At 60.3% G+C, this 56899-nt stretch carries 51 protein-coding genes, 1 tRNA gene and 5 pseudogenes (2 of these 57 running past the window's edge); 39 read left to right on the top strand and 18 right to left on the bottom strand.

Annotated features, from left to right (window positions below):
- Both B2D37_RS10775 and B2D37_RS10770 read right to left on the bottom strand, forming a co-directional pair.
- Positions 1-319: the 5' end (the start) of a ribonucleotide-diphosphate reductase subunit beta gene (locus tag B2D37_RS10775; protein WP_079202678.1), read on the bottom strand. The gene continues 932 nt to the left of window position 1, outside the view; the window shows 319 of its 1251 coding nt (coding positions 1-319); it begins with the start codon at positions 317-319; the stop codon falls past the left edge of the window.
- A gap of 396 nt (positions 320-715) precedes the next feature.
- Complete coding sequence (locus B2D37_RS10770) at positions 716-3616, bottom strand: ribonucleoside-diphosphate reductase subunit alpha (protein ID WP_079202677.1); 2901 nt, start codon at positions 3614-3616, stop codon at positions 716-718.
- 888 nt (positions 3617-4504) lie between these two features.
- Here B2D37_RS10770 and B2D37_RS10765 point away from each other — a divergent pair.
- Positions 4505-5236: a response regulator gene (locus B2D37_RS10765; RefSeq protein WP_079202676.1), complete on the top strand. Its 732-nt coding sequence runs from the start codon at positions 4505-4507 to the stop codon at positions 5234-5236.
- Positions 5237-5653: 417 nt separating this feature from the next.
- Positions 5654-7258 carry an ATP-binding protein gene (locus B2D37_RS10760; RefSeq protein ID WP_079202675.1) on the top strand — a complete coding sequence of 535 codons (1605 nt, stop codon included), beginning with the start codon at positions 5654-5656 and terminating at the stop codon, positions 7256-7258.
- Between the two features lie 323 nt (positions 7259-7581).
- Here the strand turns inward: B2D37_RS10760 and B2D37_RS10755 are convergent, their stop codons facing one another.
- The 4 genes from B2D37_RS10755 to minC all read right to left on the bottom strand — a co-directional run bounded on the left by B2D37_RS10755 (position 7582) and on the right by minC (position 10261).
- Positions 7582-8217, bottom strand: a complete 636-nt coding sequence (locus B2D37_RS10755) for an RluA family pseudouridine synthase (protein WP_079202674.1) — start codon at positions 8215-8217, stop codon at positions 7582-7584.
- A 138-nt stretch (positions 8218-8355) separates the two neighbouring features.
- Positions 8356-8610, bottom strand: coding sequence for a cell division topological specificity factor MinE (gene minE / locus B2D37_RS10750; protein WP_079202673.1), 255 nt, complete (start codon positions 8608-8610; stop codon positions 8356-8358).
- Entirely contained in the window at positions 8610-9422 is an 813-nt protein-coding gene (gene minD, locus B2D37_RS10745) for a septum site-determining protein MinD (protein ID WP_079202672.1), read from the bottom strand. The genes minE and minD overlap by 1 nt, the downstream gene beginning before the upstream one ends.
- A gap of 98 nt (positions 9423-9520) precedes the next feature.
- Positions 9521-10261: a septum site-determining protein MinC gene (gene minC / locus B2D37_RS10740; protein ID WP_079202671.1), complete on the bottom strand. Its 741-nt coding sequence runs from the start codon at positions 10259-10261 to the stop codon at positions 9521-9523.
- Between the two features lie 155 nt (positions 10262-10416).
- On the opposite strand from minC, the gene B2D37_RS10735 reads away from it, so the two are divergent.
- The 10 genes and pseudogenes from B2D37_RS10735 to ltaE all read left to right on the top strand — a co-directional run bounded on the left by B2D37_RS10735 (position 10417) and on the right by ltaE (position 22194).
- On the top strand, positions 10417-11346 hold the full coding sequence (locus B2D37_RS10735; protein ID WP_079202670.1) for a lipid A biosynthesis lauroyl acyltransferase: 930 nt from the start codon (positions 10417-10419) through the stop codon (positions 11344-11346).
- A gap of 210 nt (positions 11347-11556) precedes the next feature.
- Complete coding sequence (locus tag B2D37_RS10730; protein WP_079202669.1) at positions 11557-12759, top strand: patatin-like phospholipase family protein; 1203 nt, start codon at positions 11557-11559, stop codon at positions 12757-12759.
- 493 nt (positions 12760-13252) lie between these two features.
- Complete coding sequence (locus B2D37_RS10725) at positions 13253-14473, top strand: aspartate aminotransferase family protein (RefSeq protein ID WP_079202668.1); 1221 nt, start codon at positions 13253-13255, stop codon at positions 14471-14473.
- A gap of 181 nt (positions 14474-14654) precedes the next feature.
- Positions 14655-15671: an arginine/ornithine succinyltransferase subunit alpha gene (gene aruF / locus B2D37_RS10720; protein WP_079202667.1), complete on the top strand. Its 1017-nt coding sequence runs from the start codon at positions 14655-14657 to the stop codon at positions 15669-15671.
- A gap of 11 nt (positions 15672-15682) precedes the next feature.
- Positions 15683-16699, top strand: coding sequence for an arginine N-succinyltransferase (gene astA / locus B2D37_RS10715; RefSeq protein ID WP_079202666.1), 1017 nt, complete (start codon positions 15683-15685; stop codon positions 16697-16699).
- A gap of 96 nt (positions 16700-16795) precedes the next feature.
- Positions 16796-18259: a succinylglutamate-semialdehyde dehydrogenase gene (gene astD, locus B2D37_RS10710; protein WP_079202665.1), complete on the top strand. Its 1464-nt coding sequence runs from the start codon at positions 16796-16798 to the stop codon at positions 18257-18259.
- On the top strand, positions 18259-19605 hold the full coding sequence (astB, locus tag B2D37_RS10705) for an N-succinylarginine dihydrolase (protein WP_079202664.1): 1347 nt from the start codon (positions 18259-18261) through the stop codon (positions 19603-19605). Before astD ends, astB begins: the two co-directional genes overlap by 1 nt.
- A gap of 79 nt (positions 19606-19684) precedes the next feature.
- Positions 19685-19969, top strand: a complete 285-nt coding sequence (locus B2D37_RS10700) for a topoisomerase II (protein ID WP_079202663.1) — start codon at positions 19685-19687, stop codon at positions 19967-19969.
- A 10-nt stretch (positions 19970-19979) separates the two neighbouring features.
- A pseudogene (gene astE, locus B2D37_RS10695) lies at positions 19980-20995 on the top strand (succinylglutamate desuccinylase).
- Positions 20996-21189: 194 nt separating this feature from the next.
- Complete coding sequence (gene ltaE, locus B2D37_RS10690) at positions 21190-22194, top strand: low-specificity L-threonine aldolase (RefSeq protein ID WP_079202662.1); 1005 nt, start codon at positions 21190-21192, stop codon at positions 22192-22194.
- A 325-nt stretch (positions 22195-22519) separates the two neighbouring features.
- Here the strand turns inward: ltaE and B2D37_RS10685 are convergent, their stop codons facing one another.
- The gene (locus B2D37_RS10685; RefSeq protein WP_079202661.1) at positions 22520-23953 is read right to left on the bottom strand and encodes a M48 family metalloprotease; all 1434 of its coding nucleotides are present in this window, start codon (positions 23951-23953) and stop codon (positions 22520-22522) included.
- Between the two features lie 106 nt (positions 23954-24059).
- Between B2D37_RS10685 and B2D37_RS10680 the strand changes: the two genes are divergently transcribed.
- Together B2D37_RS10680 and B2D37_RS10675 are read left to right on the top strand one after the other, a co-directional pair.
- Positions 24060-24311 (top strand): sulfurtransferase TusA family protein, encoded by a 252-nt coding sequence (locus tag B2D37_RS10680; protein ID WP_079202660.1) that lies wholly within the window; start codon positions 24060-24062, stop codon positions 24309-24311.
- 40 nt (positions 24312-24351) lie between these two features.
- Positions 24352-25419, top strand: a complete 1068-nt coding sequence (locus B2D37_RS10675; protein WP_079202659.1) for an AI-2E family transporter — start codon at positions 24352-24354, stop codon at positions 25417-25419.
- Between the two features lie 98 nt (positions 25420-25517).
- Here the strand turns inward: B2D37_RS10675 and B2D37_RS10670 are convergent, their stop codons facing one another.
- Positions 25518-25991, bottom strand: coding sequence for a peroxiredoxin (locus B2D37_RS10670; RefSeq protein ID WP_079202658.1), 474 nt, complete (start codon positions 25989-25991; stop codon positions 25518-25520).
- A 10-nt stretch (positions 25992-26001) separates the two neighbouring features.
- Positions 26002-26559, bottom strand: coding sequence for a glycine cleavage system protein R (locus B2D37_RS10665; RefSeq protein ID WP_079202657.1), 558 nt, complete (start codon positions 26557-26559; stop codon positions 26002-26004).
- A 228-nt stretch (positions 26560-26787) separates the two neighbouring features.
- On the opposite strand from B2D37_RS10665, the gene dapA reads away from it, so the two are divergent.
- From dapA to B2D37_RS10645, 4 genes are all read left to right on the top strand, one after another.
- The gene (gene dapA / locus B2D37_RS10660) at positions 26788-27666 is read left to right on the top strand and encodes a 4-hydroxy-tetrahydrodipicolinate synthase (RefSeq protein WP_079202656.1); all 879 of its coding nucleotides are present in this window, start codon (positions 26788-26790) and stop codon (positions 27664-27666) included.
- A 17-nt stretch (positions 27667-27683) separates the two neighbouring features.
- Positions 27684-28802: an outer membrane protein assembly factor BamC gene (gene bamC, locus B2D37_RS10655; protein WP_079202655.1), complete on the top strand. Its 1119-nt coding sequence runs from the start codon at positions 27684-27686 to the stop codon at positions 28800-28802.
- 86 nt (positions 28803-28888) lie between these two features.
- Positions 28889-29758 (top strand): phosphoribosylaminoimidazolesuccinocarboxamide synthase, encoded by an 870-nt coding sequence (locus B2D37_RS10650; protein WP_079202654.1) that lies wholly within the window; start codon positions 28889-28891, stop codon positions 29756-29758.
- A 271-nt stretch (positions 29759-30029) separates the two neighbouring features.
- Positions 30030-30119, top strand: a tRNA-Ser gene (locus B2D37_RS10645).
- Positions 30120-30248: 129 nt separating this feature from the next.
- Here B2D37_RS10645 and B2D37_RS10640 read toward each other — a convergent pair.
- The 3 genes from B2D37_RS10640 to B2D37_RS10635 are packed head-to-tail and all read right to left on the bottom strand — an operon-like array spanning position 30249 to position 30765.
- Positions 30249-30407 carry an Arc family DNA-binding protein gene (locus B2D37_RS10640; RefSeq protein WP_079202653.1) on the bottom strand — a complete coding sequence of 53 codons (159 nt, stop codon included), beginning with the start codon at positions 30405-30407 and terminating at the stop codon, positions 30249-30251.
- Positions 30404-30514: a hypothetical protein gene (locus B2D37_RS23660; RefSeq protein ID WP_371915450.1), complete on the bottom strand. Its 111-nt coding sequence runs from the start codon at positions 30512-30514 to the stop codon at positions 30404-30406. The genes B2D37_RS10640 and B2D37_RS23660 overlap by 4 nt, the downstream gene beginning before the upstream one ends.
- Positions 30515-30549: 35 nt before the next feature.
- Positions 30550-30765, bottom strand: coding sequence for a DNA-binding protein (locus B2D37_RS10635; protein ID WP_079204962.1), 216 nt, complete (start codon positions 30763-30765; stop codon positions 30550-30552).
- A gap of 128 nt (positions 30766-30893) precedes the next feature.
- Between B2D37_RS10635 and B2D37_RS23655 the strand changes: the two genes are divergently transcribed.
- The 4 genes from B2D37_RS23655 to B2D37_RS10615 all read left to right on the top strand — a co-directional run bounded on the left by B2D37_RS23655 (position 30894) and on the right by B2D37_RS10615 (position 34149).
- Entirely contained in the window at positions 30894-31169 is a 276-nt protein-coding gene (locus B2D37_RS23655) for a helix-turn-helix transcriptional regulator (protein WP_079202652.1), read from the top strand.
- Between the two features lie 189 nt (positions 31170-31358).
- Positions 31359-32621: an AAA family ATPase gene (locus B2D37_RS10625; RefSeq protein ID WP_079202651.1), complete on the top strand. Its 1263-nt coding sequence runs from the start codon at positions 31359-31361 to the stop codon at positions 32619-32621.
- A complete protein-coding gene (locus B2D37_RS10620; RefSeq protein ID WP_079202650.1) occupies positions 32618-33493 on the top strand; it encodes a DUF4435 domain-containing protein in 876 nt (291 codons plus the stop codon). The genes B2D37_RS10625 and B2D37_RS10620 overlap by 4 nt, the downstream gene beginning before the upstream one ends.
- A gap of 68 nt (positions 33494-33561) precedes the next feature.
- Positions 33562-34149 (top strand): hypothetical protein, encoded by a 588-nt coding sequence (locus B2D37_RS10615; RefSeq protein WP_079202649.1) that lies wholly within the window; start codon positions 33562-33564, stop codon positions 34147-34149.
- An 87-nt stretch (positions 34150-34236) separates the two neighbouring features.
- Here B2D37_RS10615 and B2D37_RS10610 read toward each other — a convergent pair whose 3' ends face one another.
- The 5 genes and pseudogenes from B2D37_RS10610 to B2D37_RS24160 all read right to left on the bottom strand — a co-directional run.
- Positions 34237-34566, bottom strand: a complete 330-nt coding sequence (locus tag B2D37_RS10610; RefSeq protein ID WP_079202648.1) for a type II toxin-antitoxin system RelE/ParE family toxin — start codon at positions 34564-34566, stop codon at positions 34237-34239.
- Entirely contained in the window at positions 34563-34799 is a 237-nt protein-coding gene (locus B2D37_RS10605) for a type II toxin-antitoxin system ParD family antitoxin (RefSeq protein ID WP_079202647.1), read from the bottom strand. Before B2D37_RS10605 ends, B2D37_RS10610 begins: the two co-directional genes overlap by 4 nt.
- Positions 34800-34977: 178 nt before the next feature.
- Complete coding sequence (locus tag B2D37_RS10600; RefSeq protein ID WP_079202646.1) at positions 34978-35298, bottom strand: hypothetical protein; 321 nt, start codon at positions 35296-35298, stop codon at positions 34978-34980.
- Positions 35299-35521: 223 nt separating this feature from the next.
- Positions 35522-36131, bottom strand: a pseudogene (locus B2D37_RS24165) (methyl-accepting chemotaxis protein); the annotation flags it as partial.
- Between the two features lie 129 nt (positions 36132-36260).
- Positions 36261-37040, bottom strand: a pseudogene (locus B2D37_RS24160) (sensor histidine kinase); the annotation flags it as partial.
- Between the two features lie 464 nt (positions 37041-37504).
- On the opposite strand from B2D37_RS24160, the pseudogene B2D37_RS10590 reads away from it, so the two are divergent.
- The 13 genes and pseudogenes from B2D37_RS10590 to B2D37_RS10535 all read left to right on the top strand — a co-directional run.
- Positions 37505-37909, top strand: a pseudogene (locus B2D37_RS10590) (helix-turn-helix domain-containing protein); the annotation flags it as partial.
- 238 nt (positions 37910-38147) lie between these two features.
- Positions 38148-39527, top strand: a complete 1380-nt coding sequence (locus B2D37_RS10585; RefSeq protein WP_079202644.1) for an L-serine ammonia-lyase — start codon at positions 38148-38150, stop codon at positions 39525-39527.
- A gap of 78 nt (positions 39528-39605) precedes the next feature.
- Positions 39606-40613 carry a GlxA family transcriptional regulator gene (locus tag B2D37_RS10580; protein WP_079202643.1) on the top strand — a complete coding sequence of 336 codons (1008 nt, stop codon included), beginning with the start codon at positions 39606-39608 and terminating at the stop codon, positions 40611-40613.
- A 330-nt stretch (positions 40614-40943) separates the two neighbouring features.
- Positions 40944-41120, top strand: a pseudogene (locus B2D37_RS23645) (IS1595 family transposase); the annotation flags it as partial.
- 313 nt (positions 41121-41433) lie between these two features.
- On the top strand, positions 41434-41709 hold the full coding sequence (locus tag B2D37_RS23095) for a hypothetical protein (protein WP_154067076.1): 276 nt from the start codon (positions 41434-41436) through the stop codon (positions 41707-41709).
- Between the two features lie 192 nt (positions 41710-41901).
- The gene (locus B2D37_RS10575) at positions 41902-43029 is read left to right on the top strand and encodes an extracellular solute-binding protein (RefSeq protein ID WP_079202642.1); all 1128 of its coding nucleotides are present in this window, start codon (positions 41902-41904) and stop codon (positions 43027-43029) included.
- A gap of 68 nt (positions 43030-43097) precedes the next feature.
- Positions 43098-43982: an ABC transporter permease gene (locus B2D37_RS10570; protein ID WP_256573170.1), complete on the top strand. Its 885-nt coding sequence runs from the start codon at positions 43098-43100 to the stop codon at positions 43980-43982.
- Positions 43979-44776 carry an ABC transporter permease gene (locus B2D37_RS10565; RefSeq protein WP_079202641.1) on the top strand — a complete coding sequence of 266 codons (798 nt, stop codon included), beginning with the start codon at positions 43979-43981 and terminating at the stop codon, positions 44774-44776. Before B2D37_RS10570 ends, B2D37_RS10565 begins: the two co-directional genes overlap by 4 nt.
- Positions 44777-44816: 40 nt before the next feature.
- Complete coding sequence (locus tag B2D37_RS10560; RefSeq protein ID WP_079202640.1) at positions 44817-45905, top strand: ABC transporter ATP-binding protein; 1089 nt, start codon at positions 44817-44819, stop codon at positions 45903-45905.
- Between the two features lie 526 nt (positions 45906-46431).
- Positions 46432-47643, top strand: a complete 1212-nt coding sequence (locus B2D37_RS10550; RefSeq protein ID WP_079202638.1) for a M24 family metallopeptidase — start codon at positions 46432-46434, stop codon at positions 47641-47643.
- A 328-nt stretch (positions 47644-47971) separates the two neighbouring features.
- The gene (locus tag B2D37_RS10545) at positions 47972-48757 is read left to right on the top strand and encodes a creatininase (RefSeq protein WP_079202637.1); all 786 of its coding nucleotides are present in this window, start codon (positions 47972-47974) and stop codon (positions 48755-48757) included.
- 138 nt (positions 48758-48895) lie between these two features.
- Entirely contained in the window at positions 48896-50488 is a 1593-nt protein-coding gene (locus tag B2D37_RS10540; RefSeq protein ID WP_218190384.1) for a BCCT family transporter, read from the top strand.
- 208 nt (positions 50489-50696) lie between these two features.
- Positions 50697-52151 carry a sodium:solute symporter gene (locus tag B2D37_RS10535; protein WP_079202635.1) on the top strand — a complete coding sequence of 485 codons (1455 nt, stop codon included), beginning with the start codon at positions 50697-50699 and terminating at the stop codon, positions 52149-52151.
- 182 nt (positions 52152-52333) lie between these two features.
- On the opposite strand, the gene B2D37_RS10530 is transcribed toward B2D37_RS10535, so the two are convergent.
- On the bottom strand, positions 52334-53299 hold the full coding sequence (locus B2D37_RS10530) for a GlxA family transcriptional regulator (RefSeq protein WP_256573200.1): 966 nt from the start codon (positions 53297-53299) through the stop codon (positions 52334-52336).
- 512 nt (positions 53300-53811) lie between these two features.
- Between B2D37_RS10530 and glyA the strand changes: the two genes are divergently transcribed.
- From glyA to B2D37_RS10510, 4 genes are all read left to right on the top strand, one after another.
- Complete coding sequence (glyA, locus tag B2D37_RS10525) at positions 53812-55065, top strand: serine hydroxymethyltransferase (protein WP_079202633.1); 1254 nt, start codon at positions 53812-53814, stop codon at positions 55063-55065.
- Between the two features lie 94 nt (positions 55066-55159).
- Entirely contained in the window at positions 55160-56410 is a 1251-nt protein-coding gene (locus B2D37_RS10520; protein WP_079202632.1) for a sarcosine oxidase subunit beta family protein, read from the top strand.
- A 15-nt stretch (positions 56411-56425) separates the two neighbouring features.
- Positions 56426-56755: a sarcosine oxidase subunit delta gene (locus B2D37_RS10515; RefSeq protein WP_025163301.1), complete on the top strand. Its 330-nt coding sequence runs from the start codon at positions 56426-56428 to the stop codon at positions 56753-56755.
- Positions 56752-56899, top strand: the beginning of a protein-coding gene (locus B2D37_RS10510; RefSeq protein ID WP_079202631.1) for a sarcosine oxidase subunit alpha. Its footprint extends 2870 nt past the window's final position; 148 of the gene's 3018 nt are visible here — the first part of the coding sequence; its start codon is at positions 56752-56754; its stop codon lies off the right edge, out of view. Before B2D37_RS10515 ends, B2D37_RS10510 begins: the two co-directional genes overlap by 4 nt.

The following is a 56899-nucleotide window of genomic DNA, read 5'->3' as shown; positions in this document are numbered from 1 at the left end:
AGGCCCAGTCGTACTTGAAGGGTACGAGCTGGTTGAGGTCGGCGCGGCAGTTGATCATGCGCTTCTCGTCGACCGCGACGCGGGCGGAGGCGCCTTCCAGCTCGGCCAGGCCTTCGGCGACGTCGAGTTGATCGAGGGCGGCCTTGGCGCGGGCCACGGCGGCGCTGTCGTCAGCGGCGATGGCGCGTGCTTCGACCGCGGCGGCACCGCCGACCTGGTCGAGCTTGTCGATGTTCATGTCGGTGATTTGCGCGGTGGTGTTGCTGGCAACGGCTGCGTCTGCGCCGTCTTCCTTGTCGAATTCGTCCCAGCTCAGCATGGCTTGGCTCCTGCTTCAGGGCGGTGAAATAACCGGCCTGTATAAATGTACAGTAAAGAATAGTCTGTTTCGGGTGCGCAATAAACGGTTCGCCACCCGGTGTTCTTAATCGGTTGATGGGTATCGCTGCGCTCAACCTACGCGGCCCGACCCATCCTCCGAACTGATCGTGTGCGGCTTTAGCTTTTTCACCCTTCGAGTAGGTAGTTTCGCGGCCAAGGCCCCTCCTACAAAAGCGGATCGGGTGTTGCTTCAGCTTTTATGTCCACCCTTCGAGCGTGTAGCTGAGCGAGTGAGCGCTAGGCGCCGTGCGGGCCGGCCCCGGGAGTGTACGGCTGTACATGACCGGGGTCGGGCCGTGCGGCAACAACGCGGGCGCCGCTCAGATCCGCGCGCTTATTGACACGCCTCGCAGTCTGGCTCGTCGATGGAGCAAGCCTTGGGTACCGGTGCCGGGCCTGCCGACATTTCCACTTGCGGAGCCGCCGGAGCGGCGCTGAGGCCATCGTTACCGCCGCTGGACACGGCGTTGAGCTTGCCGGTGTTGACGGTGGATTTCTCGGTGCTGGTGGCAGCCAGGGCGCGGAGGTAGTAGGTGGTTTTCAGGCCACGGTACCAGGCCATGCGGTAGGTCACGTCGAGCTTCTTGCCCGAGGCGCCGGCGATGTACAGGTTCAGCGACTGCGCCTGGTCGATCCACTTCTGACGGCGGCTGGCGGCATCGACGATCCACTTGGTGTCGACTTCGAAGGCGGTGGCGTAGAGGTCTTTCAACTCCTGCGGGATGCGCTCGATCTGCTGCACGGAACCGTCGTAGTACTTGAGGTCGTTGATCATGACCGAGTCCCACAGGCCGCGGGCTTTCAGGTCGCGGACCAGGTAGGGGTTGATCACGGTGAATTCGCCCGACAGGTTCGATTTCACGTAGAGGTTCTGGTAGGTCGGTTCGATCGACTGCGACACGCCGGTGATGTTGGCGATGGTGGCGGTCGGTGCGATGGCCATGATGTTCGAGTTGCGGATGCCTTTCTGCACACGGGCACGGACCGGCGCCCAGTCGAGGGACTCGGTCAGGTCGACGTCGATGTACTTCTGGCCGCGTTGCTCGATGAGAATCTGCTGCGAATCCAGCGGCAGGATGCCTTGGCTCCACAGCGAACCCTGGAAGGTCTGGTAGGCGCCGCGCTCGTCGGCCAGGTCGCAGGACGCCTGGATGGCGTAGTAGCTGACCGCTTCCATGGATTTGTCGGCGAAGTCGACCGCCGCGTCCGAGCCGTACGGGATGTGCTGCAGGTACAGGGCGTCCTGGAAGCCCATGATGCCGAGGCCGACCGGACGGTGCTTGAAGTTGGAGTTCTTCGCCTGCGGCACCGAGTAGTAGTTGATGTCGATGACGTTATCGAGCATGCGCACGGCTGTCTTGATGGTGCGCTCGAGCTTGGCGCGGTCGAGCTTGCCGTCCTTGATGTGGTTCGGCAGGTTGACCGAGCCCAGGTTGCACACGGCGATTTCGTCGGCGTTGGTGTTCAGGGTGATCTCGGTGCACAGGTTCGAGCTGTGCACGACGCCGACGTGCTGCTGCGGGCTGCGCAGGTTGCACGGGTCTTTGAAGGTCAGCCATGGGTGGCCGGTTTCAAACAGCATGGAGAGCATCTTGCGCCACAGGTCTTTGGCCTGGATGGTCTTGAACAGCTTGATCTTGCCGTACTGGGTCAGGGCTTCGTAGTACTCGTAGCGCTCTTCGAAGGCCTTGCCGGTCAGGTCGTGCAGGTCCGGCACTTCGCTCGGGCTGAACAGGGTCCATTGGCCATCGTCGAACACGCGCTTCATGAACAGGTCCGGGATCCAGTTGGCGGTGTTCATGTCGTGGGTGCGGCGACGGTCGTCACCGGTGTTCTTGCGCAGCTCGATGAACTCTTCGATGTCCATGTGCCAGGTTTCCAGGTAGGCGCAGACCGCGCCCTTGCGCTTGCCGCCCTGGTTGACTGCAACTGCGGTGTCGTTGACCACCTTGAGGAAGGGCACGACGCCCTGGGATTTGCCGTTGGTGCCCTTGATGTAGGCGCCGAGTGAGCGCACCGGGGTCCAGTCGTTGCCCAGGCCGCCAGCGAATTTGCTCAGCAGGGCGTTGTCGCGGATGGCGTCGTAGATGCCGCCCAGGTCGTCCGGCACGGTGGTCAGGTAGCACGACGACAGCTGCGGGCGCAGGGTGCCGGCGTTGAACAGGGTCGGGGTGGACGACATGTAGTCGAACGACGACAGCAGGTTGTAGAACTCGATGGCGCGGTCTTCTTTCTGCTGCTCTTCGATCGCCAGGCCCATGGCCACGCGCATGAAGAAGATCTGCGGCAGTTCGAAGCGGGTGCCGTCCTTGTGGATGAAGTAACGGTCGTACAGGGTCTGCAGGCCCAGGTAGGTGAACTGCTGGTCGCGCTCGTGGTTGATCGCCTGACCGAGTTTTTCCAGGTCGAAGGTTTTCAGCACGGGATTGAGCAGTTCCAGCTCGACGCCTTTGTCGATGTAGGCCGGCAGGGCCTTGGCGTAGAAGTCGACCATCTCGTGGTGGGTGGCGCTGGTGGCCACACCGAGAAAGCCCAGGCCTTCGGCGCGGATGTTGTCCATCAGCAGGCGCGCGGTGACGTAGCTGTAGTTCGGCTCACGCTCGACCAGGGTGCGGGCGGTCATCACCAGGGCGGTGCTGACGTCGCTCTGGGCCACGCCGTCGTAGAGGTTCTTCAGGGTTTCTTTCTGGATCAGCGCGCCGTCGACTTCGGCCAGGCCTTCGCAGGCCTCGGTGACGATGGTGTTGAGGCGGCCCATGTCCAGCGGCGCCACAGTGCCGTCGAGGTGGGTCACGCGCAGGCTCGGGTGCGGCTCGGCGACGTCGTTGCCGCCGCGCTTGCGCTCCTGGCTGCGCGACTCGCGGTAGATCACATAGTCGCGGGCAACTTTCTGCTCGCCGGCGCGCATCAGGGACAGCTCGACCTGGTCCTGGATTTCTTCGATGTGGATGGTGCCGCCGGACGGCATGCGGCGCTTGAAGGTGGCGCTGACCTGTTCGGTCAGGCGCTCAACGGTTTCATGGATACGCGACGACGCGGCGGCGGAGCCGCCTTCTACTGCGAGAAACGCTTTGGTGATGGCGACGGTGATCTTGTCATCGGTGTACGGCACCACGGTGCCGTTACGCTTGATCACACGCAACTGGCCCGGCGCGGTGGCGCTCAGTTCCAGGTTGCCATCGGTAGCCTGTGGCGCTTGGGCCTGCGAGTTCTCGCGAGAGGTGTCGGTATGCATGTATGCGTGTCTCCGTGATCTGTAATTTTTCGAGTCGGGCGCTTTGCGATGGATCTACTGCCGTTCATTACCATTTCAACAATGCTTGCACGCAGCCAGAGGCTGGGAGCAGGGGGCTTGCAAACTGGCTGGAAGGGTCTGAGTGAAAGCGCCTTCCTGGCTTCATGTCTTGTGTCGGCCATGGCCGGCACTACTATATGTAGTGGTAGGAGCGCAAAGGCTACCTACCGTTATTCTGGCTCTGGCAGGCAAGTCGCGCTGCTGGAGCAATGGCCGCTGCGCTTGTGCGGTGGCCGCCATCGAGGTTCTTTCGTACACCGATTGGGGTTGAGGTCTAGACCTTCTGGGGGCAATTGTGCTTGTGCCGTTTTTGAGGTCAAAACCCCACATGTAGGTGTTTGCTGCGTTGGAGATACAAGATAGTGCGGTCTTGGGGGGATGGCAAGTCCTCCAGCCTGTGGATAAAGCTGTGGGTTAACGTGGGGTAACTTGCGCAAACCCGCGTGCTTGCTGGGATGGGCAGCCATGTGCCGTTCGTCGTTGTTATGGGTTTATTTGTGCGTTCGGACGCGAGTTTTTAAGTCCGCCACAGAAACACAATATGTAGTTTTTTTTGTGGCGTTTTGGCCTGCTCTGTGCAGCGGCCTCGCGGCGCTTTCGACGCGTCAGTGTTCTGTGCGGTTAGTGAATTAATTCACCTTCGGCTGACCGAGGTGCTGAGTCCGAGTCATCGCCGGCTATGGCAAAAAGCCGCATCGCCGTAACAGAGCCGTAGGCGCCGAAAGTGTGAGCAAACAGGCCACTCACGTCAGACCTGCGCCATGGCGCTCGGCGTTGTTACAATCAGCGTCTTTTTCGTCGTCGTTGATCTGTCCCCCGGAGGCCGCCGTGCAGCAGCAAGACACCTGGCACATCCTTATCGTCGAAGACGACCAGCGTCTGGCCGAGCTGACCCGTGATTACCTGCAGAGCAATGGCCTGGTGGTAAGCATCGAGGGCGACGGTGCGCAGGCCGCCGCGCGCATTATTAAAGAGCAGCCGGATCTGGTGATTCTCGATTTGATGCTGCCGGGCGAAGACGGCCTGACGATCTGCCGCAAGGTGCGCGACCAATACGACGGGCCGATCCTGATGCTCACCGCGCGCACCGACGACATGGACCAGGTGCTCGGCCTGGAAATGGGCGCCGACGATTATGTGTACAAGCCGGTGCGCCCGCGGGTGCTGCTGGCGCGAATCCGGGCGCTGCTGCGGCGCCGTGAGGGCGTCGCGGCGACGGCGGCTGAAGGGGTACGGCGCCTGGAGTTCGGTCCGCTGGTGATCGACAGTGCGATGCGCGAGGCCTGGCTGGGCGAGCAGAGCATCGAGCTGACCAGCGCCGAGTTCGACCTGCTCTGGCTGCTGACGGCCAACGCCGGGCGGATTCTCTCGCGCGAGGAGATCTTCAATGCCTTGCGCGGGATTGAGTACGACGGCCAGGATCGCTCCATCGACGTGCGCATCTCGCGGATCCGGCCGAAGATCGGCGACGATCCGATGCATCCACGGCTGATCAAGACCGTGCGCAGCAAGGGCTATCTATTCGTCGCCGAGGCTGCCGAAGCGCTAGGGTCTGTTTAGGTTTAAGTCGTGGCCGCGCCGGAGTCGGGTATTGCGCGGGGCAAGGCAGGAGCGCTTGTGAAATAACTCTCGCCTACTGCGGCCGCCTCCAAACGCCCGCTGCGGTGTTGCGCTACGTGAAAAGCGGGGTCATTTAGCTCACTAAACGCCCCCACTTTTAACGCAGCGCGCCTTGCCGCGAACGCCTGGAGGCGGCCTCGCGACGGCGCTCGATATTTTCACAACCTCTGAGGAGAGAATTTTGTTCAGCACATCCATGTGCTTCACCCCTTCGGGGCTTGCGCGCAATAACGCTCCAGGCGTTTTTGCGGTCATTGCAAATGAACGACGAATAACGCAGTACCGGGCAATAACCGGCCCGGCCCATCGGGCTGCGCAGCAACGCGGCTCGCGACTAAGCCTCAACAGACCCTAAATATGAACTCGATCTTTCTGCGCATTTATGCCGGCATGCTGGCGGTGCTGGTGCTGGTGGCGCTGCTCGGCGTCGGCACCCTGCACCTGGTCAACGAGGTGCGCTCGGAGCAATACCGCGAGCGCCTGGCGCGTGGCACCTTCCGCCTGATGGCCGACAACCTGGCGCCGATGAGCGAGCTCGAGCGGCGTCGTTCCGTGGTGCTGTGGTCGCGCCTGCTGGGCATCCCGCTGACCATCCAGTCGGTGGCCGAGGCCCCGCTCGATAGCGGTGAGCGCAACCGCCTCAAGCGGGGCCAGGTGTTGGTGCGGCAAACCGGCCCGCATGCCGCGACCGTCTATAGCCAGGTCGACGAACCGCAGCAGCTGCTGCTGAGCGGCGAGGTGCAGCAGATCAGCGAACAGCTGGCGCGGGCGACGGTGTTTCTGCTGATCGACGAGTTGATCCGCTATCCGCTGGCCGAACAGCCGCAGCGATTGGCTGAGATAAAAGAGGCCAAACAGTTCGGTTTCGATCTGCACCTGGTCAGCCTCGAGCAGGCGAATCTGGACGTCGACCAGCGCCGACGGGTGGACGAGGGCGACACGGTGATGGCGCTGGGCAAGGGCGGCGACAGTATTCATGTGTTCTCTGGTATTTCCGGTTCATCCTGGGTGCTGGAAATCGGCCCGCTGTATCAGATGAGCCCCTACCCGGCGCAGTTGCTGGTGTTGATCGGGGTGCTGGGCTTGAGCCTGATCGGCTTGACGGTCTATCTGCTGGTGCGACCCCTGGAGCAGCGCCTGGGGGGGTTGGAGGGCGCCGCTACGCGGATCGCCAGTGGTCGCCTGGATGCGCGGGTGCCGAGCCGCGGCACCGATTCGGTGGGGCGGCTGGCGGCGGCGTTCAATGCCATGGCCGAGCACTTGCAGCGCTCCTTGAGCATTCAGCGGGAAATGGTGCAGGCGGTGTCCCATGAGCTGCGCACGCCGGTGGCGCGGCTGCGCTTCGGCCTGGAGATGATCGGCGACGCCGAGAACGAGACGGCGCGGCGCAAATACATGGACGGCATGGACAGCGATATCCAGGATCTCGACAAGCTGGTCGACGAGATGCTGACCTATGCGCGCCTGGAACAGGGCGCGCCGGCGCTGAACTTCCAGCAGGTCGACCTCGGTCAGCTGATCGACCAGGTAATCGACGAACTGGCGCCGCTGCGCGCCGGTGTGCGGGTCGAGCGCGGCCCGGCACTCGATGCCCTGGATGGCAGCGGGGCGCTGGTCGAGGCGGAATTGCGCTACCTGCATCGCGCCTTGCAGAACCTGGTGAGCAATGCCATGCGCCACGCCGAATCGCGGGTGCGGGTGAGTTACCAGGTCGGCCAGCAGCGCTGCCGCGTGGATGTCGAGGATGACGGCCCCGGAGTGCCGGATGACGCCTGGGAGCGCATCTTCAACCCCTTCCTGCGTCTGGACGACAGCCGTACCCGCGCCTCCGGCGGACATGGCCTGGGCCTGTCGATCGTGCGCCGGATCATCTACTGGCACGGCGGTCGCGCCCAGATCAGCCACAGCGAAGCCCTGGGTGGGGCAAAGTTCAGCCTGGTATGGCCGCGCAAGCAGGAGTGAACGGCATTCCCCCGGATTAGCCCGGAGCTCATCCGGGCTGCGGGCCGGCAGCTGGTGTAGGCCGGCCCGGCGTGATGCATTCGTGTGTGGATCGGAGGTTGTCCGCCATCGCCAGCGGCGCGTGACCCACATGGATGTGGGAAATGCCGCAGGCCCGTCAGCAACGGGCGCGGCTCTCCTGCAGGGGGTTGCGCTGTCCGTTGCTCTTGTAGGAGGGCCGACCCGGCGCGATGCATTTGCTTGTGGGGCGGACGTTGTCCGCCATCGCCGCGGGGCGCGCCTCCTACAGGGGGTTGCGGTGTCCGCTCGTTTGGCGCTGATCGCTAGAACGGTGCGGGGCAGTCGAAGCGCAGGCGTTCGCCACTTTGTGGGTGGGTCAGGCCGAGCATGCAGGCGTGCAGGCACAGGCGTGGATAAGCGACCAGGGCTTGCGGGGGGGCGTAGAGGGAGTCACCGAGCAGCGGGTGGCCGATCGACAGCATGTGGACGCGCAGCTGGTGCGAACGGCCGGTGATCGGCGTCAGTTCGACCCGGCAGTAATCGCCATAGCGCTCAAGCACGCGCCAGTGGGTCAGGGCGTGTTTGCCCAGTTCATGGTCGACCACATGCCGCGGTTTGCTCGGTGGGTCGTAGCGCAGCGGCAGGTCGATGCTGCCACTGTCCGCCTCGGGCTGGCCCCAGCACAGGGCGATGTAGGCTTTTTCGGTCTCGCGGTCGTGGAACTGGCGCGACAGTTCGCGGTGGCTGTCGACGTCGCGCGCGAGGACGATGATGCCCGAGGTTTCCCAGTCCAGGCGATGAACGATACGCGCTTCCGGGAAGCCGTTGTCCTGCAGGCGGGTGACCAGGCAATCCTTGTTGTCATCGGCACGACCGGGCACCGAGAGCAGCAGGGTGGGCTTGTTGATCACCAGCAGGGCGGCGTCCTGGTGGAGAATTTCGATTTGGCTGAGCGGCATGGGGCTTCTTGAATAGAGGCTTTGAGGCTAGTGGTAGGAGGGGCCGGGCGGCGTTCCCACAAAGAGTGCAGGCTTCTGGAATGAAATGGCGGCCCTCAAGGACCGCCATCTATTCAGGCTTTGCCGCAAAAATCGATTTTAACGATCCGGCAGGGTGATGTTGAGTTCCAGGATCGAGCAGCTGCCTTGATTTTCCAAGGCGACCTGCACGTTATCCGATTCGATGTTGACGTACTTGCGAATCACCTCGACCAGTTCTTTTTGCAGGGCCGGCAGGTAATCCGGCTGGCTGCGCTGGCCGCGCTCGTGGGCGACGATGATCTGCAGGCGCTCTTTCGCAATGGACGCAGTGGGTTCCTTTTTGCGTTCACGAAAGAAGTCAAAAATATTCATTAGCGAGCTCCAAACAAGCGTTGCATGAGTCCTTTCTTCTGCACATCGAGAAAGCGATGGGCAACTTCCTTGCCGAGCAGACGGTCGACGGCATCGCTGTAGGCCTGGCCGGCGTCGCTTTGGTCGTCAAGGATGACCGGTACGCCCTGGTTGGACGCTTTCAACACGGCTTGCGATTCCGGGATAACGCCGAGCAGGCGGATGGCGAGGATTTCCTCGACGTCTTCCACACCGAGCATTTCACCACGAGTCACGCGCTCGGGGTTGTAGCGAGTCAGCAGCAGGTGCTCCTTGATCGGCTCTTCGCCTTTCACGGCGCGCCGCGATTTGCTCGCCAGCAGGCCGAGCATGCGGTCGGAGTCACGCACCGAGGAAACCTCGGGGTTGGTCACGACAATGGCTTCATCGGCGAAGTACATCGCCAGGTGCGCGCCTTTTTCGATACCGGCCGGCGAGTCGCAGACCACGTATTCGAAGTTTTCGCGCAGTTCGTTGATGACTTTTTCCACGCCTTCTTCGGTCAGCGCGTCTTTGTCACGGGTCTGGCTGGCAGCCAGCACATAGAGGTTTTCCAGGCGCTTGTCCTTGATCAGCGCCTGGCTCAGTGTGGCTTCGCCGTTGACCACGTTGACGAAGTCATACACCACACGCCGTTCGCAGCCCATGATCAGGTCGAGGTTACGCAAACCGACGTCGAAGTCGACGATGACAGTTTTGTGCCCGCGCAAGGCGAGGCCGGTACCGATGGCGGCGCTGGTGGTGGTTTTACCCACGCCACCCTTGCCGGAAGTGACTACGATGATCTTGGCCAAGGTGATTCACCCCAAATGTGAAGAAAGACGGGAATCCGACAGCCATATGCGGCTTCCAGATGCCTTTTTATGTCCCTGAAAATTGGCGGCAGTATCCGTTAAAGGCGGGTGATGTTCAACACGTCACCCGACAAGCTGACATGCACCGCCTCGCCCCATAAAGGGTCACGGCGCAGGTCTTCGGCGACCTTGTATTGGCCGGCGATGGAGAGCAATTCCGCGCCCATTTGCTGGCAGAAGATGCGTGCCTTGGTGTTGCCCTTGATGCCGGCCAGGGCGCGGCCGCGCATGGGCGCGTAAACATGGATGTTGCCATCGGCGAGAAGTTCCGCGCCGGAGCTGACCGGCGCCAGGACGATCAGGTCGCCGCCCTGGGCGTAGATCTGCTGGCCGCCGCGCACCGGGCTGGTGATGATCTTGCTCGGCCTGAGCTCGGGCTCTGCGGGCTTTTCCGGTTTTTTCGCTGATGCGCTACCGCCGGTCGGATCGATCGGCCGTTCGCGTGCGCCGGACGGCGGCAGCACCGGTAAATCCAGGGCGCTGGCGGCGACGATGTCGTCTTCACGGTGGGCGCGCACGGCCAGGGTACGCAGGCCATGGCTGCGGCACAGGGTCACCAAGGCGCCCAGGTCGAGGCTGCCTTCGCCATCCGGCAACTTGTCCAGAGCCAATATCAGTGGGGTATTGCTGAAGAAGTTCGGCGCCTGGGCGACTTTCGCGGCCAGTTGCTGGTCGAGGCGCACGAGGTCGTTGTGCGCCAGTTCCAGCACAGTGATGGCCAGCATGCTGCCCTTGAGCTGGAATACGGGGTCTTGCTCGAGTAGATCGGCTTGGCTCATGGTCTGCCTGATACGCCTTGTCGGTCGTGACGAAAGTAGCCCGGACTTATAGCGATAACCCCGCTGGGCTGCAAGCCGGGCCGAGTCTTTGCACAACTTATGCTAAAACGCCGGTGCTAGAATGCCGGGCTTTATGCATTGCTACGGAATCGTAGATGGATCGTCCAGTCTTTCGTGCTTATTTCCTGCATCCACGCTTCTGGCTGTTATGGCTGGGACTTGGCCTGCTCTGGCTGCTCGCGCTGTTGCCTTACTCGCTGTTGATGTGGCTGGGGCGCCGGCTTGGCGGCGTGATGTATCACCTGGCCAGTTCGCGCCGGGCGATTGCCGCGCACAACCTGGAGCTGTGTTTCCCCGAGTTGTCGGCCAGCGAGCGCGCCAGCTTGTTGCGCGAGAACTTCGCCTCGACCGGCATGACCTTCTTCGAGATGGCCATCAGCTGGTGGTGGCCGGCGGCGCGGCTGGCCAAGCAGGGTCAGGTCGAGGGGCTTGAGCATCTGCGCGCGGCCGAGGCCGAAGGGCAGGGCGTGCTGCTGATGGCCTTGCACTTCACTACCCTGGAAATGGGCGGTGGTCTGCTGGGCATGCAGCAGCCTATGTATGGCATGTACCGGCCACACAAGAGCCCCGTGTTTGACTATGTCCAGCGCCGTGGTCGCGAGCAGCGTCTGCAGGGGGTGATCGAGCGCAATGATGTGCGCGGCACGCTCAAGTTGCTGCGCGCCGGCAAGGTGATCTGGTACGCGCCGGATCAGGATTATGGCGCGCAGCGCAGTATTTTCGTGCCGCTGTTCGGCGTGCCGGCCGCGACTGTGACGGCGACCAGCAAGTTCGCCCGCCTGGGCCGGGCGCGGGTGATTCCCTTCACCCAGACACGGCTGGCCGACGGCTCCGGCTATAAGGTGGTGGTGCACCCGCCGCTGGCCGATTTCCCCGGGGAGAGCGAGGAAGCCGACTGTTTGCGGGTCAATCAGTGGATCGAGGCGGCGATTCGTCAGCAGCCCGAGCAGTACCTGTGGGCCCACCGTCGCTTCAAGACGCGCCCGGCCGGCGAGGCGAAGATGTACCAGAAGCGCCGCGGTTAGCAGGCCGTTGAAAAGCTACCTACGTTGCCGATACGGTGTTAAAAACAGGCTCGGAATGCTCATTTACAGCTCGTAAACTCCGCTTTCTCGCCTGCTTTTGCCTTGTCTCGGCTGCCTCGCCTACATTTTTCAACGGCCTGTTAGGCGCCTGGGTTGCCACCTGCGCGGTTCGCCCCGGCCAACCAATCACACGGAAATTCGGAATTCCCTATGACGTCAAACGCTCCCTCCCGCGAGCCGGTAACCGGGCTGATTCTTTCCGGCGGCGGCGCGCGGGCGGCTTATCAGGTCGGCGTGCTGGCGGCGATTGCAGATTTGTTGCCGGATCCCACGCAAAATCCCTTTCCGGTGATTGTCGGGACCTCGGCGGGGGCGATCAATGCGGTCGGCCTGGCGTGCGGGGCATTGCATTTTTCCGAAGCGGTGCGTCGTCTGACCAGTGTCTGGCAGGGGTTTCATACGCATCAGGTGTATCGCAGCGACTGGTTGGGGGTCTTGCGTCAGGCCAGCCGCTTCATCGGCCACAGCGTACTCGGCTTGGGTGGTCAGGTGCCGGTGGCGCTACTCGACAGTTCGCCGCTGCGCGAATTGATCCAGCGCGAGCTGGATTTCTCCGGGATCGCGGCCGCGGTGCGCCAGCGCCAGTTGCGCGCGGTGGCGGTGACGGCGTTCGGCTACGAGTCCGGGCATGCCGTGACCTTCTATCAAGGGCGCGCCACCATCGATCCCTGGATGCGCCATCGTCGGGTCGGCGTACCGACCCGTTTGTCCGTCGATCATCTACTGGCCAGCTCTTCCATCCCGCTGCTGTTTCCGGCGGTGAAGATCAACCGCGAATATTTTGGCGACGGCGCCGTGCGTCAGTCCGCCCCGATCAGTCCGGCATTGCACCTGGGCGCTACCCGGGTGTTGGTGGTTGGCGTCAGTCATAACCCCCAGGCTGAGCACGGTAGCGCTGTCACTGCTGCGGTACAGGCCGTCAAGCCGCCGAGTCTGGCGCAAATCGGCGGACATATGCTCAACAGCACCTTTATTGACAGTCTGGAAGGCGATATCGAACTGCTCGAACGGCTCAACCTGATGAGCAAACTGATCCCGCCGGAGCAGCGCCCGCGTGGCCTGGGGCTCAATCCGGTGGAGGTGCTGGTGATTTCGCCGAGCCAGCCGCTGGATGCGATCGCCGCCCGTCATCGCCATGAAATGCCGGCGGCGCTGCGCCTGTTCCTACGTGGGCCGGGGGCGACCAAGGTCAGCGGTGCGGGTGTGCTCAGCTATCTGCTGTTCGAGGCCGGCTATTGCAACGAGCTGATCGAGCTGGGGTATCAGGATGCGATAGCGCAGAAAGTCGCCTTGAGCGATTTCCTCGGCCTGGCCCGCCCGCCAGTGGTGCAGGGGCAGCTGATAACGGCTTAGCAGGCGGTTGAAAAACTAGCTACGTTGCCGATACGGCGTTAAAAACAGGCGCGGCAAGTCGCTTGCGGCTAACGCGCTTTAGCGGGGCCGCCTAGGTGCGACCCCGTAGGGGTGAGCGCCGCGAGTCATGCTCATTTACAGCTCGTAAACTCGAGTGCGAGCCCAGTCCGCTTCCTCGCCTGTTTTGGCCTTGTCTCGGCTGCCTCGCCTACGTTTTTTCAACGGCCTGCTCGCCCGCGCGGCGTTGAATTAGGCCCAAAAACTGGCTGGTCAGCTTGTGAGGAAATTGCCCGAGTTGTGCCCGTGCGTGGCGAACAGCATTTAAACTGCGTCTTCCCGACGCTTTCTGTCGCATTTGCGCAAGCTGCGGTTTTCCTCGGGTTGGCGCTATAAGAAGTTGTCGCATGGCGGCAATGCCAGGCCCGAATCAATCCCTACAATCCTTCCCACCGCCTGCCACTCAATGCAGGTGTTACTCGTCAGGAGAGTTCAGATGTCCGTTCAGCACGATCCGGTGCAACGCGCCGATTTCGACCAAGTGATGGTTCCCAACTATGCCCCGGCCGGCTTCATTCCGGTGCGCGGCGCGGGTTCCCGAGTCTGGGATCAACGTGGTCGCGAGCTGATCGACTTCACCGGCGGCATCGCCGTGAATGCCCTGGGCCATTGCCATCCGGCCCTGGTCACCGCGTTGACCGAGCAGGCCAACACCCTGTGGCACATTTCCAACGTGTTCACCAACGAGCCGGCCCTGCGCCTGGCGCACAAGCTGATCGACGCGACGTTCGCCGAGCGCGTGTTCTTCTGTAACTCCGGCGCCGAAGCCAACGAGGCCGCCTTCAAGCTGGCCCGGCGGGTGGCGTTCGACACGTTCGGCGAAGACAAATACGAAATCATCGCGGCAACCAACAGTTTCCATGGGCGCACCCTGTTTACCGTCAGTGTCGGCGGGCAACCCAAGTATTCCGATGGCTTCGGGCCGAAGATCCAGGGCATCAGCCATGTGCCGTACAACGATATCGAGGCGCTGAAAGCCGCAGTTTCCGCCAAGACTTGCGCCGTCGTACTGGAGCCGATCCAGGGTGAGGGCGGCGTAATGCCGGCCGACCTGGCCTATCTGCAGGCGGCCCGTGAGCTGTGCGACCAGCACGACGCGCTGCTGATCTTCGACGAAGTGCAGACCGGCATGGGCCGCAGCGGCTCGCTGTTCGCCTACCAGCATTTCGGTGTGACACCGGACATCCTCTCCAGCGCCAAGAGCCTGGGCGGTGGTTTCCCGATCGGCGCCATGCTCACTACCGAAGCGCTGGCCAAGCACTTGGCAGTCGGCACCCATGGCACCACCTATGGCGGCAATCCGCTGGCCTGTGCGGTAGCCGAGGCGGTGATCGATGTGATCAACACCCCGCAAGTGTTGGCGGGGGTGAAAGCCAAGCAGCAGCGCTTCAAGACCACGCTGGAGAAGCTCGGCGAGCAGTACGGCGTGTTCAGCCAGGTGCGTGGCCTCGGTCTGTTGATCGGTGCAGTGCTGACCGATGCCTGGAAAGGCAAGGCCAAGGCGATTCTCGATGCCGCCGCGGCGCAAGGTGTGATGGTGCTGCAAGCCGGCCCGGACGTGGTGCGTTTCGCCCCGAGCCTGGTGGTCGAAGATGTCGATATCGAAGAAGGCCTGGCGCGTTTCGAACGTGCGCTGGTCCAGCTGACGCAAGCCTGAGTCGACAGTCCGCTGGCGATCCGCTTTTGATCGCCACGGGCTGCGCTTGCTTGGCTTATGGATAAGCCGAGCTACTTCCAGGGATGACTATCTCCATGTGTGCTGTGGCCTTCGGGTTGCAGTTTCTCCAGGCGGTTCGCGATGAGCGGCCTGGAGTTTTTATTGAGAAAGGAGTGACACCATGCTGGTGATGCGCCCCGCGCAAATGGCCGACCTGAGTGAAGTGCAGCGTCTCGCCGCGGACAGCCCGGTTGGTGTGACTTCGTTGCCAGACGATGCCGATCGCCTGCGCGACAAGATCGCGGCGTCGGAAGCCTCGCTGGCCGCCGAGGTGAGCTTCAATGGCGAAGAAAGCTATTTCTTCGTCCTCGAAGACAGCGACAGCGGACGCCTGCTCGGCTGCTCCGGGATTGCCGCCTCGGCCGGTTATTCCGAGCCGTTCTACAGCTTTCGCAACGAAACCTTCGTGCACAACTCCCGTGAGCTGAAGATCCACAACAAGATCCACGTGCTCTCGCTGTGCCATGACCTGACCGGTAACAGCCTGCTGACCAGTTTTTACGTCGAGCGGGCGTTGGTGGGCAGTGTCTGGTCCGAGCTGAACTCGCGTGCGCGCTTGTTGTTCGTCGCCAACCACCCGGAGCGCTTCGCCGATGCGGTGGTGGTGGAAATTGTCGGCCACAGCGATGAGCAAGGCGATTCGCCGTTCTGGGATGCCGTGGGACGCAATTTCTTCGACATGAACTACGCCGAGGCCGAGCGCCTGTGCGGGCTGAAGAGCCGGACCTTTCTGGCCGAGCTGATGCCGCATTACCCGATCTATGTGCCGCTGCTGCCGGATGCCGCGCAGGAAGCCATGGGCCAGGTGCACCCGCGGGCCCAGGTGACCTTCGACATCCTGATGCGCGAAGGCTTCGAGACCGATCATTACATCGACATTTTCGACGGCGGGCCGACCCTGCATGCACGCACCTCGGGGATTCGCTCCATCGCCCAGAGCCGCGTGGTGCCGGTCAGGATCGGCGAGCCGATCAAGGGTGGGCGGCCGTATCTGGTGAGCAATGGCTTGCTGCAGGATTTCCGCGCGATTGTCGCGGACCTGGATTGGGTGCCTGGCAAGCCGGTCACCCTCAGTCTTGCAGTTGCCGAAGCACTCGGCGTCGGCGAGGGCGCCAGTGTGCGTCTGGTTGCGGTTTAAGGAGTTAGCGCATGATCGTTCGTCCCGTTCGCACAGCCGATCTTTCGGCCCTGATTGATCTGGCGCGCACTACCGGCGCCGGCTTGACCACCCTGCCAGCCAACGAGGAGCGCCTGGCGCACCGCGTTGGTTGGGCGGAGAAGACCTTCAGCGGCAAGGCCGAGCGCGCCGATGCCGATTACCTGTTCGTGCTGGAAAACGACGCTGGCGAGGTGGTGGGTATCTCCGCCGTGGCCGGCGCGGTTGGCCTGCGTGAGCCCTGGTACAACTACCGCGTGGGTTTGACCGTCAGCGCGTCGCAGGAACTGAAGATTCACCGGCAGATTCCCACCCTGTTTCTGGCCAACGACCTGACCGGCAACTCCGAGCTGTGTTCGCTGTTTCTGCGCGCCGATCACCGCAAGGGGCTCAATGGTCGTCTGTTGTCCAAGGCACGCATGCTGTTCATCGCCGAGTTCCGCGAGTTGTTCGGCGACAAGGTGATCGCCGAGATGCGTGGCATGTCCGACGAGCAGGGCCGTTCGCCATTCTGGGAAAGCCTGGGTCGGCACTTCTTCAAGATGGAATTCAGCCAGGCGGACTACCTGACCGGGGTCGGCAACAAGGCCTTCATCGCCGAATTGATGCCCAAGTTTCCGCTCTATACCTGCTTCCTCTCCGAAGACGCGCGCAACATCATCGGCCGCGTCCACCCGGATACCGAGCCGGCGCTGGCCATGCTCAAGGGCGAAGGCTTCAGTTATCAGGGCTATGTCGACATCTTTGACGCCGGCCCGGCCATCGAGGCGGAAACCGCGAAAATTCGTGCGGTGCGTGACAGCCAGGCACTGGTGCTGGCCATCGGTACGCCGGGCGATGATGCCACCACCTTCCTGATTCACAACCGCAAGCGCGAAGACTGCCGCATCACCGTCGGGGCCGCCCGCCTGGCCGCCGGCACCCTGGTGGTCGATCCGTTGACCGCCAAGCGTTTGCAGTTGGCGGTCGGCGATCAGGTAAGAGCGGTGCCGTTGTCGGCCCGTGGCTGAATACCCGAGCCGCCTGGAGGTGATCCGGGCCGTTCGATCGAATAGCGCACCCGGCGCAACGCCGGGTGATGAAATTGCTGGGAGTGATAAAACAAAATGAGCACTCATTACATCGCCGGTAGCTGGCAGGTTGGTCAGGGCGAAGCCCTGGAATCGTTGAATCCGGTCAGTCAGGCCGTGGTCTGGCGTGGCCAGGCGGCCTCTGTCGCCCAGGTCGAGGCCGCCGTGGTGGCCGCCCGCGCGGCATTTGTGGGCTGGGCCTCGTGCTCCCTGGATGGGCGCATCGCCGTGCTGGAGCGTTTCGCCGTGGTCCTCAAGGCGCATGCCGACGAGCTGGCCCAGGCGATTGGTGAGGAAACCGGCAAGCCGCTGTGGGAGTCGGCCACCGAGGCGGCCAGCATGGTCAACAAGGTCGCCATCTCGGTGCAGAGCTACCGCGAGCGTACCGGCGAGAAGAGTGCACCGCTGGGCGATGCCACGGCCGTGCTGCGGCACAAGCCGCATGGCGTGGTGGCGGTGTTCGGGCCCTACAACTTCCCCGGTCACCTGCCCAACGGTCATATAGTGCCGGCGTTGCTGGCCGGCAATTGCGTGCTGTTCAAGCCCAGCGAGTTGACGCCGAAAGTCGCCGAACTGACGGTCAAGTGCTGGATCGAAGCCGGTCTGCCGGCGGGCGTGCTCAATCTGCTGCAGGGCGCGCGGGAAACCGGCGTGGCCCTGGCCGGAAATCCCGGCATCGACGGCTTGTTCTTCACCGGCTCGAGCCGCACCGGCAACCTGCTGCACAATCAATTCGCCGGGCGCCCGGACAAGATCCTCGCCCTGGAAATGGGCGGCAATAACCCGCTGATCGTCGATCAGGTGGCTGATGTCGATGCGGCGGTCTACACCATCGTGCAGTCGGCCTTCATTTCCGCCGGCCAGCGCTGCACCTGTGCGCGCCGCCTGCTGGTGCCGCAGGGCGAGTGGGGCGATGCCTTGCTCGCGCGCCTGGTCCAGGTCGCCGGGCAGATCAAGGTTGGCCGGTATGACGAACAACCGGCCCCCTTCATGGGCTCGGTGATTTCCCTGGCCGCAGCTGAACACCTGCTGCAGGCTCAGCAGCAGTTGCTCGGCAAGGGTGCCACGGCGCTGCTGGCGATGACCCAACCGCTGCCCGGCGCCGCCTTGCTGACCCCGGGCATTCTCGATGTCAGCGCGGTAGCCGAGCGCTCGGACGAAGAGTTTTTCGGCCCGCTGCTGCAGGTCATCCGCTATGCCGATTTTGAGGGCGCGATCGCCGAGGCCAACAACACCCAGTTCGGCCTGGCCGCCGGTTTGCTGTCGGACTCCAAGGCGCGCTACCAGCAGTTCTGGCTGCAGAGCCGTGCCGGCATCGTCAACTGGAACAAGCAACTCACTGGCGCCGCCAGCACGGCGCCGTTCGGTGGCGTCGGTGCATCCGGCAACCACCGCGCCAGTGCTTATTACGCGGCGGACTACTGCGCCTATCCGGTGGCCTCGCTGGAAAGTGCAAGCCTGAGCCTGCCTGCCACCCTGACCCCGGGAGTAAGCCTGTAATGTCCGCGCATGAAATGAACTTCGACGGTTTGGTCGGCCCGACCCACAACTACGGCGGCCTGTCCTACGGCAACGTCGCTTCGCAGAGCAACAGTCAGGTCGCCTCCAGCCCGAAAGAGGCCGCCAAGCAAGGGCTGGCGAAAATGAAGGCGCTGATGGAGATGGGCTTCAAGCAGGGCGTGCTGGCTCCGCAGGAACGTCCGGATGTCGCGGTGCTGCGCCGCCTCGGCTTTACCGGCAGCGATACCCAGGTGATCGAGCGGGCGGCGAAAGAGGCCATGCCTTTATTGGTTGCAAGCTGCTCGGCCTCGAGCATGTGGACGGCCAACGCCTGCACCGTCAGCCCCAGTGCCGATACGGCCGATGGCCGGGTGCACTTCACCGCCGCCAACCTCAACTGCAAATTTCACCGCAGCATCGAGCACCCGACTACCAGCCGCGTGCTTGGCGCCATGTTCGCCAACCAACAGCATTTCGCCCATCACCCGGCGCTGCCGGCGGTCACCCAGTTCGGTGACGAGGGCGCGGCCAACCACACGCGCTTCTGTAACGGTTACGGCGAGGCCGGGGTGGAGTTCTTCGTGTTCGGGCGCAGCGCCTTCGACAGCCGCTACCCGGCGCCGCAACGCTACCCGGCGCGGCAGACCCTGGAAGCCTCGCAGGCCGTGGTGCGCCTGCATGGGTTGAGCGAGGCCGGGGTGGTCTATGCTCAGCAGAACCCGGCGGTGATCGATCAGGGCGTCTTCCACAACGACGTGATCGCGGTGGGCAACGGCGAAGTGCTGTTCTATCACCAGGACGCCTTCCTCGATACCGACAAGGTGCTGGCCGAGCTGGGCGAGAAGCTCGGCCGTCGTGGCGGCAACCTGCAAGCGGTGTGCGTGCCGCGCGATGCGGTCACGGTCGAGGACGCGGTGAAGTCCTACCTGTTCAACAGCCAGTTGTTGTCACGCGCCGCTGGCGGCATGTTGTTGATCGTGCCGGAGGAGTGCCGCAACAACGACAACGTGTGGAATTACCTGCAGCAGCTCACCAGCGGCAGCGGGCCGATTCGCGAGGTCAAGGTGTTCGATCTCAAGCAAAGCATGCAGAACGGTGGCGGCCCGGCCTGCCTGCGTCTGCGCGTGGCGCTCAAGGACAATGAGCTGGAGGCGGTGAATCCGGGGGTGATCATGACCCCGCAGCTGTATGACACCCTCAACGTCTGGGTCGACAAGCACTACCGCGATAGCCTCCGCGAGAGCGAATTGGCCGACCCGCAATTGTTGATTGAATGCCGCACGGCATTGGATGAATTGACCCAGATCCTTAAACTGGGTGCGGTTTATCCGTTTCAATTGAACTGAGCAGGCAAGCCCCAGCCTCAAGCGCACGCTTGGCGTTCTAAACTTGCTGCTTGTGGCTTATAGCGTGGAGCTTTGAATAATGTCCGATGTCCTGCAACTGATCCTCGAAGATGAAGATGGCACCCAACTGGAAACGACCTGCACCCGCTTTGCGGTGATGTGGCAGGGCAAGGAAGTCTGGTTTCAGCAGGTGGGTAACGGCCAGTTGATGATCGGCGTGGACGTGGCGGAGGGCGACAGCGAGTACGCCAATCTGCTGCTGCGCCCGCTGGCCACCAATCTGGTCAGCCTGGAACTGGAGATGGAAGCGGCCGAGCCCGGCGACGACGAGCACGTGCATGGCCCTGACTGCAATCACGATTGAGGTAACTCCTATGCTTGCCCTCGGCAAACTGCTTGAATTGACCCTGGCCGGCCACGAACCGGCAGCGAAGATCCAGCTGACGCCCGAGGGCACGCGCTTGCGCTGGCTGGCCGAAGGCGCGCTGGAAGTGACGCCGCCAGTGGCCCGCGACAATGGCCTGGATCTGCTGCTCTCGGCGGGCATCCACGGCAACGAAACCGCCCCCATCGAGTTGCTCGACCGCCTGTTGCACGGCATTGCCCGTGGTGAGTTGAAGCCGCGCGCGCGGATCCTCTTCCTGTTCGGCAATCCGCCGGCGATCCGCCGTGGCGAGCGCTATATCGAGCAGGACATCAACCGCCTGTTCAACGGCCAGCACGAGCAGCATGCCGGGGCCGAGGCCATGCGTGCCTCTGATCTGGAACACCTGGCTGCCACTTTCTTCAGCAAGCCCGAGCGCACGCGCCTGCACTACGACCTGCATACCGCGATCCGGGCGTCCGAAATCGAGCAGTTCGCCCTCTATCCCTGGCAGGAGGGGCGACCGCGCAGCTTGCGCGAGTTGGCTCGGCTGAATGCCGCGGGATTGAGGCGGTGCTGCTGCACAGCAAAAGCTCGATCACCTTCAGTGCCTACACCTACACGCAGCTGGGCGCAGAATCGTTCACCCTGGAGCTGGGCAAGGCGCGTGCCTTTGGCCAGAACCAGGAGGTCAATCTGGGTCGGCTCGAAGAACGTCTGCAGCACATCATCGCCGGCTGCGAACCAGAACCGGAGCAGCCAGGCGCCGAACTGGACGGGCTGCAACTGTTCGCCGTGGCGCGGGAAATCATCAAGCACAGCGACACCTTCAAGCTGCACCTGCCAGCGGATGTGGAAAACTTCAGCAGACTGCCGGTCGGCTACCTGCTTGCCGAGGATCTGGCCGGCACCCGCTGGGTTGTGGAAGAGCCGGGAGCACGGATCATCTTCCCCAATCCCAGGGTGAAAAACGGCCTGCGCGCCGCCATCCTCATTGTCCCCGCCGAAGACGTGCAACTGGCCTGAGAGGCTGTGGAAAAACTGCGACCGCCTGCAAACGCCCGCTAGGGCGTTGCGCTATTTTCACGACCTCTGGGCGGTCATTTGTAGATCCTATGTTCCCATGCAAGGTCTGCGACTGTACCCACGGAACTGTACCTTGTGTGCTCGTTGCCGGCGCCTTAGCATCGGGGTTTTCGTCACGTTAAGGAAAACCGCCCATGACCGTCATCGACCTGCGCAGCGACACTGTCACCCAGCCAACCCCGGGCATGCGCGCGGCCATGCTGGCCGCCGAACTGGGCGATGACGTCTACGGCGAGGATCCCTCGGTCAACCGCCTGGAGCAGTACCTGGCGGCCGAGCTGGGTTTTGCCAGCGCGCTGTTCGTGCCGTCCGGCACCATGAGCAATCTGCTCGGCCTGATGGCCCACTGTGAACGTGGCGACGAGTACATCGTCGGCCAACAGGCGCACACCTATAAATATGAAGGTGGCGGCGCCGCGGTGCTCGGCTCGATCCAGCCGCAACCGATCGAGGGCGAAGCCGATGGCTCGCTGGACCTGGGCAAGGTCGAGGCGGCAATCAAGCAGGACGACTTCCACTTTGCCCGCAGCCGCCTGCTGGCGCTGGAAAACACCATGCAGGGCAAGGTCCTGCCGTTGACTTATCTGGCCGCTGCCCGCGAGTTGACCCGCAGGCGTGGCCTGGCCCTGCACCTGGATGGCGCGCGGCTGTACAACGCGGCGGTCAAGCAGGGCGTACCGGCCAGGGAAATCACCCGGCACTTCGATTCGGTCTCGGTCTGTTTGTCCAAGGGTTTGGGCGCGCCAGTGGGGTCGGTGCTGTGTGGCAGCGCTGCGCTGATCGGCAAGGCGCGGCGTTGGCGCAAGATGGTCGGCGGCGGCATGCGCCAGTCCGGCCTGCTGGCTGCGGCCGGACTCTATGCCCTGGAGCATCAGGTGGCGCGTCTGGCCGAGGATCACGCCAATGCCGAACGCCTGGCAGACGGGCTGCGCGGGTTGGGCTACGTGGTCGAGCCAGTGCAGACCAACATGGTCTATGCCCAGGTCGGCGAGCAGGCCGGCGCCCTCAAGGCCTTCTGCGCCGAGCGCGGGATCAGGCTGACGGCCGCGCCGCGTCTGCGCATGGTCACGCATCTGGATGTCAGTGCCGAGGATATCGACCGGGTGCTCGAGGCGTTTTCTGCCTTCGCCCGAGCCTGAGAGGTTGTGAAGATACGCTCGTCTACTGCGGTCGCCTCCACGCGCCCGCAGCGGTGTTGCGCCGCGAATGCCTGGAGAGGGTCTCGCTACTACGCTCGATATTTTCACAACTTCTGAGCCGGTTCGCCAGGCCGCTGCCATTCTCGAAAATGCGCCCGCCCTTTTTACTGTCTCCCCATCCATGTGGGTCACCAGCTGGCTCTATAGAAATCCAGGGCGGACTTGTCTACAGCCAAGACCCTCAGGAGGGGTGACCGCCCATCAATCGTCCCGCTGGGCGGTCATCTGCGCAGCCGGCCCCAGCCACGCAATTGTTCCCGTCGGCCTAGCGCAGCATCTGTTCGATGATGCGCTGGTCTTCCAGCAGTTCGCGTTGCCGCGCGTCGATGCGTGAGGCGAGCGGGAAGTTGTTGGTCGCACGGCGTTTGGCGAAGTCGAGTTGTTCGATCGCCTCATCGTAGTCGCCGACCAGGGCGAAGTACTCCGCGCGCGCCTGGTGCAGGCCGATGGTGTTGCCGCTGAGGCCGCGCGCTTCGGCGACCTGGTACCAGACGTCCGGGTCTTTTGCGCGGCTTTTCAGCAGGTCATCGAGGGCGCGCTCGGCATCCTGGGGACGCGCCTGTTTCATCAGCACGTCGATCCGCGCCTGCTGCAACGGGTAATTGTTCGGGTAGTTACTCATGAGCCGCTCGATGCGGCTCTGTGCTTCTGGCAGGTGGCCGGAGGCGCTGTCCAGTTCGATCTGGGCCAGGTTGTAGGGGATATTATCGGGCGCTGACTGCAGCAAGAGTTGCAGGCTCTCGCGGGCCTTCTGGTGCTGGCCGCTCTTGATCTGCGCCAAGGCCAGGCCGTAGCGTGCGGCCTCCAGTTTTGGGGTTTCATCGAGCAGGGCGCGAAAACGCTTGGCCGCCAGTCCCGGCGTATCTTCGTAGATCAGTTGCACGCGGGCGCGCATCAACTGGTAGCGCGCGCTGTCGGTCACACCGCCGGCCTTGGTTTGTGCGGCGCGGTTGCGGGTGTCGGCGATGCGCGATTCGGATACCGGGTGGGTCAGGAGGAATTCCGGTGGTTTGCGGTCGTAGCGATATTGGCGCATCAGGCGTTCGAACATGCTCGGCATGGCGCGGGGGTCATACCCGGCTTTCTCCAGATTGACCAGGCCGATGCGGTCGGCTTCCTGCTCGTTCTGCCGGGAGAAGCGCCGCTGCTCCTGAATCGCTGCCGCCTGAGTCGAGGCGATGGCCGCTATGCCGACATCGCCTGCCCCCGCCGCCGCGGCAACGATACCCGCGAGCATTGCCGCCATCAGCGGCAGTTGCATGCGCTGCTGCGCTTCCAGGCCGCGGGCAAAGTGGCGTTGCGACAGGTGGGCGAGTTCGTGGGTCATTACCGAGGCGTATTCGGCTTCGGTCTGGGCATACAGGAACAGGCCGCCGTTGACCCCGATGATCCCGCCTGGCGCGGCGAAGGCGTTGATTTGCGGGCTGTCGAGCAGGACGAATTCCAGACGCCGATCCTTCAGCTCGCTGGTTTCTCCCAGGCGATAGACACTGCTCTCGACGAAATCCTTGAGCTGAGGGTCCGACAGTTGACGGACCTGGCCGCGCAACAGGCTCAGCCAGGCGCGGCCAAGTTGATGTTCTTGCTGTGGCGAGACAATCGCGGAGCTGGCGTCGCCGAGTGACGGCAGATCGCTGGCCAGGCCAGGCTGGGCGGTCAGGCAGGCGAGCGTCAACAGGATGGGGCGCAGAAGATTCATGCACAGAGCTCTTGGCGAACAAAGTCGTTACTGTAGCCGGGCAAGCGCTCACCTGGCCAGGGTTGCACGGTCTTGGGTATCCTTGGCGCTGTTTAGGAGGGCTCGAATGAACGATGGACAAAAATGGGGCGGTGCCTGCGACGCCGAGTTGGATGCCAGTGGCTTGAATTGCCCGCTGCCGTTGCTCAAGGCCAAGCTGGAGCTGAATCGCCTGGCAAGCGGCGCGGTGCTCAAGGTCATTGCCACGGATGCCGGCTCGCAACGGGATTTTCGTGCCTTTGCCAGGCTCGCAGGCCACAGCCTGCTGCGTGAAGAGGAAGAGGCCGGTGTGTATCGCTATTGGTTGCGTAAAGCCTGACACGCGTTCTGCGTGGGCTGTTTCGATCTAAGGAATGTTGATGATTAAGGTGTTACGCAACTGGATGCACCGCTATTTTTCCGACGAGCAGGCGGTGGTGCTGGGGGTATTGTTGGTGCTCGGTTTCGCCGTCGTGCTGACCCTCGGTGGCATGCTGGCGCCGGTATTGACCGGGCTGGTGCTGGCGTTTCTGATGCAAGGGCTGGTCAATGCCCTGGAGCGCTTGCGCCTGCCGCAGATCATGGCAGTGGCGCTGGTGTTCCTGTTGTTCATGAGTTCGCTGGTGTTGTTCCTGCTGGTATTGATGCCGCTGATCTGGCGCCAGTTGAGCACCCTGTTCAACGAGTTGCCACGCATGCTCGGTGAGTGGCAGGCGCTGTTTCTGCTGTTACCGGAGCGTTACCCGAATCTGATCAGCGATGCCCAGGTGTTGCAGTTGACCGAGGCGATCAGCGGCGAGGCCGGTAAGTTCGGCCAGTGGGCGCTGTCGTTCTCCCTGTCCAGCCTGCCAATGCTGGCCGGCATCATGATCTACCTGGTGCTGGTACCGATCCTGGTGTTTTTCTTCCTCAAGGATCGCGAGATGATCGGTGGCTGGTTTCGCGGTTACCTGCCGCGCGAGCGTGCCCTGATGACCCGGGTGGCTCAGGAAATGAACCAGCAGATCGCCAACTACATTCGTGGCAAGTTCATCGAGATCATCATTTGCGGCGTGGTCACCTACATCGCGTTCGCCGCGCTGGGGCTCAACTATGCGGCGCTGCTGGCGTTGCTGGTGGGGCTGTCGGTGGTCGTGCCGTACATCGGCGCGGTGGTGGTGACGGTGCCGGTGGCGCTGATTGGCATGTTCCAGTGGGGCTTCGGCGATCAGTTTCTCTACCTGATGGTGGTGTATGGGGTGATCCAGGCGCTGGACGGTAACGTGCTGGTGCCGCTGCTGTTCTCCGAAGCGGTCAACCTGCACCCGGTGGCGATCATCTGCGCGGTATTGCTGTTCGGCGGCTTGTGGGGCTTCTGGGGGGTGTTCTTCGCCATTCCGTTGGCTACCCTGTTCAAGGCCGTGCTCAATGCCTGGCCGCGCAAGGAGCTGGCAGTGCGCGAGGAGTGAGGACAGGGCTCTTGGCCTAGCCGGCCATACATGCTCGATGTAAATAAAAAGGCCGCTTGCGGGTACCCCGGCAAGCGGCCTTTTTTGTCGGTACGGCTTCAGTCGCTGTGCAGGTCCTGTGCCGCGGCCAGCACGGCCTCGACATGGCCCGGCACTTTCACCCCACGCCATTCCTTGCGCAGTACGCCGTGCTTGTCGATCAGGAAGGTGCTGCGGTCGACGCCCAGGTACTCCTTGCCGTAGAGCTTCTTCAGCTTGATCACGTCGAACAGTTGGCAGAGCGCCTCATCTTTGTCCGAGAGCAGCTCGAAGGGAAACTGCTGCTTGCCCTTGAAGTTCTCGTGGGACTTGAGGCTGTCCCGCGAGACGCCGAACACCTGGGTGTTGGCAGCCTGGAAGGCCGGGTAGTGATCGCGAAAGCCCTGGCCTTCGGTGGTGCAGCCAGGGGTGCTGTCTTTCGGATAGAAATAGATCACCAGCTGCTGGCCCTGCAGTGCCGACAGCTGAACCTGCTGGCCGCTGGTGGCCGCTGCCTGGAAATCGGCAACCGGGGTGTCGAGTGCTACGGCCATGACAGCTTCCTTATGGGTTTTGTGGGCGCCAGGGTTCGATCAGGGCGTCCAGATTCAAGGCGTCGGAGAAATCGAGGAACTGATCGCGCAGCCAGCTGATCTGGGTGCCTGCGGGCAGCGTCACGGTCAACGTCGCATTGAGCATGGTGCCGCCGGTCTGCGGGGCCAGGTAGGTATCGCAGGTCAGGCTTTCCAGTTCGACGTTGTGGTCGATGAAGAACTGGCACAGCTCATTGAGGATGTCGGGCCGGTAGGCCGAGCTGACATAGGCCACGTAGGGCAGGGCCTGGGGGCGATTTTCCGCCGCCGCACTGCGCGTCACGTTGACCGTAAAGGCGTGCTTCTTGGCCAGGGCCGGCAGGCTCGACTCCAGGCGCGCGAGGGCGTCCCAGCTGCCGGAGATCTGCAGCACCAAGGCGCTGAACTCGCCATGTCGGCTCAGGCGGGTGCTGACGACGGCGCAGCGGTTTTCATTGCTGGTGCGGCACAGCACATTAGTCAGCTCCATGGCGTTGGGGCCGAGTGCGCTGATGACGAGGAATTGTTCGCGAACTGGGGGGGTGGACATGCAGCATTCCTAGAGCGATGAACGCTCGGCCCACTAATGAGTACCGAGCAAAGCCGGAAGGGTAGCGAAAAGCGCAGCTCAGGGGAATGCCAGTAAATGGATGAGTGAAAGGAATGCCGGGTTGCTCGCCCAGTCGCCGCACTTGCCGATCGGCCTTTTCCTTCGCTTGTACAAGGTGGATGGCGCCAGTACCATTACCGCTCTCTTTTTTCCGGCAGGAGTGGTTGCATGATTGCGGGCAGTATGGTGGCACTGGTCACGCCCATGGATGCACAAGGTGGTCTCGATTGGGACAGCCTGAGCAAACTGGTGGATTTCCACCTGCAAGAGGGCACCAACGCCATCGTCGCGGTCGGTACCACCGGCGAGTCGGCCACGTTGGAAGTGTCCGAACACATCGAAGTGATCCGACGTGTGGTCGCTCAAGTTGCCGGGCGCATCCCGGTGATCGCCGGCACGGGTGGCAATTCCACGCGCGAGTCGGTCGAGCTGACGCGCGCCGCCAAGGATGTGGGCGCCGATGCCTGCCTGCTGGTCACTCCTTATTACAATAAGCCGACCCAGGAAGGCCTGTACCTGCACTTCCGGCATATCGCCGAGTCGGTGGCCATCCCGCAGATTCTCTACAACGTGCCGGGTCGCACCGTGTGCGACATGCTGCCGGAAACGGTCGAGCGCCTGGCGAAGATCGCCAACATCATCGGTATCAAGGAAGCCACCGGCGACCTGCAGCGCGGCCAGGAAGTCCTGGATCGGGTGAGCAAGGATTTCCTGGTGTATTCCGGCGATGACGCCACCGCCGTCGAACTGATGCTGATGGGCGGCAAGGGCAACATCTCGGTGACCGCCAACGTCGCGCCACGCGCCATGAGCGACATGTGTGCCGCTGCCATGGCCGGCGATGCCGCGACTGCGCGCGCCATCAATGATCGTCTGATGCCGCTGCACAAGGCCTTGTTTATCGAGTCCAGCCCGATTCCGGTGAAATTTGCCCTGCATGAAATGGGCATGATGCCGGACGGTATCCGTTTGCCGCTGACCTGGCTCAGCCCGCGTTGTCATGAACCGCTGCGTCAGGCCCTGCGCCAGTCCGGCGTTTTGGTTTAATTGAGGAAATACTACGCATGAAGCGACTGGGCGGACTCTCCGCACTTGCTCTGATCATCTCCAGTGCCAGCGGTTGTGGCTGGATCTATGGTGAAGATGGCTATTTCCGTGATCGCGGCAGCGACTACCTCATCGCTCGGCAAACCGCACCCATGCAGTTGCCGGCGAACGTCGAGGCCAAGCGCCTCGATCCGTTGTTGCCGGTGCCGGCTCAGGTTGCCAGCAGCACGGCCGAGGGTGAATTCGAAGTCCCGCGCCCGCAGCCGCTGGTCGTGCGTGCCGATGCCAGCGAGTTCAGTTTGCAGAAAAGCGGCGAGTCACGCTGGCTGGTCGGTCAGCGCGTGCCGGGCGAAGTCTGGCCGATCGCCCGCCAATTCTTCGAAGACAACGGTTTCAAGATTGCCGAGGAGCGTCCGCAGATCGGCGAATTCGTCACCGCCTGGCAGCGCGTTGATCAGCTGTCTGCAGCCATGGCGCGGCGCCTGAGCAGTCGTGTGCCGGGCCTGGCAGCGGATGCCGAAACCCGCGTGCGGGTGCGTGTCGAGCCAGGCGTGCAACGCAATACCAGCGAAGTCTTCGTGCTCAGTGCCGAGCGTCCAGCGGGCAGCACCGCCGATGTGGCCTTCGCCAGCGGCAGTGGCAACGCCAGCCTGGAAGCCGCGCTACTCGACGACATGCTGGTGAGCATGGCGCGCAGTGCCGAGCAGGGCGGTTCCGTATCGCTGCTGGCCGCCCGCGACTTCGATGCGCCGAGCCGCGTCAGCCTGTCGGAAGACGGTAACGGCAATCCGGTGTTGAACCTCGGTGCCGATTTCGATCGTGCTTGGTCCGGTGTCGGTCGCTCCCTGGAAACGGCCGATGTGCGCATCGACGACCTCAACCGCAGTCTCGGTGTGTACTACATCAACCTGGCCGAAGGTACGCAGAAGAAGGGCGAAGAGCCGGGCTTCTTCTCTAGCCTGTTCGGTGGTAAGCCGGACAAGGAAGAAATCGATGCGCGTGCCGAGCGTTACCAGGTACGCCTGACCCCGGTCGGCGACAGCGTCCAGGTCACCGTGGAAAAAGACCTGAACACCGTGGCGCCAGCCGATGTGGCACGTCGCATCCTGGCTCTGATTCAAGAGAGCCTTGGCTAAGCCCAGGCTGTTCCTGCGTCGTAATACCGATAGGCGAAACCCGGTGGGTTTCGCCTGTTTCGTTTGCTAAAGACGGAAATCCCGACATGACCACTCCTGCAACCCTGAGCCTGAAGAAGATCTACTCGGGCAAAGTCCGCGACCTCTACGAAATCGACGACAAGCGCATGCTGATGGTCGCCACCGACCGCCTCTCGGCCTTCGATGTGATCCTTGCCGAGCCGATCCCGGACAAGGGCAAGATCCTCACCGCGATTTCCAACTTCTGGTTCGCCAAGTTGGCCGGCCTGGTACCCAACCACTTCACCGGCGACAAGGTCGAAGATGTGGTGTCGGCTGCCGAGTTGCCGCTGGTGGAAGGGCGCGCGGTAGTCGCCAAGCGCCTCAAGCCGGTTGCCGTGGAAGCCATCGTGCGCGGCTACATCGCCGGTTCCGGCTGGAAGGAATACCAGAACAGCGGCACCGTTTGCGGCATCCAGCTGCCAGCTGGGTTGCAGGAAGCCTCCAAGCTGCCGCAACCGATTTTCACCCCTTCGACCAAGGCCGCGGTTGGCGACCACGACGAGAACATCTCCTTCGAGCAGTGCGCAACGATCATCGGCGATGAACTGGCCGCCCAGGTGCGTGATACCTCCATCGCCCTGTACAGCGCCGCCGTCGAATACGCTGCCACCCGCGGCATTATCATCGCCGACACCAAGTTCGAATTCGGCCTGGACGAAAACGGCACCCTGACCCTGATGGACGAAGTGCTGACCCCCGACTCCAGCCGCTTCTGGCCAGCGGACAGCTACGTCGAAGGCAAGAACCCGCCGAGCTTCGACAAACAGTTCGTGCGCGACTGGCTGGAGTCCACCGGCTGGAACAAAGAACCCCCGGCCCCGGCCGTCCCGGCCGAGGTCGCGCAGAAGACCGCTGACAAATACCGCGAGGCGCTGACCCGCCTGACCGTCTGATCGACCACTGGGCGGCACAGGAGAGGCGCTGAGGCGTCTCTTTTTCCTGGGGCGCTCGCAGCGCGCTGCGGCGCGCCCCGTAGGAGCGGGCCATGCCCGCGAAATCTTTGCTGCGGCTGCATGCTCGCTCAAGCCGTTTCAGCGCAGTCTGCCAGGCCGCGGCAGAACGCACCTACCCGGCCCGCCAGCGCAAGCATCTGAATGTATGCGAAAAATTCTACCAATTGGGCTTCGCCAAACAGGCTTGTACTGCTATCATGCGCGCCGCCACGGGAAGATGCCGGAGTGGCCGAACGGGACGGATTCGAAATCCGTTGAACTGGCGACAGTTCCTAGGGTTCAAATCCCTATCTTCCCGCCATATCGCACGTCTAAGCCCCCGAAATTCATAGAATTTCGGGGGCTTTTTCGTTTCAGACTGGCCAAGTGTCGATGAGCTGAGTGAGGTCATAGGTCATGCCCTCGGCTGGGCGCTGAGAGGTGGCGTAGATCACTGGGAAACCTCCTGCTTTGCCTGGGCAAAGGTCGCTTCAAGGCGAAGGACGATTTCAGCATTCAGGCTGCGGCGAGCCTCTTTAGCGATTTGCTCTAGCTGGGCATGAAGCTCAGTGGGCATGCGCAGCTTGAATTGCGGGTCTGTGCGGCTCATAGGTTCAACCCCGCAAGGTTAATCAGCCGACAGTGCCCGAGCTTCACGCTGGGGATGGCACCACGCAGAACCCAGGCGTGTACCGTATCCACTGAAACACCCGTCATTTCCGCAAAGGCTTCTTGACTACAGAGGCGTGCAGTCATGCCGTCCACCCCTGCTCTAGGAGCCAGCTACGGAGCAGGGCGCTATTGAGCATGCGGCGCTTGCCGAGCTTGATGGTGGGGATCACCCCTTTATAAGCCCAGGCGCGAGCCGTTCCGCATGAGAGGCCGTTACGCTCAGCCCAGGACTCGACGGTTTCAACGTCCTGTTGGGGGCCAATCAGCTTTGAAGGTTCTAGCTCTTCCAGTTCCATGCTCGTTCCGTCACTATTCGTGTCATTGCAAGACGATTCAGTTTCGCATGATCCGTTTTGGATCAGCTTGAAACGGATCATGCCATGATTGATCCATATTGGATATATCACAAATAGATCATTTGATTATGATAAAAGAGCGGGTTATAGAAATTTTGAAATGCTCAGGGATGCGTCTTCCCGAGCTGGAGGAGCGGACGGGGATAAGTCGCTATACGTGGAATAACCTTAAAAACCCTGCGAGAAATAGAGAAATCAAGGCCGAAGAAATAGAGGCCATAGTTAAGCTTTATCCTCGGTTCGCTCTATGGATTGTGAGTGGTCATGTCGCGCCAGAGTGTGGGCAGACCAGTCCAGAATATGATGAGGCAAATTCAAACTTGACCAATCAAAACGCGGGATAGCGATTACACAAGAGGTGATTAAACGCTGGTACGCCCGAAAGAAAGGACAAGAGCATGAAAGCCGAAAAGAACGACCCGCAATGGTCTGCGTCTTAGAAAGGGAGGCGCACACTCTAAGCATCATTAGTCCGTGTGCAGGACGTGCGGTAGCCGAATCTAGCTAAATTTACTAATAGGGAATTGGTATTCATGAATATCATTGAGAGTATTTATATAAAAGGATTCTGGGGGGATCATGAGGTTTTAATAAAGACCAATGATTCCTACAACTTTATAATTGGGCCGAATGGGTCGGGGAAGTCAACAGCTTTGAAGTTGATGGCTGGTGTGTTGTTGGCAGACAGCGATTATCTATCCTCACTTGATTTTGACTATATAAAAATTGTCCTGAAAGAATACGGGTCTAGGAAAAAGCCTTATATTGAGGTTACCAAAAATAGAGATGCCCCTTTCTTTCATTGCGACTACAAGATATTTGAGACTTCATCGGATAAGCCCTATTCGTATGTGCTGAATGATATTGATGGATATGAGAGCGCTAATAGGCATTCATATTTTATAAGGATGCAATTGGCTGGAAAGGCAGCGGCGGGGAAAACGCTAATTACTCATCTGAGAGAAATGATTTCGTTAACTTGGCTTTCTGTTCAGCGCATAAATAATATTGATAACGAAAGTGTTGCTGATCCATTGGATGTAAGGCTTGAAGACTTCTCCAATAGACTTATCCGCTATTTGTCTGCATTAAGTAAGAAAGTAAATTTACTGCATGAGGATTTTCAAGAGCAAGTGTTTTTGTCTCTCCTCGTTAAGGATGAGGATAAGGAGTTTCCTATACCGGTTGATACAAGACTGGAAAGCGAAAAATCTGCGCTAGTGCAAATATTTTCTGAATTTCGAGTTGATAGAAAAAACTATTTGAAAAAAGTTCAGTCGCACTTCAGTATTTTGGAACGTTTACGTAAAAAAATGGAGCTTGGGGAGACTCTCACTAGTACTGAAATTATGGCCCTTTTTTCACTACACAGAATTGAGAGTACCGTAGATTCTTGGGAGAGCATAACCTCTAATAAAAAGAAACTTCTTGCTCCTAGGGATCTCTTCATTGCTCTATTGAATGAACTCATGCAGAGAAAGACTTTGCATATTAATGAGCGGAATGAAATTGTAATTACGACTTTCTCTGGTAAGGTATTGAAGCCAACACAGCTATCGTCTGGCGAGAAGCAGATTCTGATTATTTTGGGTGAGGCTTTACTACAGGAAGGTAAGACATATATTTATATGGCTGACGAACCAGAGATTTCTCTGCATGTTGCATGGCAGGAATCGCTTGCAAAAAATATAAAGAGCCTAAATCCATCCGCCCAGATAATTTTCGCGACACATTCGCCAGATGTAGTAGGAGAGCATCAGAGTAGCCTCATCAACATGGAGCGCTGCATAAAATGATGTTTTTGAGAAGTAATTCAGGGCTTTCTAATTTTCATGCGTTTTTCGATGTTGACTATTTGATTTATTCAGAAGGCGGGAACCCTTCAAAAGAACCTGCAGAGGGTGATGATGAAACTTGGTCAATTGATTCAATTTTTTGGCGAAGTGTTTTTCGGCGCTTTCTACCTGGCGTTAAAATAAAAATAAAGTCTTTGGGTTCGAAAGAGTGCGTGCGCCCCTATGCAGAAAAAATAGCTGCAAACTTGATTGAGAACTCAATAGCTGTCTTTGATAGAGATTATGATTCATATCGAGGGGAAATAATCGAGCATCCTCATGTTCTCTATACGCATGGATATAGCTGGGAGAATGATGCATGTCGATCAGGGTTTTTAATATCGGTTTTAGGGGCGGCCCACCCAGCCGGGAAAATTACAGAAAAAAGTGTGCGTGAAATTGAGTCACGCTTTGAAGAATTTCTTAGTGAGATTAATAGAATTGTCTATGTTGATCTCTTGTGTGGACTTGTAAAAATAAAGGGTGTGGATCGAAATAATTTCTGGGCTTTGATTGATACTTCAAATCCGGTGGTGTATAGAGTCAAAAGAGAAAAGTTTAGGAATCTTATTGTCGATATTAAAGCAAGAAGAACGGAGCCACTTCGGTATTTTGGTGGGGAGCGAGTTGCACCGGAATCAGACTGTTATGGGAAGATGGTCGCGATGTTTTGTTATCATATTTTTTGTGAATATTATAAGGGTATTACTGGGTGTAAGAATGTTCCTAGGCACTTTGTGGATAAGATGATGGCTGAAGCTATGCAGAGTGCGGATTTCGATGGGGTTCCTCATTTGAAAGAGCATTATGAAACAATGATGGCTCACATATGAGCTCGTAGGATAGTTTGAGTGTAGCGAAAAGGGGGGGCTGACCTCTCACTAATGCAAGGAAGCTAGATATGCACGCCGAAGAAGATGATGTACCAGAATACCTACGCACTAAAAAACAAGGTCCATCGCGAGCGCTAGCAATCGTGGCAATCGGCTCGGTGATTACCAGTGTGTTGATGCTGATTTTTGTTAAGCCAGTCGTGATTGACGTTGCGCAGCTCAAAAAGGCAATCCGCTTTGCCGACCAGCCTGTATTTGATGAGCCTGCCCAGTTTGTAGAGCAAGCCCCCATGCAGCAGCTAATTGCACCGCAGTACAAGCAACAACAGCGGCAGCCAATCGCACCGCAATACACGCAACACAAACCGGAGCCTGCCACCCTCTGGGTACCTCGCGGGAGCACACCCGAGCAAAAGCCGCAGGCGCGCCAAACTTCTTTCAATGATCGGAACTACACACCGAGCAATCCGATTAACATCCTCAACTTTCCAGAAGCGCCCACTCAAGCCGCAAGCGAGCCTGTAAAACAGAAAATGAAGGTTACCGTCATAGGGCAGACAGATCGAAAAGATATCTGCGATATCTTCAAAAGCGGAAGCTTGGAACGAAGAGGATGCAGGCAACAGATAGACCTGAATTATAGAAGTCGAAACTAGCCCGCAGTGTCGATGAAACGTAAAGGATTTATTTATTCTGGATCGAGCGCAAAGAAACAGTTTATGCATGCTGAGCCGGGCGATACCTCAGTGAGTTGGGGTTTCGCTCAGCCAAACAGGAATATCCCTCATCCCGTGGAGTACGCGCCACACGTCAATGTGATCGTCGCGCTCTACATAGAACACCAGGTGCGGATAGCGCTTCAGCGGCCAGCAGTGCAGCCCCGGCAGGTCGAGTTCATGGGCGTAGCGGGTTGAGCCAGCGGATGGATGACGGCCAATGTGGAGGTAGGCCTTTTCCAAGGCATCAATGAAGCCAAGTGCGGCCTGTTCGGTGTCATCGCTCAGGTAGAAGCTGATCGCGTCATCAACATCCTGGCTTGCCAGTGCTCTCGGGATAACCGGTTTCGCCTTCATCCCTGAGCGTTCCGCACCTTGGCGCGTAGCGATTCGAAGTAGTCGCCATCGGCAGGCGCAGTGGGGGCGGATTGCGCTCCAGCCAGAAGCAGGCCCCGCAGATGTTGCCGATCATGATCCTTGCGAATCAGCTCGCGAACGTACTCGCTACTGGTGCTGTAGCCACGTTGGCTAACCTGCTCATCGACAAAGCTTTTCAAGGCTTCGGGTAGTGATATGTTCATGGTGCTCATGACGGAATCCGCCTTTATGGCAAAATTTGGCAAATAAGCTACATCCTACCGCTAATGATCGGGTCGATAAAGTGTCGAAATCACTGTGCCTAATCGACACGGCGGGGAGGGCGGCAGCCCGGTATCGCAGAGGTTTGCGACGACTCGACAGGACAAATACAGAGTTTAAATCCCCGAGTTACCCGCCTCGTTTTATCGACTGCCAAAGGTCGCTATATCGCCACTTCAGGTAGGTCACAAGCAGTCGATCCTTCTGGCGCAGGGCATCGCTCTGTTCGCGCTCCTTGAGCATCTTGTCGATTTCCATATCGAGCCACTGGCCATCAAATGCAGTCCAGACTGAAGGTACTGGGGTTTCGAGATTTGAGTGGCAGACATGGGCTACTTCGGAGAAGAAGATTTGCTCAAGTACTTCAGATTCAAAGCCGCTCACCCGCTTGGCGATATCGGCGTAGTCGATGTCATTGTCGACAAAGGCATCTGACAGCGCCTGACGCATAGGGCTGCGATCCGCCGGGCTCAGAAAATTTCCCAATGAGAGAACTCTGAATCGCCCCTAGTTTCGTAGACACCTACAAGCCTGCCACGACCGCGCAGCACTCAGTCCGTACGGAAGCACCCCACCAACGTGTTCAACTCGCTGGATATTTGCGTCAGCGAGCGTGTGGTGGTTTTGGACACGCTGGACACTTCGCTAATACGACCGGCATCGCTGTGAATATCAGTGATATGGCGGTTGATGTCTTCGGCCACCGCATGTTGTTCCTCGGCCGCGGTGGCAATCTGGGTGTTCATGTCCTTGATCGTCGTGACCGCCTCGTGCACGCCGGCAAATGCCTCTTCCACCTGGGCGGTAAAAGCCACCGACTCGTTTGATTGCACTAGGCTGTGCTGCATCTCCAGGGCCACGCTCTGGCTGCTGGTGACCAGTTTGTTGAGCAAACCGTTGATCTGTTCGGTCGAATCGGAGGTCCGCTTGGCCAAAGCGCGAACTTCATCGGCAACCACGGCAAAACCACGTCCTTGATCACCTGCACGCGCGGCCTCGATGGCGGCATTGAGCGCCAACAGGTTGGTCTGGTCGGCAATAGCGCGAATGGTGTCGAGAATGGCGGTGATGTCTTGGGTATTCTGCTCCAGTTGGCTGATCGACTCAGCGGCCTGACGAATACGCTCACCCAGGCTGCTGACCTGGCTGACCATGAGGCCGATGACTTGCTGCCCTTTATGCGCCTGATCCTGGCCATGCTGAGCGGCTTCAGCGGCGCGATTACAGTTGATGGCCACTTCATTGGCCGTGGCGACCATCTCATGGAACGCAGTAGACACCATGTCCACGGCCATCGACTGGCGTTGCGCTGTAGAGTCGAGCTGGTCGGCCTGTGTACCTATATCCATAGCCTCCCGCTCGACTTGCAGGCTGGCAGCGCGAATCTCCTTGATCAGGTTCTGGATACTGGCGACAAAGCTATTGAAGCCCTTGGCCATTTGCGCCGTTTCATCATTGCCCTTGATCTCCAAGCGTCGCGTCAGGTCGGCGTCGCCGCTGGCTATATCGCGCAAGCCCGCCGAGGTATTGTTGATCGGCGCAATCAGCACTTTGGACAGTGCTACGCCGCACAACCCGAAAGTCACCACCAGAACACCGCCGAGAAGGGTGATTACCCACACCAGATGCCAGGCACCGGCACTGATTTCGCTGCTTTCGATCAGGCCGATATAGGTCCAGCCGAGGGCTTGCGATTTATACACACTGGCGTTGTAGTCTTTGCCATCGAGCTGCACGCTATAAAAACCTGCCGGCTGGCTGGCGAGAAACTTGTACCCATCACCCAGGCTTGCCAATGCTTTAAAGTTGTATGTGGGGTGCATAGGGTCGGCCAATACTGTGCCGTCACTTTCCACCAGTAACAGATAACCATTGTTGCCAAAGCGGATATTCTTGGCCACTTCTGTCAACTTGTTCAGCGAGACGTCCAGAGAGATAACACCTGTTCCGCCATCGGCATCGATAAAGGTCTGCGTGGTGGAAATGATGACGGCGTTATCCTCTTTGAACTCGTAAGCTTGAGTACGAACAGGCTTGCCATTGCCAGTCAGCGCGGCCTTGAACCAAGGTCGTTCGCGCGGATCGTAGTTGGCGCGAATTTCAGACACGGGCCATTGCAGATAATGCCCCTGGCTTGTAGACGCATACACATAGGCGTAACTGGGGTGCGATTTGCCAAACTGCTCGAACAACTCATAGATCGCAACGCCAGCCCCACTGGTAGGGGGGACATTTTCGTTGCCTGCGATGCTTCCATATAGCTGGGAAGGCTGCTGTCGGAGGACTTCAATAGCCGAGTTTGAGTCAATAGCGTGACGTTTTCTGCGGCGCTTTCAAGGAAAAATGAAAATGCATTATCCACTTCCTGAATCTGCTTGACGCTGCTCTGATTGAACAGCGTGCGCTCCCGATCCATGGCCTGTCTGGTGACAAACAGCGTAATAATCAGCACGGGAATCAAGGTCACGGCAATAAAGGCGGCTATCAGTTTGAAGCGAATAGTCATACAAGCCTCTGTTTTATTATTGGTGTCGCCCGGGAGGACTTGCAAACATAAACTATGGGGGAATACCGACGTTTGCCTGAAATCGACCTGAAATTGTATGAATTCGCCCTATCAATGTCGGATCAAGATCCCGGTTGTGTGAAAACGCACAGGCTGGAGATTTCGGCGCCAGTCGTATTCAAATGGCGCAAGCGCTATCAGGAAACTGGCCCCGATGGACTGAACGATCGCCCTCGCCGCGGACATCCACGCAAGCTCGACGAGGCGAAGATTAAGAAAATGCTGACCCTGACGACCTCGCGTGTACCGCGTGAGGCGACCCACTGGAGCTTGCGGCTGATGGCCAACTACGTGGGCGTTAGCGCCGGGCAAGTCGCCCAGGTATGGGCCGCCGGCGATCTCAAGCCCCACCGACTGAAAACCTTCAAGATCAGCAACGACCCACACGTTGCTGGCAAAGTAGCCGATGTGGTTGGGCGGTACCTGAACCCACCTGACAATGCACGGGTGCAGTCAGTTGACGAGAAAACCCAGATCCAGGCGCTGAATCGCACCCATGTTAATTCGCGTGCAAATTTTTCCAGATTTCCGGGGTAAGCAGTGGCCAAACCTCATCATAAAAAGTCGGGACTTATGGAGCGGTTACAGTTGACCACTACAGTGGCTGTTTTTAATGAACAGTGACTTTGAACACTTTCGGGTCGAAGTTAGACAATTTTAGCCGGTGTCGTCGGCAGACAATTCTCCTCAGCAAGCGCCCAACTCCTGCGCTTAGTCAGATGAGGAGGCCGTAGTGGCTATCAGTGTGTTCGACTTGTTCAAGATCGGTATCGGGCCTTCCAGCTCGCATACCGTCGGCCCCATGCGCGCTGCCGCGCTGTTCACTGGGGCGCTGCGTGAGCGTCACCAGCTTGAGCGGGTGCAACGCGTGGAAGTGCGCCTGTATGGCTCGTTGTCGGCTACCGGCATCGGTCACGGCAGCGACACCGCGGTGATCATGGGCCTGATGGGCGACTGGCCGGACCAGATCGACCCGGCGGACATTGCCCCGCGCATTGAAGCACTGCGCAGCAGTGGCACCTTGCAGCTGGATGGCCGTTTACCGATTGCCTTCGACTGGCAGCGCGACATGTTGCTGCTCGAAGAAAACCTGCCCTACCACCCGAATGCCATGACCCTGACGGCCTTCGCGGCCGACGGCAGCGAGCTGAGCAGCGGCACCTATTATTCGGTCGGCGGCGGTTTTGTGGTCGATGCCGAACAGGCGGCCACCGGTCAGCTGGACCAGGATCACACCCTGTTGCCTTACGACTTCTCCAGTGGCGACGAATTGCTGCGCCTGTGCAAGGAGCATGGCCTGCGTGTGTCCGAATTGATGATGGCCAACGAGAAGGCCTGGCGCAGTGAGGCGCAGATCCGCAGCGGCCTGATGCGCCTGTGGCAAGCCATGCGCGACTGTGTCGAACAGGGTCTCAAGCACGAGGGCATTCTGCCTGGCGGGCTCAACGTCAAGCGCCGCGCCGCCAAGCTGCACCGCAGCCTGCAGGAAATGAGCAAGCCCAACGTGATCGGCTCGACCCTCAGCGGCATGGAGTGGGTCAACCTGTTTGCCTTGGCGGTCAACGAGGAGAACGCCGCTGGTGGGCGCATGGTCACCGCGCCAACTAACGGCGCGGCCGGCATCATTCCGGCGGTGCTGCATTATTACGTGCGCTTCAGCCCGGCGGTAAGCGAAGCCGATGTGGTCGATTACCTGTTGGCCGCGGCGGCTGTTGGCATCCTGTGCAAGAAGAACGCTTCGATCTCCGGCGCCGAAGTCGGCTGCCAGGGCGAGGTTGGTTCGGCCTGCGCGATGGCGGCGGCCGGCCTGGCGGAGATTCTCGGTGCCACTCCGGAACAGCTGGAAAACGCCGCCGAGATCGGCCTGGAGCACAACCTCGGATTGACCTGCGATCCGGTTGGCGGGCTGGTTCAGGTGCCGTGCATCGAGCGTAATGCGATCGCCGCGGTGAAGGCGATCAACGCAGCGCAGTTGGCCTTGCGCGGCGACGGTCAGCACTTTATCTCGCTCGACCGGGTGATCCGCACCATGCGCGACACTGGCGCCGATATGCACGACAAATACAAGGAAACCTCGCGCGGTGGCCTGGCGGTCAGCGCCATCGAGTGTTGAGTCGAGCCATCTAGTCCAGTCCAGATCGTATCAATTGATATCCCGCTGCCGGATCATTGCCGGCTAGTAGAGGTGAGCATGTCCAGTTTCGAAGTGTTGAAACAGCCCGCAGAGGTTACTTTGGAAGCGATTGGCTTCTTGCTGGCCGACAATTTCAGTTTTATTGCGCTGGCTACTGTGTTGGAGCCTTTGCGGCGTGCCAATCAGTTTTCTGGGCGGAGCCTCTATCGCTGGCAAACCCTGACTGCGGACGGCCGTCCAGTGCGTGCGAGTAACGGTATGCTGGTATCCCCGGATGGCGTCGCCAATGCTGAGTTGGAGTTGGATGCCTTGATTATTTGTGGCGGTGATGTAGGCCCGTGCGCTTGTAGTCCAGAACAAATTCGCCTGTTGCAGAATCAGGCTGCGCGCGGAGTGCATCTGGGAGCATTAGGATCCGGCAGTTGGGCATTGGCTAATGCAGGACTTCTGAACGGCTATGAGTGCTCTACGAGCTGGGAGCTAAAGGTCGACATGCGCGAGGCTTTTCCCAAGGTATTGCTTAGTTCGCAACAGTTTGCCCTCGATCGCGACCGCTATACCGCGGCGAGTAGCGGAGCAGGGCTGGAGATGATGCTGCAACTTATTGGCCGCAGCCACGGTCCGGCCTTGGTTGGTGCGATCAGTGAGACGTTGGTCCTTGAGCAAGTTCGTAGTGAGCCGACGCTAGGCCATGCATCATTCCTGCACATGCTGGAAAGTACCCCGCCGAAGTTGCAGGAAGTGATAACGCTGATGGAGGCTAATCTTCAGGAGCCCATCGAGCTGGATCAGTTGGCTGGTTTTATTGAGTTGTCGAGACGACAGCTTGAACGGCTGTTTTGCCAGTACATGCGCTGCTCGCCGTCGCGCTACTACTTGAAGCTGCGCCTAATTCTGGCTCGGCAGATGCTCAAGCAGACGGCTTTGCCGGTAGTCGATGTCGCCTTGGGCTGTGGTTTTGTTACCGCGTCGCACTTTTCCAAGTGCTACCACGAGCACTTCGGCGTTGCGCCGAGCCACGAGCGCCGGAGCAAGTCCCCGCGCTGTCGTCTGGCCATGCACTGATCCTGCATCCCTCTCTGCAGCATTGTTTAGGTCCGCACATGCCAGCCGCATGTGCGGACTTTTTTTGGTGCGCCAGGCATGCCGCTGTCTGGCTCACTGTGGTGGTGAGCTGGATGACTTGGCGGTGAAAGTCCTCCACACCCTCGACAAAGGGAAGTGTTAGCTGAACGCAGGGCGTGCGCGGGCTACTGCGAGTCTGAAGGAAGCCGAAGGCAAAATGCTGGCCTGACGAAGACGGCGTCCCCCAGCAAGCGGATTAGGCGACGTAGCGGGGTGAGGTAGCCAAAATTGCCAAAGCTCGATACTTGCACGAAACGTTACGACATCTAGGACGGTTGCCTGAAAACCGGGATGGTGCGGTTTCATGGTGTCGCCACGAAGTACCTGGAGAACTATCTCGGCTGGCGGCGCTGGCTGGAGCGGCATGCCGAGCACCCGTCGCGCAACATGGCTATCGCTGTCGCACTGGGGATTGAACAGCACTTTCAACCATTAACGCAGACATAGCCTTTTTTGCGTCTGATTCGGTGCCCGTGGGCGGTTTTCACGAGCGGTTGCTCGAGCGCCTGTAAGTTATGGGCGGCGCGTACTGTTGAGTAAATTCGAGACTCTCAGCGGCTTGCGCAAGTCCCCCAGCGTGTGCGGTTTGAAGGCTGGCAGAAAGGACGGTCAGGCGTTTTGGGTGACAGTTTTGTGGTCGCGTATGGCCATCTTCGGGTCGGAACTGTACAAAAGTTGAGTGCCGGCATCTGTTCGAATGATTTCAGCCACCTGCCAAATCAGTGTGCCGAGTCACGATAAAACTATAAGAATTCTCGCCATGCACATGTCCAAGACGCTTCGGATTCAGAGCAGCCAGAAAATCAATTCGACGTTTTCGGCCCAGGAATACGCCGCTCGCCAAGTCACGCTGTGCGCCCACGCTGCGGCAGAAAATATTGATGCGGCGATCTTTCCCTCTCACCTCAATGCCACCTATTGCAGCGATTTCGGTATTGCTTCTGCGGCTACGGCCGTGCGTACGGCGCCCCCAGGCTGTCCTGAGGAAACACTATCCGTATGTTGGGATGAACGCGTGTTGCGTTCCGTCGAGTAGAGCCGACTCAGAACATGAGGTTGCAGCTGGCCTGCGCCACGGCATCCGAACCTTGGGCGGTAAATAGGGGCTGTTCGATTTCATCCGCGCCGGCGCTCCAGCGTCTTGGTTTTAAGTCGTGGCGTGGTGGAGCAAGCAAGTGGCAGAGCTAGAAGGACAGAAGCACCTTTCCATCACCGAGGAGAGACAATAATGAAAAATCGCATCGACCTTTCACGACGGACGTTTCTGAAAACCACCGGTATCCTGGCGAGTAGCGCGGCCCTGGCTGGCGTCTTGCCCTTGAGAAGCTTTGCCGCAACGGAAAAAGAACTGGTCATCCTGGCATGGGCCGGACACGCCGAGCAGGATATCGTCGGCGACTTCGAGCGCCAGTTCGGGGTCAAGGTAAAGGCCAAGTACTATACGGGCGGCGACAACATGCTGGGACTGATTTCGCAGTCCCCGCCTGGCACCTTTGACCTGATTCTGTCCGACGCCGAATACGTGCAGCAACTCAACGCCGGCGACTACATCGAGCGGCTCGACCCCGCCGATTACCCTTTCGACGACTTCTTCCCCGAATTCCAGAAATTTCCCGGGCACTGGCAGGACGGCGAACTGTACTCAGTACTGATCCGTTTTGGCTTTCTCGGCATCGCCTACAACACCCAGCTGGTTTCCGAGGCCAAGGTGCGCAGTTATGACGTGTTCTGGGATGAAAGCCTCAAGGGCAAGGTCGGACATTTCGACTGGCACCTGCCGAACCTGGGGCAGATCAGCCTGCTCAACGGCAATTCGCGTCCGTACGATATCAATGAGGCGCACTGGCAGGCCGTCCAGGAGAAAATCATGAGCCTGCGTCCGCAGATCGGCGGTTTCTTCGATTACGGCGGCACCTTCTCATCGCTGAAGAACGGTCAGATCCATGCGATGTGCGGCATCGGCGACTGGATCACCGGTGTCCTGCAGCGTTCCGGCGCGCCGGTTAAGACGGTGGTGCCAGAGGAGGGTGGATTGCAATGGACCGAGTCCTACTGCATTGCCAAGAACGCGCACAGTCCCGAGCTGGCGAAGAAGTTCATCCAGTACATCACTGCGCCGGAAGGCCAGGTCAAGTCGGCGAAGATGGTCGCCTACCCTGCGCTGATTCCGAGCAAGAAGGGCTGGGAACTGCTGAATAAGGTCGATCCCGTCGAAGCTCAGCGCCAGAGTATGGTGCTCGGCCAGCGCAACGTCATGGATGATATCCGCGACGGTCGCATCCAGTACCGCGAGCTCCCGATTCAGCAGAGCCTGGAGCAGTGGAACGACTTCTGGTCGGAATACAAGGGTGCCTGACGATAAGCGGCGGGGTGGTCGTAATGGCTTCAAGCAATAGACATGACCCGACGCCAGGCGCTTCTGGCATGAGCGGCGCGAAGCCGCTCATGCCAGCCGGTGTCGGCAAGAAAACCTTCCGCCTGCCCTGGTACGGCCTCAGTCTGTCGATGCCGATCCTGGTCTGGCAGCTGATTTTCTTCGTCTTTCCACTGGCGTTCCTGGTGGCGATCAGCTTCTGGATCGTGCGCAACTATCGGATGGTGCCGACGTTCGAGTGGCTGAACTGGAGCTACATGCTCAGTCGTGGGTTCTTCTGGGACGCCTATCTACACACGCTCGGCATGGCGGCGGGGGCCACTGTGCTGGTGAGCTTGGTGGCCTTCCCCTGCGCCTATACGATCGCCTTCAAGTTCCGCGAATCGCTCAAGCAACTGATCGTGCTGCTGCTGGTCACGCCGTTCTTCACCAGCTACCTGGTGCGCACCTATTCATGGCAGGTATTCCTTAGCGACAACGGCATCCTTAACGCGGCGTTCGGCCAGCTCGGGCTGGGGCCGTTTCCGATGCTGAACTCCACGTTCGGCACTTATGTCGGCTACTTCACACTGTGCCTGCCGCTGGTGGTGCTGCTGCAGTTGTTCAGTCTGATGTACATCGACCGCTCGTTGATCGAGGCGGCGCACAACCTCGGCTGTGGGCGCGTGCGAACGGTGTTCCAGGTGGTGGTGCCGTCGGCGCGGATCGGTATCGTCGTCGCGGCGCTGTTCTGCTTCATCCTGACCTTCGGTGACTTCGTCAGCCCGCTCTACCTGGGCGGTGGCCAGCCGCCGACCTTGAGCACGCTGATTACCGACACCACCAAGTCAGGACAGCAATGGCCACGCGCGGCGGTGATCGCCACGATGATGATTGTGACGCTGCTGATCACGGCCTTCGCTTCGATCGGCTTCGCCTACCGGAGACGCGCATGAACGAGCATCGTCTGATCAACTTCTTGCTGCGCAGTTACGTCGTGCTGGTGTTCATCTTCATCTTTACGCCGATCGCCGGCAGCTTTGTCTTTTCGTTCAACGTCGACCGTTTTCCGTCCTTGCCATTGGGTGGCTTCAGTCTGCGCTGGTACGAGGCCATCGCCGCCGATCCATCGGTGTGGGAGGCGTTCAGGAACAGCCTGATTGTGGGGGTGGTGGTGTCGTTGGTGTCGACCCTGCTGGGGTTCACGGCGGCCTATACCGATTTCCGCTATCACTTCTTCGGCAAGTCACTCTACATGGCGCTGGCGCTGCTGCCGCCGACCATTCCAGTGGTGATCATGGGGCTGGCGATGCTGGCATTCTTGTCGCGGGTCGGCCTCTCCGGTGATCTGCATTCGGTAATGATCAGTCACATCGTGATGTGTACGCCGTTCGCCATGGCGGTCATCCGCATGCGCTTGGCGCAGATGGACGCAAACATCGAGGCGGCGGCGTGGAACCTCGGCGCCAGTCAATGGAAGGCCATGCGCCATGTGATCCTGCCGTTCGCAGCACCGAGCATCTTCTCCGCGCTGTTCGTGACCATGGCCGTTTCCTTCGATGAGTTCGCCGTCGCCTGGTTCGTCTCGGGGCTCAATGAGACGGTGCCAGTGCGCATCCTCAACACATTGCAAGGGCAGGTGAGCCCGACCATCAACGCGATCGGCACTATCGTCTTCATCACCACCATGACCCTGGTGGTCGTCGCCCAGCTGTTGCTGATGCGCCGGCAGAAGCCGACGGACGCCTGACCGCCTCCCGCCAAACACCCGAATCCGAAGGATTTCAGCCATGACTCAACCGCTGGTGGTATTTGACAACGTGGTCAAGCACTTCGGCAGCTTCCAAGCCGTCGAATGCATGAATCTGGAGATCTACGAGGGCGAGTTTGTCGCGATCATGGGCTCCAGCGGCTGTGGCAAGACGACGACGCTGCGCATGCTCGCGGGCCTGGAAAAGCCGAGCGATGGCGAGATACGCCTGAAGGGCGAGCGGATCAATGACCTCTACTCCTGGGAGCGGGAGACTCCGCTGGTCTGGCAGAACCTGGCGCTGTTCCCGTTTCTCAACGTGGTCGAGAACGTCGAGTTCGGCCTGAAGATGCGCGGCATGGCCAAGGCCGAGCGGCGCAAGAAGGCGTTGCATTGGCTCGGGCGGCTGGACCTGGAAGAGTTCGCCGAGCGCGACATTAGCCAGCTCTCCGGCGGCCAGAAGCAACGCGTAGCGCTGGCCCGTTCGCTGGTTACCGAACCACCGATCCTGCTGCTCGACGAGCCGTTGAGCGCCCTCGATGCCAACCTGAGCGTGCGCATGCAGAGCGTGCTGACCGGGCTGCAGAAGGATCTTGGCATCACCTTCGTCTACGTCACCCACAGTCAGTCCGAAGCCTTCGCCATGGCCGATCGCGTGGTGATCATGAGTCGGGGGCGGGTCGAGCAGATCGGCTCGCCGCAGGAGGTCTTCCGCGAGCCGCACAACCGCTTTGTCGCCGAGTTCGTCGGCGGTAAGAACATCCTCACCGGGAGCGTCACGGGTTTCGACGATGCGGGCCTGGTTAGTTTCAGCACGGAGCACGGCGAGTTTCAGGCGCGGCTGCCGGACGGCAAAACGGTTGTCCCTGGCGATCAGGTCACTGTTTGCCTGAGCGCCGAACATGTAGACCTCTGCGCACAGCCGAGCCGGCCCAACCGACTGGCTTGTTCCGTGGTGGGTGAGGAGTTCATCGGCTCCATGGTCAACATCCATCTCGAGGCCGAGGGTGGGCTCGAGCTGCAGGTGCAGAAAATGCACGCCGATTACGACCAGCTCGGTATACGCAGTGGCCAGCAGCTTTTTGCCGAGTGGGATGGCGAGTGTGCGCTGATCCTGCGGGGTGAATGAGCATCGACTGCCACGCAGACCAGAGCCCCTCGCCGGTCTGACGTTTAACTAAGGCCCACTCCGGAGTCCTTCCTGGCGGGCTCCGCACGAGCCCAGGCTAAACCGCAAGGCATGCCGGCCGCAGCAAGCTGGGCGCCGCGCTGTTTGTTTGGCGCTATCCCGTTTGAGGTGATTTCAGCGTGCGTGAGAGCACGCCCACTGCATGGACCATCATCCACTGCAGCGGCGTCGCCCCGTACGTTGCCTGCTTATGGCGCGCTTGGTCGTTGCTGAGCAAGTTCCTGGCGCGGCTCTTCGTTGTGGTGTGGAGCATTGCTGGCGGCCTCATGGGCCTTGCGTATTGGCGTGCCGTAGGCGCTGGCAGCCAGATCGCCCAGGCGACTTAGGCGGCAGACTGGGGGAGCGGAAATGACCAACTTCGGGTCGGAAACGTACAAAAACGGGGTGAGTGCATCTGTTGCAATGCATTCCAACGGCTAACCAAGCAGGTGGGCCGAGTCACTGGAAAACAACAAGGGTTCTCGCCATGCAAATGCCCCAAACGCTCCGAATTCAAAACGGCCAGAAAGTTAAGTCGACTTTCTCGGCACAGGAATACGCCACTCGCCAGGCCAAGCTGCGCGCCCACATGGCCGCAGAAAATATTGATGCGGCGATCTTCACCTCGTACCACAACGTCAACTATTACACCGACTTCGTCTACTGCTCGTTCGGTCGTCCCTATGCCGTGGTAGTGACCCACGACGCGGTCGTGACCATCACTGCCAACATCGACGGTGGCCAGCCGTGGCGCCGTACCGTCGGCACCGACAACATCGTTTACTCCGACTGGCAGCGCGATAACTTCTTCGTCGCCATCCAGCAGGCTGCGCCTAAAGCCGGGCGTATCGGTATCGAGTTCGACCACCTGAACCTGCAGAACCGCGACAAGCTGGCTGCGCGCTATCCGTCCGCCCAACTGGTCGACGTCGCCGCTCCTTGCATGAAGATGCGCCTGGTCAAGTCCGCCGAAGAGCACACCATCATTCGTCACGGCGCACGTATTGCCGACATCGGTGGTGCAGCAGTGATTGAAGCACTGCGTGACCAAGTGCCGGAATACGAAGTCGCCTTGCACGCCACTCAGGCGATGGTTCGTGAAATTGCGCGCACCTTCCCCGAAGGCGAGCTGATGGACACCTGGACCTGGTTCCAGTCCGGCATCAACACCGACGGCGCGCACAACCCGGTGACCAGCCGCAAGGTCAACAAGGGCGACATCCTCAGCCTGAACTGCTTCCCGATGATCGCTGGCTACTACACCGCGCTGGAACGCACCCTGTTCCTCGACCATTGCTCCGACGAGCACCTGCGTCTGTGGGAAGTCAACGTCGAAGTGCACGAGGCCGGTCTCAAGCTGATCAAGCCGGGCATGCGCTGCAGCGATATCGCCCTCGAGCTGAACGAGATCTTCCTGCAGCACGACCTGCTGCAGTACCGCACCTTCGGCTACGGCCACTCGTTCGGTACCCTCAGCCACTACTACGGTCGCGAGGCCGGCCTGGAGCTGCGTGAAGACATCGACACAGTGCTCGAGCCAGGCATGGTGGTTTCCATCGAGCCGATGATCATGCTGCCGGAAGGGCGTCCGGGCGCGGGCGGTTACCGCGAGCACGACATCCTGATCGTCAATGAGCAGGGTGCGGAGAACATCACCAAGTTCCCGTACGGCCCAGAGCACAACATCATTCGCAAGTAATGCCAGACCGCAGCGTAGCGGGGGAGAACCACCGCTGCGCTGCGGCCATTGTCTCGCACCTAGGCCATCAAGCCAGGAGGCAACAGCGTGAATACAGGTGGCAATTTGTTTCGCTGGCTATTCGCTTCCAGCCCTTGGGGCGTATGCGCTCGCGCATGCCGGCGGTGTTGTTCGTCGATACTATCTACCTGGCATACCATGCTGCCGGATGAGGCAGTCGCACTCCTTCAGTTTCCTCCGCACCTTGGTCAGAGACCTGATCTCTGTGGCGGACAGATGGCGCAGCAACGATCCTGCACAATGGCGGATTTGTTAGAGGACAGAAGCAATGAATAAAAGTGTCTTTGTAGGCGAGCTCACATGGAAGGAGTACGAAGCCTCGATTGCCGGTGGTGAGCGGGTGTTGTTCCTGCCGGTCGGCGCGCTTGAACAGCACGGCCATCACATGTGCATGGACGTGGATGTGCTGCTGCCCACGGCTGTTAGCCAGCGGGTGGCTCAGCGCATCGATGCGCTGGTGTTGCCAGCCTTGCATTACGGTTACAAGTCGCAGCAAAAGTCCGGTGGGGGCAACCACTTTCCCGGTACCACCAGCCTGGACGGGGCCACACTGACCCACAGCGTTCTGGACATCATTCGCGAATTGGCACGTCACGGCGTGCGCCGGCTGGTGCTGATGAACGGACACTACGAGAACTCGATGTTCATCGTCGAGGGTATCGATCTGGCATTGCGCGAACTGCGCTATGCAGGCATCAACGACTTCCGGGTAGTGGTGCTGTCCTACTGGGACTTCATCAAAGATCCAGACGTGATCGCACAACTCTACCCCGACGGTTTTCTCGGCTGGGATATCGAGCATGGGGGGGTATTTGAAACCTCGCTTATGTTGGCGCTCTACCCTGAGCGAGTCGACATGGCGCGGGTCGTCGATCACCCGCCAGCAAGCTTCCCGCCCTATGACGTCTTCCCCATTATTCCCGAACGCACGCCGGCCCCCGGCACCTTGTCTTCCGCTGTCGGCGCCAGCCGCGAGAAGGGCGAGTTGATTCTTCGAGTTTGCGTGGAGGGTATTGCTAGCGCCGTCGAGGAAGTATTCAACCCGCCCGCCTAAGCACTGCCCGCGTGATGCAGTGTTTTGCCCAATGATTCTGACAAATATAAGAATGATCGAGAGGCTAACAATATGAGTACGGAACAGAGCGCGCTGCCTGCCGCGTCAATTCTCGCAGGGGGGCCACATGAATCACGTGTGGCTATCTCCCAGAGTACCTGGCTCAAGGGTCTGAACCCGGTGGTAACGCTGGGTTCGCTGTTGGTGATCGCCGGTGTGATGCTGGGTCTACTGATGTATCAGGAGCAAGCCGCTGCGCTGTTCGACCAAGTGCGCAGTGGTATCACCTATGCGTTCAGCTGGTATTACGTGCTGATCGCCGCGTTGTTTCTCTTCTTCAACGGCTGGTTGGCCTTTAGCCGCTTCGGTCGCATCCGTCTGGGACGCGATGATGAACGACCAGAGTTCGGTTTCTTTTCCTGGTTCGCCATGGTGTTTTCCGCAGGCCAGGGTATCGGCCTGATCTTCTGGAGTATCGCAGAGCCGATGTTCCATATGCAGGGGAACCCCTTCAGCAGCTCTGCCATGAGCGCTGAAGCGGCGGAAACCGCGATGCGCATCACCTTCTTCCACTGGGGCCTGCATGCCTGGTCGATCTACTGCATCGTCGCCCTGGCGTTGGCTTATGCCGCCTTTCGCAAGGGCCTGCCGCTAACCATCCGCTCTACCTTGCGCCCTCTGTTCGGTCGCGCCATGGATGGCCCGTGGGGGCATGCAGTGGATATTTTGGCGATCATGGCGACCATCTTTGGCGTGGCCACTTCGCTGGGTTTGGGTGCGCAGCAGATCAATGCCGGTCTGAATCGCCTGCTCGGCGTGGAAAGCTCGGTGCTGGTGCAGCTGGGGTTGATCGCAGTGATTACGGCGGTCGCGGTGTTCTCTGCGGTGTCCGGGGTCAATCGCGGAGTGAAGAAGCTCAGCGAGCTGAACATCATATTGACCATCGCCCTGATAGTGTTCTTCTTCATCTGGGGGCCGAGCCGCTACATCATCATGTCGCTGGTCGATGCCACGGGCGATTATCTGGCGAACGTCATCGAAATGAGCTTCTGGACCGACGCCAGCAAGCAGGATCCGTCCGCCTGGGAAGGTTGGAAGTCCAGCTGGCAGGGCTGGTGGACCGTGTTCTATTGGGGCTGGTGGTTGTCGTGGGCGCCCTTTGTCGGCGTGTTTATCGCACGAGTATCCCGTGGTCGCACCATCCGTGAGTTCATTCTGGGCGTGATCTTGGTGCCCACAGTGTTGACCTTCATCTGGATCGCCGCCTTCGGTGGTACCGCCGTGAGTAACGAGTTGTTCGGCGAGGCAGGCATCTCCGTGGCTGTGACCAAGGATGTCGCCAGCGCCTTCTTCGTGACGGTTGACTCCATGAACCTCGGCGGCCTTGGCACCGTGGCGCTGTGGTTGGGCACCCTGCTGGTGGCCACCTACTTCATCACCTCGGCCGACTCCGCGACCTTGGTACTGACCACCATCATGTCCCATGGTGCTATCCACCCAGCCAAGCGTCACCGGATATTTTGGGGCGGGATGCAGGGCGTAGTCGCCGGCGTGCTGCTGGTTGTCGGTGGCGCAGCTTCCTTGGCCACCTTGCAGACGGCGGCCATCGCCAGTGCCTTGCCATTCTCTTTCATCATGCTGCTGATGTGCCTGAGCTTGATCAAGGCGCTGCATGAAGAAGCGCCGGTGGAACTGGGCGCTGTACGGGCAGAGGCACCGGCTTCAGTTTGAAGTACCGCCGGCCGCCAGCTAGGGCGGCCGGCACACCCTCAGTCACCAGTCAAAAAACTCCTACAAGAACAATTTAAGAGGCTTAACTCATGACCTCCTGGGTACTCACGCTCTTTATTTCGCTAAACCTCGCCATGCTCCTGACTGCGGCCGGAACCTATCTGTGCCGTTCCGCCAAAGAAAAAGCCGGACAGGCGGAGTAAGCGCCATGGACTTTTATGAAATATTCAACTGGGGCCTGCTGATCCTTACCTTCGGGGTGATGATTGGGATCGGCTTCCTTTCCTCACGCAAAGTCAAAGACAGTGATGAAGGTGGCTTTTTGCTCGCCGGGCGCAGTCTCGGTGCCTTTGTCGGCGCCAGTACCATCGTCGCCACCGGCTTCAGTGGCTGGGGCTTCATGGGCTCGCCGGCGGTGGCTTACGAGTTCGGCGCCATCGAGGTGCTGGGCAACTTCTTCTTCGCTCCGGCGATGATGATCGCGGTGCTGTTCTTCGCCAATCACATGCAGAAGCGCGCGCTGACCATGGGCAGCAACACCATCCCCGAGTACATCGGTCAGATTCATGGCGGTGGTAACGGCGGGCGTGTGTTGCAGGGCGTGGCGGCGGTAATGACCATCATCCTGCTGATGGTGTTCCTGGTCAGCCAGATCAAGGCGGTCGGCATTCTCGGTGCCTCCTGGTTGAATATCGAGATGACCAGCAGCGCCTGGCTGATGATCTCGGTGATCATCCTCTACACCATGCTCGGCGGCCTGGCCGCAGTGGCCTGGACCGACACCGTGATGGTCTGCGGCATGGCATTGGCGGCGATTGTGATCATGATCCAGATGTTCACCAGCGTTGATCTGGGGCTGTGGCAGAGCAACCTCAATAGCATCGATACCAACCTGCTCAACCCGACCACTGCGGCGCCTTATGGCAACAGCAAGAGCTCGGTGTTCCTGGTGCTGCCTTATGCCTTCCTGTTCGCCGCGGTGCTGCCGTATATGGCGATTCGCTTCCTGGCGTTTAAACCCAAGGTGAAGATGCACAAGGTCGGTGTGTATGTGGCAATTCTCGGTGGGCTGCTCAGCCTGATCCCGATCGTCGGCCTGTACATGCGCGCCTTCGGCCCGCAACTGGCCGACCCGGACAATGCCATGCCGATGTACCTGCAGACCTTCATGCATCCGGCGCTGCAAGGCCTGATCACCCTGTTCATCATCTTCGCCATGAAGTCCACCGCCAACTCGATGCTGCACACCGTGGCCTCGGCGACTTCGCATGACCTGCGCCTGGCGTTGAACAAGCATGCCCAAGTGGACTCGGCGCACGCGCTGACCATCAACCGCATCGCGGTGGTGGCATTGGGTCTGCTGGGCCTGCTGATGATGATGTATGCACCGCCGTTCATGCTGTCCTGGCTGGGCATTCTCGGTTCCGGCACCCTGCTGGCGGCGATGATTGGGCCGGTGTTCATCTCGACCTTCTGGCAGGGCAACGTGACCGGCGCCCTGGTGGCGATGTTGGTTGGGTTCTTCACCAGCGGTGGTCTGCTGTTGACCACCGATGTCGGTTGGGTCGAAGGGCCGCTGATTGGCTGCCTGGCTTCGTCCTTCTGCTATGTGACCGTGTCTGTGTTCACGCGCACTCGAATGCCAGCGGTTCAACGCGGCTAATCAGTCTGAGCGGATAAACAGAGCCACGGACTCGAGAGAGTCCGTGGCTCTTTGCTGTGCGAATGGCCGTCCGGCGCCCAGCGGCAAGTTCGGCAATGCAACGTGATGGTCGAGCAGGTAGCACAGCAGGATCAGTTGCTGGGCCGTTTCAGCGTGTGACCTTGAGCTGTGGGGGCGGGCGCTCAGCTCAGGACTTTCTGCTTGCGTTCACCGCGTGGCGAGTGACCAAAGAGCCGGCTGTAACACTTGGAGAAGTGGGCCGGCGAGGCAAAGCCACAGGACAGGGCGATGTCGCGCACTTGCGCATCGCTACGCAGAAGCAAATCGCGCGCGCGGTTTAGGCGCAGTTCCAGGTAGTACTGGCCTGGCTTGCGCTCTAGATATTTGTGAAACAGTCGCTCCAGTTGGCGTACCGACATTTCGTTGAGCTGGGCGAGTTCTTCCAGCTCCAGCGGCTCCTCCAGGTTGGCCTCCATGATCGCGACTATCTGGCTCAGCTTCGGCTGAGCGTTGCCCAGCTTCTGCCGCAAAGGCACGCGCTGCTGTTCGCGGGAGCCGCGCATGCGGTCGCAGAGCAGCAGCTCGGCGGCATGGGTGGCGATCTCCACGCCGTCCGGTTCGCGCGCGATCAGTTGCAAGGTCATGTCCATGGAGGCGGTGCCGCCGGAGCAGGTGTAGCGGTCGCGGTCCAGCTCGAACAGCTGATTGGAGATGATGATCCCGGGGAATTTGTCCTTGAGCTGCTCGATGTCTTCCCAGTGGATGGTGCAGCGGTAACCCTTGAGCAGATTCGCGCTGGCCAGCAGGTGGCTGCCGGTGCAGATGCCGCCCAGTGGCACATGGTGCTCAGACAGTTTGCGTAGCCAGTCGAGCAGGTTACGGTCGTTCTTCAGCGGAATCGGGTTGGCGCCGACGACGAACAGGGCGTCCAGCTCGGGGGCGTCGGCGATGGAGTGGTCCGGTACCACGCACATGCCGTTGCTGGCGCGTACTGGCTCATGGTCGGCGGCGATCAACAGGGTTCGATAGAGGGTGCGTTTAGCGGCCATGTTGGCCATGCGCAGTGTCTCGATCGCGCAGGCGAAGCCGATCGTGGTGAAGTTGGGGCTCAGCAGGAAACCAAAGGTTTTCACCCGCGGGGCCGGCATCGCGACAGGCGGGCTCTCGGCCGGTGCCAAGGGGGGCGATGCTTGTGCCATTTTTTCCTCCTCCACTGCAACCGCTCCCGATTGCTGGCTGGCCATGGGCCGACAGCAGGGGCACTGTGCGCTTTATTGTTGATGGGCGTCAGCGGAACACCTGCGCCAACTGCAATCTTACACTCATTGCAGAGCGCTTTGATCGGCCCGGGGCATTGTCCGCTGCTGCTGCGGCACAGGCGCAAAGCGGTTGACCTGTCACCGCGACAACGGCCGGGTTCGCCCTGGTGATCCCGCTTTCGTCAGCAGCCGCGGCGCCATACCTGTTTGAACACGTTCACGTCGGAAATGAGCAAACGGCGCCCAGGTGCATTTCGCACAATCTGCGGCAACAGGCGTTACCTCTCCAGCCGATGCGCAAAGCGATGCGCCAGGTGATGGTTCCCAGACGGGAGTGGGGTTGGAGGTGCGTTCTGATCAATAACAACAGGCGACCCAATACCGTCGCAGGGAGATTCGAGATGTTCAGTAAAGACGACCAAATCAAGGGCTACGACGACGAACTGCTGGCGGCGATGGACGCCGAAGAAGCCCGTCAGGAGCATCACATCGAGCTGATCGCCTCGGAAAACTACACCAGCCAGCGCGTGATGCAGGCCCAGGGCAGCGGCCTGACCAACAAGTACGCCGAAGGCTATCCGGGCAAGCGTTACTACGGTGGCTGCGAGCATGTCGATGTGGTCGAGCAACTGGCCATCGATCGCGCCAAGCAACTGTTCGGCGCCGACTTCGCCAACGTCCAGCCGCACTCCGGCTCCTCGGCCAACAGCGCCGTGTACCTGGCGCTGATCAATGCCGGCGACACCATCCTCGGTATGAGCCTGGCCCATGGCGGTCACCTGACCCACGGTTCCAAGGTCAGCTCCTCCGGCAAGCTGTACAACGCCGTGCAGTACGGCATCGACACCACCACCGGTTTGATCGATTACGACGAAGTCGAGCGCCTGGCCGTCGAGTGCCAGCCGAAGATGATCGTGGCCGGCTTCAGCGCCTACTCCAAGACCCTGGATTTCCCACGTTTTCGCGCCATCGCCGACAAGGTCGGTGCCCTGCTGTTCGTCGACATGGCCCACGTTGCCGGTCTGGTTGCCGCCGGTCTGTACCCCAATCCGCTGCCCTACGCCGATGTGGTCACCACCACCACCCACAAGACCCTGCGCGGTCCGCGTGGTGGCCTGATCCTGGCCAAGAGCAATCCCGAAATCGAGAAGAAGCTCAACTCGGCGGTGTTCCCCGGCGCCCAGGGCGGCCCGCTGATGCATGTGATCGCCGGCAAGGCGGTGTGCTTCAAGGAAGCGCTGGAGCCTGGCTTCAAGGACTATCAGGCGCAGGTGATCAAGAACGCCAAGGCGATGGCCAAGGTCTTCATCGACCGTGGTTTCGACGTGGTCTCCGGCGGTACCGATAACCACCTGTTCCTGGTCAGCCTGATCCGTCAGGGCCTGACCGGCAAAGACGCCGACGCCGCCCTCGGTCGTGCCGGCATCACCGTGAACAAGAACTCCGTACCGAATGACCCGCAGTCGCCGTTCGTCACCTCGGGCCTGCGCATCGGCACCCCGGCCATCACCACCCGCGGCTTCAAGGAGCAGCAGAGCACCGAGCTGGCCGGCTGGATCTGCGACATCCTCGATCACCTCGGCGATGCCGACGTCGAGGCCCAGGTAGCTACTCTGGCAGCAGGGCTGTGCGCCGACTACCCCGTCTATCGTTGATCGTGTCAGCAGGATCGTAGGGTGGCTTCCGCCCCCTACGTCGACTGAACAGGCCATCCATGGTTAAGTTTTTACGTATCAGGAGTACCCACTGATGCAACGTTATTCCGGCTTCGGCCTGCTCAAGCACTCCTTCAGTCACCACGAAAACTGGCAGCGCATGTGGCGCACGCCGACGCCCAAGCCGGTCTACGACGTGATCATCGTCGGCGGCGGCGGCCATGGCCTGGCCACGGCCTACTACCTGGCCAAAGAATTCGGCGTGAAGAACGTCGCGGTGATCGAGAAGGGTTGGCTGGGCGGCGGTAACACCGCGCGCAACACCACCATCGTGCGTTCCAACTACCTGTGGGACGAATCGGCGCACCTCTACGAGCACGCCATGAAGTTGTGGGAAGGCCTGTCGCAGGACATCAACTACAACGTGATGTTCTCCCAGCGCGGCGTGTTCAACCTCGGTCACAGTCTGCAAGACATGCGCGACATCGAGCGCCGGGTCGGCGCCAACCGCCTCAACGGTATCGATGGCGAGGTGCTCAATGCCAAGCAGGTCGAGGAACTGATCCCGTACATGGATTGCAGCAAGAACACCCGTTACCCGGTGATGGGTGCATCCCTGCAGCGGCGCGGCGGCGTGGCCCGTCACGATGCCGTGGCCTGGGGCTATGCGCGTGCCGCCGACGCCCTGGGCGTCGACCTGATCCAGCAGACCGAAGTGACCGGTTTTCGCAAGGAAAACGGCGTGTGCATCGGCGTGGAGACCAACAAGGGCTTCATCGGCGGCAAGCGCGTCGGTGTGGTCACCGCCGGTAACTCCGGGCACATGGCCAGGCAGGCCGGTTTCCGCCTGCCGATCGAGTCGCACCCGCTGCAGGCGCTGGTGTCCGAGCCGATCAAGCCGATCATCGACAGCGTGATCATGTCCAACGCGGTCCACGGCTATATCAGCCAGTCGGACAAGGGTGACCTGGTCATCGGTGCCGGTATCGACGGCTACGTCGGTTACGGCCAGCGCGGTTCCTACCCGACCATCGAGCACACCCTGCAGGCCATCGTCGAGCTGTTCCCGGTGCTCTCGCGGGTACGCATGAACCGTCAGTGGGGCGGCATCGTCGACACCACGCCGGACGCCTGCCCGATCATCAGCAAGACCCCGGTGCCGAACCTGTTCTTCAACTGCGGTTGGGGGACCGGCGGCTTCAAGGCCACCCCGGGTTCCGGTCACGTATTCGCCGCCAGCCTGGCCAAAGGCGAGATGCACGCACTGGCCAAACCCTTCGCCATGGACCGTTTCTACAACGGCGCCTTGATCGACGAGCACGGCGCTGCCGGCGTCGCCCACTAACAGGAGAAATCCGACATGCTGAACATCTTCTGTCCCCATTGTGGCGAGCTGCGCTCCGAAGAGGAATTCCACTCGGCCGGCCAGGCGCACATCCCGCGCCCGCTGGACCCGAATGCCTGCACCGATGCGGAGTGGGGCGAGTACCTGTTCTTCCGCGACAACCCGCGCGGCATCCACCACGAGCTATGGATTCACGCGGCCGGTTGCCGGCAGTACTTCAATGCCACGCGCGACACCATCAGCTACGAAATTTTCGAAACCTACAAGATTGGCGAAAAGCCGAGCGTGACCGCTAAGCCGAACAGTGCGAAGCAGCCCAGCCGTGCGGCAGGAGAAAAGGCATGAGTCAGATCAATCGCCTGAGCAAAGGTGGCCGGATCAACCGCAACCAGCCTTTGACCTTCACCTTCAACGGTGAGAGCTATCAGGGTTTCAGCGGCGACACCTTGGCCGCCGCGTTGCTGGCCAACGGCGTCGACGTCGTCGGTC

It is taken from the genome of Pseudomonas sp. CC6-YY-74 (assembly GCF_002025205.1).
Classification (GTDB): domain Bacteria; phylum Pseudomonadota; class Gammaproteobacteria; order Pseudomonadales; family Pseudomonadaceae; genus Aquipseudomonas; species Aquipseudomonas paeninsulae.
The sequence above is the reverse complement of the archived record's forward strand: the minus strand, read 5'-3'. Positions and strand labels throughout refer to the sequence as shown.

Coding starts and splice junctions, on each gene's coding strand:
- B2D37_RS10520 (WP_079202632.1), top strand. CDS start 55,160: ATGCAACGTTATTCCGGCTTCGGCCTGCTCAAGCACTCCTTCAGTCAC.
- B2D37_RS10605 (WP_079202647.1), bottom strand. CDS start 34,799: ATGAGCACCATGAACATATCACTACCCGAAGCCTTGAAAAGCTTTGTC.
- B2D37_RS10575 (WP_079202642.1), top strand. CDS start 41,902: ATGAAAAATCGCATCGACCTTTCACGACGGACGTTTCTGAAAACCACC.
- B2D37_RS10760 (WP_079202675.1), top strand. CDS start 5,654: ATGAACTCGATCTTTCTGCGCATTTATGCCGGCATGCTGGCGGTGCTG.
- astD (WP_079202665.1), top strand. CDS start 16,796: ATGAGCACTCATTACATCGCCGGTAGCTGGCAGGTTGGTCAGGGCGAA.
- B2D37_RS10700 (WP_079202663.1), top strand. CDS start 19,685: ATGTCCGATGTCCTGCAACTGATCCTCGAAGATGAAGATGGCACCCAA.
- B2D37_RS10625 (WP_079202651.1), top strand. CDS start 31,359: ATGAATATCATTGAGAGTATTTATATAAAAGGATTCTGGGGGGATCAT.
- ltaE (WP_079202662.1), top strand. CDS start 21,190: ATGACCGTCATCGACCTGCGCAGCGACACTGTCACCCAGCCAACCCCG.
- B2D37_RS10610 (WP_079202648.1), bottom strand. CDS start 34,566: ATGAAGGCGAAACCGGTTATCCCGAGAGCACTGGCAAGCCAGGATGTT.
- bamC (WP_079202655.1), top strand. CDS start 27,684: ATGAAGCGACTGGGCGGACTCTCCGCACTTGCTCTGATCATCTCCAGT.
- astA (WP_079202666.1), top strand. CDS start 15,683: ATGATCGTTCGTCCCGTTCGCACAGCCGATCTTTCGGCCCTGATTGAT.
- B2D37_RS10615 (WP_079202649.1), top strand. CDS start 33,562: ATGCACGCCGAAGAAGATGATGTACCAGAATACCTACGCACTAAAAAA.
- B2D37_RS23095 (WP_154067076.1), top strand. CDS start 41,434: ATGCACATGTCCAAGACGCTTCGGATTCAGAGCAGCCAGAAAATCAAT.
- B2D37_RS10635 (WP_079204962.1), bottom strand. CDS start 30,765: ATGGAACTGGAAGAGCTAGAACCTTCAAAGCTGATTGGCCCCCAACAG.
- B2D37_RS10725 (WP_079202668.1), top strand. CDS start 13,253: ATGTCCGTTCAGCACGATCCGGTGCAACGCGCCGATTTCGACCAAGTG.
- B2D37_RS10730 (WP_079202669.1), top strand. CDS start 11,557: ATGACGTCAAACGCTCCCTCCCGCGAGCCGGTAACCGGGCTGATTCTT.
- B2D37_RS10770 (WP_079202677.1), bottom strand. CDS start 3,616: ATGCATACCGACACCTCTCGCGAGAACTCGCAGGCCCAAGCGCCACAG.
- aruF (WP_079202667.1), top strand. CDS start 14,655: ATGCTGGTGATGCGCCCCGCGCAAATGGCCGACCTGAGTGAAGTGCAG.
- B2D37_RS10600 (WP_079202646.1), bottom strand. CDS start 35,298: ATGCGTCAGGCGCTGTCAGATGCCTTTGTCGACAATGACATCGACTAC.
- B2D37_RS10650 (WP_079202654.1), top strand. CDS start 28,889: ATGACCACTCCTGCAACCCTGAGCCTGAAGAAGATCTACTCGGGCAAA.
- B2D37_RS10515 (WP_025163301.1), top strand. CDS start 56,426: ATGCTGAACATCTTCTGTCCCCATTGTGGCGAGCTGCGCTCCGAAGAG.
- B2D37_RS10570 (WP_256573170.1), top strand. CDS start 43,098: ATGAGCGGCGCGAAGCCGCTCATGCCAGCCGGTGTCGGCAAGAAAACC.
- B2D37_RS10580 (WP_079202643.1), top strand. CDS start 39,606: ATGTCCAGTTTCGAAGTGTTGAAACAGCCCGCAGAGGTTACTTTGGAA.
- B2D37_RS10535 (WP_079202635.1), top strand. CDS start 50,697: ATGGACTTTTATGAAATATTCAACTGGGGCCTGCTGATCCTTACCTTC.
- B2D37_RS10530 (WP_256573200.1), bottom strand. CDS start 53,299: ATGCCGGCCCCGCGGGTGAAAACCTTTGGTTTCCTGCTGAGCCCCAAC.
- dapA (WP_079202656.1), top strand. CDS start 26,788: ATGATTGCGGGCAGTATGGTGGCACTGGTCACGCCCATGGATGCACAA.
- B2D37_RS10640 (WP_079202653.1), bottom strand. CDS start 30,407: ATGAGCCGCACAGACCCGCAATTCAAGCTGCGCATGCCCACTGAGCTT.
- B2D37_RS10620 (WP_079202650.1), top strand. CDS start 32,618: ATGATGTTTTTGAGAAGTAATTCAGGGCTTTCTAATTTTCATGCGTTT.
- minC (WP_079202671.1), bottom strand. CDS start 10,261: ATGAGCCAAGCCGATCTACTCGAGCAAGACCCCGTATTCCAGCTCAAG.
- B2D37_RS10550 (WP_079202638.1), top strand. CDS start 46,432: ATGCAAATGCCCCAAACGCTCCGAATTCAAAACGGCCAGAAAGTTAAG.
- B2D37_RS10735 (WP_079202670.1), top strand. CDS start 10,417: ATGGATCGTCCAGTCTTTCGTGCTTATTTCCTGCATCCACGCTTCTGG.
- astB (WP_079202664.1), top strand. CDS start 18,259: ATGTCCGCGCATGAAATGAACTTCGACGGTTTGGTCGGCCCGACCCAC.
- B2D37_RS10685 (WP_079202661.1), bottom strand. CDS start 23,953: ATGAATCTTCTGCGCCCCATCCTGTTGACGCTCGCCTGCCTGACCGCC.
- B2D37_RS10670 (WP_079202658.1), bottom strand. CDS start 25,991: ATGGCCGTAGCACTCGACACCCCGGTTGCCGATTTCCAGGCAGCGGCC.
- B2D37_RS10545 (WP_079202637.1), top strand. CDS start 47,972: ATGAATAAAAGTGTCTTTGTAGGCGAGCTCACATGGAAGGAGTACGAA.
- minE (WP_079202673.1), bottom strand. CDS start 8,610: ATGAATATTTTTGACTTCTTTCGTGAACGCAAAAAGGAACCCACTGCG.
- B2D37_RS10675 (WP_079202659.1), top strand. CDS start 24,352: ATGATTAAGGTGTTACGCAACTGGATGCACCGCTATTTTTCCGACGAG.
- B2D37_RS10665 (WP_079202657.1), bottom strand. CDS start 26,559: ATGTCCACCCCCCCAGTTCGCGAACAATTCCTCGTCATCAGCGCACTC.
- B2D37_RS10755 (WP_079202674.1), bottom strand. CDS start 8,217: ATGCCGCTCAGCCAAATCGAAATTCTCCACCAGGACGCCGCCCTGCTG.
- B2D37_RS10560 (WP_079202640.1), top strand. CDS start 44,817: ATGACTCAACCGCTGGTGGTATTTGACAACGTGGTCAAGCACTTCGGC.
- B2D37_RS10565 (WP_079202641.1), top strand. CDS start 43,979: ATGAACGAGCATCGTCTGATCAACTTCTTGCTGCGCAGTTACGTCGTG.
- B2D37_RS23660 (WP_371915450.1), bottom strand. CDS start 30,514: ATGACGGGTGTTTCAGTGGATACGGTACACGCCTGGGTTCTGCGTGGT.
- B2D37_RS23655 (WP_079202652.1), top strand. CDS start 30,894: ATGATAAAAGAGCGGGTTATAGAAATTTTGAAATGCTCAGGGATGCGT.
- glyA (WP_079202633.1), top strand. CDS start 53,812: ATGTTCAGTAAAGACGACCAAATCAAGGGCTACGACGACGAACTGCTG.
- B2D37_RS10680 (WP_079202660.1), top strand. CDS start 24,060: ATGAACGATGGACAAAAATGGGGCGGTGCCTGCGACGCCGAGTTGGAT.